This window comes from Streptomyces sp. NPDC006372 (assembly GCF_040612515.1).
Lineage (GTDB): Bacteria > Actinomycetota > Actinomycetes > Streptomycetales > Streptomycetaceae > Streptomyces.
Genome location: NZ_JBEXQJ010000043.1, coordinates 1 through 54,314, shown reverse-complemented (window position 1 = coordinate 54,314; position 54,314 = coordinate 1). Strand labels below are relative to the sequence as shown.

The 54,314-nt window shown below is 71.9% G+C and carries 58 protein-coding genes, 1 pseudogene and 1 riboswitch; of the genes and pseudogenes, 35 read left to right on the top strand and 24 right to left on the bottom strand.

Annotated features, from left to right (window positions below):
* Positions 1-48: 48 nt before the first annotated feature.
* Positions 49-621 (bottom strand): XRE family transcriptional regulator, encoded by a 573-nt coding sequence (locus tag ABZ016_RS37990; RefSeq protein ID WP_356921311.1) that lies wholly within the window; start codon positions 619-621, stop codon positions 49-51.
* Between the two features lie 78 nt (positions 622-699).
* Here ABZ016_RS37990 and ABZ016_RS37985 point away from each other — a divergent pair, with 78 nt between their 5' ends.
* The 5 genes from ABZ016_RS37985 to ABZ016_RS37965 all read left to right on the top strand — a co-directional run bounded on the left by ABZ016_RS37985 (position 700) and on the right by ABZ016_RS37965 (position 5,416).
* Positions 700-1,629, top strand: a complete 930-nt coding sequence (locus tag ABZ016_RS37985; RefSeq protein ID WP_356921310.1) for an NAD(P)/FAD-dependent oxidoreductase — start codon at positions 700-702, stop codon at positions 1,627-1,629.
* A 69-nt stretch (positions 1,630-1,698) separates the two neighbouring features.
* Positions 1,699-3,237 (top strand): ATP-dependent DNA ligase, encoded by a 1,539-nt coding sequence (locus ABZ016_RS37980; RefSeq protein WP_356921309.1) that lies wholly within the window; start codon positions 1,699-1,701, stop codon positions 3,235-3,237.
* Positions 3,234-3,692, top strand: a complete 459-nt coding sequence (locus ABZ016_RS37975) for an NUDIX domain-containing protein (RefSeq protein WP_356921308.1) — start codon at positions 3,234-3,236, stop codon at positions 3,690-3,692. Before ABZ016_RS37980 ends, ABZ016_RS37975 begins: the two co-directional genes overlap by 4 nt.
* Before the next feature lie 76 nt (positions 3,693-3,768).
* Positions 3,769-5,154, top strand: coding sequence for an NADP-dependent succinic semialdehyde dehydrogenase (locus tag ABZ016_RS37970; protein WP_356921307.1), 1,386 nt, complete (start codon positions 3,769-3,771; stop codon positions 5,152-5,154).
* Between the two features lie 25 nt (positions 5,155-5,179).
* Positions 5,180-5,416: a DUF6213 family protein gene (locus ABZ016_RS37965; RefSeq protein ID WP_003988680.1), complete on the top strand. Its 237-nt coding sequence runs from the start codon at positions 5,180-5,182 to the stop codon at positions 5,414-5,416.
* A 50-nt stretch (positions 5,417-5,466) separates the two neighbouring features.
* Here the strand turns inward: ABZ016_RS37965 and ABZ016_RS37960 are convergent, their stop codons facing one another.
* Positions 5,467-6,135, bottom strand: coding sequence for a transcriptional regulator (locus tag ABZ016_RS37960; protein ID WP_356921306.1), 669 nt, complete (start codon positions 6,133-6,135; stop codon positions 5,467-5,469).
* Positions 6,136-6,352: 217 nt separating this feature from the next.
* Here ABZ016_RS37960 and ABZ016_RS37955 point away from each other — a divergent pair.
* A pseudogene (locus tag ABZ016_RS37955) lies at positions 6,353-7,057 on the top strand (cytochrome P450); the annotation flags it as partial.
* Here ABZ016_RS37955 and ABZ016_RS37950 read toward each other — a convergent pair.
* Positions 7,054-8,280 (bottom strand): acyl-CoA dehydrogenase family protein, encoded by a 1,227-nt coding sequence (locus ABZ016_RS37950; RefSeq protein WP_356921305.1) that lies wholly within the window; start codon positions 8,278-8,280, stop codon positions 7,054-7,056. The pseudogene ABZ016_RS37955 and the gene ABZ016_RS37950 overlap by 4 nt on opposite strands.
* Before the next feature lie 177 nt (positions 8,281-8,457).
* Between ABZ016_RS37950 and ABZ016_RS37945 the strand changes: the two genes are divergently transcribed.
* Positions 8,458-9,102: a TetR family transcriptional regulator gene (locus tag ABZ016_RS37945; RefSeq protein ID WP_031114958.1), complete on the top strand. Its 645-nt coding sequence runs from the start codon at positions 8,458-8,460 to the stop codon at positions 9,100-9,102.
* 70 nt (positions 9,103-9,172) lie between these two features.
* Here ABZ016_RS37945 and def read toward each other — a convergent pair whose 3' ends face one another.
* Positions 9,173-9,712, bottom strand: coding sequence for a peptide deformylase (gene def, locus ABZ016_RS37940; protein ID WP_356921304.1), 540 nt, complete (start codon positions 9,710-9,712; stop codon positions 9,173-9,175).
* A 158-nt stretch (positions 9,713-9,870) separates the two neighbouring features.
* On the opposite strand from def, the gene ABZ016_RS37935 reads away from it, so the two are divergent.
* From ABZ016_RS37935 to ABZ016_RS37915, 5 genes are all read left to right on the top strand, one after another.
* On the top strand, positions 9,871-11,109 hold the full coding sequence (locus ABZ016_RS37935) for a MurT ligase domain-containing protein (protein WP_003988686.1): 1,239 nt from the start codon (positions 9,871-9,873) through the stop codon (positions 11,107-11,109).
* Positions 11,110-11,132: 23 nt separating this feature from the next.
* Positions 11,133-11,861, top strand: a complete 729-nt coding sequence (locus ABZ016_RS37930) for a glutamine amidotransferase (protein WP_356921303.1) — start codon at positions 11,133-11,135, stop codon at positions 11,859-11,861.
* 203 nt (positions 11,862-12,064) lie between these two features.
* Entirely contained in the window at positions 12,065-13,090 is a 1,026-nt protein-coding gene (locus ABZ016_RS37925) for a 6-phosphofructokinase (protein ID WP_356921302.1), read from the top strand.
* 188 nt (positions 13,091-13,278) lie between these two features.
* The gene (locus tag ABZ016_RS37920) at positions 13,279-14,229 is read left to right on the top strand and encodes a cytochrome c oxidase assembly protein (RefSeq protein ID WP_356921301.1); all 951 of its coding nucleotides are present in this window, start codon (positions 13,279-13,281) and stop codon (positions 14,227-14,229) included.
* Between the two features lie 79 nt (positions 14,230-14,308).
* The gene (locus ABZ016_RS37915; protein WP_356921300.1) at positions 14,309-14,488 is read left to right on the top strand and encodes a hypothetical protein; all 180 of its coding nucleotides are present in this window, start codon (positions 14,309-14,311) and stop codon (positions 14,486-14,488) included.
* Positions 14,489-14,492: 4 nt separating this feature from the next.
* Here ABZ016_RS37915 and ABZ016_RS37910 read toward each other — a convergent pair whose 3' ends face one another.
* The 4 genes from ABZ016_RS37910 to ABZ016_RS37895 are packed head-to-tail and all read right to left on the bottom strand — an operon-like array spanning position 14,493 to position 18,558.
* A complete protein-coding gene (locus tag ABZ016_RS37910; protein ID WP_356921299.1) occupies positions 14,493-15,707 on the bottom strand; it encodes a histidine kinase in 1,215 nt (404 codons plus the stop codon).
* Complete coding sequence (locus ABZ016_RS37905; RefSeq protein WP_356921298.1) at positions 15,704-17,422, bottom strand: cation acetate symporter; 1,719 nt, start codon at positions 17,420-17,422, stop codon at positions 15,704-15,706. The genes ABZ016_RS37910 and ABZ016_RS37905 overlap by 4 nt, the downstream gene beginning before the upstream one ends.
* A gap of 24 nt (positions 17,423-17,446) precedes the next feature.
* Complete coding sequence (locus ABZ016_RS37900) at positions 17,447-17,806, bottom strand: hypothetical protein (RefSeq protein WP_356921316.1); 360 nt, start codon at positions 17,804-17,806, stop codon at positions 17,447-17,449.
* Between the two features lie 2 nt (positions 17,807-17,808).
* The gene (locus ABZ016_RS37895) at positions 17,809-18,558 is read right to left on the bottom strand and encodes a LytTR family DNA-binding domain-containing protein (RefSeq protein ID WP_356921297.1); all 750 of its coding nucleotides are present in this window, start codon (positions 18,556-18,558) and stop codon (positions 17,809-17,811) included.
* A gap of 77 nt (positions 18,559-18,635) precedes the next feature.
* Here ABZ016_RS37895 and ABZ016_RS37890 point away from each other — a divergent pair, with 77 nt between their 5' ends.
* The 5 genes from ABZ016_RS37890 (at position 18,636) to ABZ016_RS37870 (ending at position 25,316) form a co-directional block, all read left to right on the top strand.
* Positions 18,636-19,121, top strand: coding sequence for an Lrp/AsnC family transcriptional regulator (locus ABZ016_RS37890; protein ID WP_356921296.1), 486 nt, complete (start codon positions 18,636-18,638; stop codon positions 19,119-19,121).
* A gap of 158 nt (positions 19,122-19,279) precedes the next feature.
* Positions 19,280-20,110 (top strand): dimethylargininase, encoded by an 831-nt coding sequence (gene ddaH / locus ABZ016_RS37885; protein ID WP_356921295.1) that lies wholly within the window; start codon positions 19,280-19,282, stop codon positions 20,108-20,110.
* On the top strand, positions 20,107-21,324 hold the full coding sequence (rocD, locus tag ABZ016_RS37880) for an ornithine--oxo-acid transaminase (protein ID WP_356921294.1): 1,218 nt from the start codon (positions 20,107-20,109) through the stop codon (positions 21,322-21,324). The genes ddaH and rocD overlap by 4 nt, the downstream gene beginning before the upstream one ends.
* 178 nt (positions 21,325-21,502) lie before the next feature.
* Positions 21,503-24,007: a SpoIIE family protein phosphatase gene (locus tag ABZ016_RS37875; protein ID WP_356921293.1), complete on the top strand. Its 2,505-nt coding sequence runs from the start codon at positions 21,503-21,505 to the stop codon at positions 24,005-24,007.
* A gap of 67 nt (positions 24,008-24,074) precedes the next feature.
* Positions 24,075-25,316, top strand: a complete 1,242-nt coding sequence (locus ABZ016_RS37870; protein WP_356921292.1) for a SpoIIE family protein phosphatase — start codon at positions 24,075-24,077, stop codon at positions 25,314-25,316.
* A 1-nt stretch (position 25,317) separates the two neighbouring features.
* Here the strand turns inward: ABZ016_RS37870 and ABZ016_RS37865 are convergent, their stop codons facing one another.
* Positions 25,318-25,773: an RpiB/LacA/LacB family sugar-phosphate isomerase gene (locus ABZ016_RS37865; protein WP_356921291.1), complete on the bottom strand. Its 456-nt coding sequence runs from the start codon at positions 25,771-25,773 to the stop codon at positions 25,318-25,320.
* Positions 25,774-26,091: 318 nt separating this feature from the next.
* Here ABZ016_RS37865 and ABZ016_RS37860 point away from each other — a divergent pair, with 318 nt between their 5' ends.
* Positions 26,092-26,808 carry a lysophospholipid acyltransferase family protein gene (locus ABZ016_RS37860; protein WP_356921290.1) on the top strand — a complete coding sequence of 239 codons (717 nt, stop codon included), beginning with the start codon at positions 26,092-26,094 and terminating at the stop codon, positions 26,806-26,808.
* A 58-nt stretch (positions 26,809-26,866) separates the two neighbouring features.
* Positions 26,867-27,892: an NAD-dependent epimerase/dehydratase family protein gene (locus ABZ016_RS37855; RefSeq protein WP_356921289.1), complete on the top strand. Its 1,026-nt coding sequence runs from the start codon at positions 26,867-26,869 to the stop codon at positions 27,890-27,892.
* A 51-nt stretch (positions 27,893-27,943) separates the two neighbouring features.
* Here the strand turns inward: ABZ016_RS37855 and ABZ016_RS37850 are convergent, their stop codons facing one another.
* The 8 genes from ABZ016_RS37850 to ABZ016_RS37815 form a co-directional block, all read right to left on the bottom strand.
* Positions 27,944-29,545, bottom strand: coding sequence for an alpha/beta hydrolase (locus tag ABZ016_RS37850; protein ID WP_356921288.1), 1,602 nt, complete (start codon positions 29,543-29,545; stop codon positions 27,944-27,946).
* A 131-nt stretch (positions 29,546-29,676) separates the two neighbouring features.
* Positions 29,677-30,435 carry an urease accessory protein UreD gene (locus ABZ016_RS37845; RefSeq protein ID WP_356921287.1) on the bottom strand — a complete coding sequence of 253 codons (759 nt, stop codon included), beginning with the start codon at positions 30,433-30,435 and terminating at the stop codon, positions 29,677-29,679.
* The gene (gene ureG, locus ABZ016_RS37840; RefSeq protein WP_356921286.1) at positions 30,432-31,115 is read right to left on the bottom strand and encodes an urease accessory protein UreG; all 684 of its coding nucleotides are present in this window, start codon (positions 31,113-31,115) and stop codon (positions 30,432-30,434) included. Before ureG ends, ABZ016_RS37845 begins: the two co-directional genes overlap by 4 nt.
* Positions 31,116-31,239: 124 nt before the next feature.
* A complete protein-coding gene (locus ABZ016_RS37835; RefSeq protein ID WP_356921285.1) occupies positions 31,240-31,914 on the bottom strand; it encodes an urease accessory UreF family protein in 675 nt (224 codons plus the stop codon).
* Positions 31,915-31,924: 10 nt separating this feature from the next.
* The gene (locus ABZ016_RS37830; protein WP_356921284.1) at positions 31,925-33,646 is read right to left on the bottom strand and encodes an urease subunit alpha; all 1,722 of its coding nucleotides are present in this window, start codon (positions 33,644-33,646) and stop codon (positions 31,925-31,927) included.
* Positions 33,639-33,950, bottom strand: a complete 312-nt coding sequence (locus ABZ016_RS37825; RefSeq protein WP_356921283.1) for an urease subunit beta — start codon at positions 33,948-33,950, stop codon at positions 33,639-33,641. Before ABZ016_RS37825 ends, ABZ016_RS37830 begins: the two co-directional genes overlap by 8 nt.
* A gap of 12 nt (positions 33,951-33,962) precedes the next feature.
* Positions 33,963-34,265 carry an urease subunit gamma gene (locus ABZ016_RS37820; RefSeq protein WP_356921281.1) on the bottom strand — a complete coding sequence of 101 codons (303 nt, stop codon included), beginning with the start codon at positions 34,263-34,265 and terminating at the stop codon, positions 33,963-33,965.
* A 110-nt stretch (positions 34,266-34,375) separates the two neighbouring features.
* Positions 34,376-35,023, bottom strand: a complete 648-nt coding sequence (locus tag ABZ016_RS37815) for a TetR/AcrR family transcriptional regulator (RefSeq protein WP_356921280.1) — start codon at positions 35,021-35,023, stop codon at positions 34,376-34,378.
* Between the two features lie 120 nt (positions 35,024-35,143).
* On the opposite strand from ABZ016_RS37815, the gene ABZ016_RS37810 reads away from it, so the two are divergent.
* Positions 35,144-36,139: an ABC transporter permease gene (locus tag ABZ016_RS37810; protein WP_356921279.1), complete on the top strand. Its 996-nt coding sequence runs from the start codon at positions 35,144-35,146 to the stop codon at positions 36,137-36,139.
* A gap of 74 nt (positions 36,140-36,213) precedes the next feature.
* Here the strand turns inward: ABZ016_RS37810 and ABZ016_RS37805 are convergent, their stop codons facing one another.
* Positions 36,214-36,501, bottom strand: a complete 288-nt coding sequence (locus ABZ016_RS37805; protein ID WP_356921278.1) for a type II toxin-antitoxin system Phd/YefM family antitoxin — start codon at positions 36,499-36,501, stop codon at positions 36,214-36,216.
* A 90-nt stretch (positions 36,502-36,591) separates the two neighbouring features.
* On the opposite strand from ABZ016_RS37805, the gene ABZ016_RS37800 reads away from it, so the two are divergent.
* The 4 genes from ABZ016_RS37800 (at position 36,592) to ABZ016_RS37785 (ending at position 39,291) form a co-directional block, all read left to right on the top strand.
* Entirely contained in the window at positions 36,592-37,227 is a 636-nt protein-coding gene (locus tag ABZ016_RS37800) for an ATP-dependent Clp protease proteolytic subunit (RefSeq protein WP_356921277.1), read from the top strand.
* A 7-nt stretch (positions 37,228-37,234) separates the two neighbouring features.
* Entirely contained in the window at positions 37,235-37,543 is a 309-nt protein-coding gene (locus ABZ016_RS37795) for a hypothetical protein (RefSeq protein ID WP_356921276.1), read from the top strand.
* A gap of 367 nt (positions 37,544-37,910) precedes the next feature.
* A riboswitch (cyclic di-AMP (ydaO/yuaA leader) is annotated at positions 37,911-38,091 on the top strand.
* A 3-nt stretch (positions 38,092-38,094) separates the two neighbouring features.
* Positions 38,095-38,568, top strand: a complete 474-nt coding sequence (locus ABZ016_RS37790) for a C40 family peptidase (protein ID WP_356921275.1) — start codon at positions 38,095-38,097, stop codon at positions 38,566-38,568.
* An 81-nt stretch (positions 38,569-38,649) separates the two neighbouring features.
* On the top strand, positions 38,650-39,291 hold the full coding sequence (locus tag ABZ016_RS37785) for a DUF6328 family protein (protein ID WP_356921274.1): 642 nt from the start codon (positions 38,650-38,652) through the stop codon (positions 39,289-39,291).
* Between the two features lie 19 nt (positions 39,292-39,310).
* Here the strand turns inward: ABZ016_RS37785 and ABZ016_RS37780 are convergent, their stop codons facing one another.
* Positions 39,311-39,769, bottom strand: a complete 459-nt coding sequence (locus tag ABZ016_RS37780) for an ATP-binding protein (protein ID WP_356921273.1) — start codon at positions 39,767-39,769, stop codon at positions 39,311-39,313.
* Between the two features lie 212 nt (positions 39,770-39,981).
* On the opposite strand from ABZ016_RS37780, the gene ABZ016_RS37775 reads away from it, so the two are divergent.
* Both ABZ016_RS37775 and ABZ016_RS37770 read left to right on the top strand, forming a co-directional pair.
* Positions 39,982-40,845 carry a helix-turn-helix transcriptional regulator gene (locus ABZ016_RS37775; protein WP_356921272.1) on the top strand — a complete coding sequence of 288 codons (864 nt, stop codon included), beginning with the start codon at positions 39,982-39,984 and terminating at the stop codon, positions 40,843-40,845.
* A 9-nt stretch (positions 40,846-40,854) separates the two neighbouring features.
* On the top strand, positions 40,855-41,085 hold the full coding sequence (locus ABZ016_RS37770; protein ID WP_345665870.1) for a DUF397 domain-containing protein: 231 nt from the start codon (positions 40,855-40,857) through the stop codon (positions 41,083-41,085).
* Between the two features lie 64 nt (positions 41,086-41,149).
* On the opposite strand, the gene ABZ016_RS37765 is transcribed toward ABZ016_RS37770, so the two are convergent.
* Positions 41,150-42,277 carry an 8-amino-7-oxononanoate synthase gene (locus ABZ016_RS37765; RefSeq protein ID WP_356921271.1) on the bottom strand — a complete coding sequence of 376 codons (1,128 nt, stop codon included), beginning with the start codon at positions 42,275-42,277 and terminating at the stop codon, positions 41,150-41,152.
* A 150-nt stretch (positions 42,278-42,427) separates the two neighbouring features.
* Between ABZ016_RS37765 and bioB the strand changes: the two genes are divergently transcribed.
* The 5 genes from bioB to ABZ016_RS37740 all read left to right on the top strand — a co-directional run bounded on the left by bioB (position 42,428) and on the right by ABZ016_RS37740 (position 47,329).
* Complete coding sequence (bioB, locus tag ABZ016_RS37760; protein WP_356921270.1) at positions 42,428-43,600, top strand: biotin synthase BioB; 1,173 nt, start codon at positions 42,428-42,430, stop codon at positions 43,598-43,600.
* On the top strand, positions 43,593-44,873 hold the full coding sequence (locus ABZ016_RS37755; protein WP_356921269.1) for an adenosylmethionine--8-amino-7-oxononanoate transaminase: 1,281 nt from the start codon (positions 43,593-43,595) through the stop codon (positions 44,871-44,873). The genes bioB and ABZ016_RS37755 overlap by 8 nt, the downstream gene beginning before the upstream one ends.
* A 1-nt stretch (position 44,874) precedes the next feature.
* Positions 44,875-45,591 carry a dethiobiotin synthase gene (gene bioD, locus ABZ016_RS37750; protein ID WP_356921268.1) on the top strand — a complete coding sequence of 239 codons (717 nt, stop codon included), beginning with the start codon at positions 44,875-44,877 and terminating at the stop codon, positions 45,589-45,591.
* A gap of 84 nt (positions 45,592-45,675) precedes the next feature.
* A complete protein-coding gene (gene bla / locus ABZ016_RS37745; RefSeq protein WP_356921267.1) occupies positions 45,676-46,575 on the top strand; it encodes a class A beta-lactamase in 900 nt (299 codons plus the stop codon).
* Positions 46,576-46,654: 79 nt separating this feature from the next.
* Complete coding sequence (locus ABZ016_RS37740) at positions 46,655-47,329, top strand: class I SAM-dependent methyltransferase (RefSeq protein WP_356921266.1); 675 nt, start codon at positions 46,655-46,657, stop codon at positions 47,327-47,329.
* Positions 47,330-47,337: 8 nt separating this feature from the next.
* Here the strand turns inward: ABZ016_RS37740 and ABZ016_RS37735 are convergent, their stop codons facing one another.
* Together ABZ016_RS37735 and ABZ016_RS37730 are read right to left on the bottom strand one after the other, a co-directional pair.
* Positions 47,338-47,712: a fic family toxin-antitoxin system, toxin component gene (locus ABZ016_RS37735; protein WP_356921265.1), complete on the bottom strand. Its 375-nt coding sequence runs from the start codon at positions 47,710-47,712 to the stop codon at positions 47,338-47,340.
* A 4-nt stretch (positions 47,713-47,716) separates the two neighbouring features.
* Entirely contained in the window at positions 47,717-47,956 is a 240-nt protein-coding gene (locus ABZ016_RS37730) for a hypothetical protein (RefSeq protein ID WP_003988727.1), read from the bottom strand.
* 144 nt (positions 47,957-48,100) lie between these two features.
* Between ABZ016_RS37730 and ABZ016_RS37725 the strand changes: the two genes are divergently transcribed.
* The 4 genes from ABZ016_RS37725 to ABZ016_RS37710 are packed head-to-tail and all read left to right on the top strand — an operon-like array spanning position 48,101 to position 52,907.
* Positions 48,101-48,916 carry an ABC transporter ATP-binding protein gene (locus ABZ016_RS37725; RefSeq protein ID WP_356921264.1) on the top strand — a complete coding sequence of 272 codons (816 nt, stop codon included), beginning with the start codon at positions 48,101-48,103 and terminating at the stop codon, positions 48,914-48,916.
* A gap of 4 nt (positions 48,917-48,920) precedes the next feature.
* Positions 48,921-51,488 (top strand): FtsX-like permease family protein, encoded by a 2,568-nt coding sequence (locus tag ABZ016_RS37720; protein ID WP_356921263.1) that lies wholly within the window; start codon positions 48,921-48,923, stop codon positions 51,486-51,488.
* A 47-nt stretch (positions 51,489-51,535) separates the two neighbouring features.
* Positions 51,536-52,426, top strand: coding sequence for an LLM class F420-dependent oxidoreductase (locus tag ABZ016_RS37715; RefSeq protein ID WP_356921262.1), 891 nt, complete (start codon positions 51,536-51,538; stop codon positions 52,424-52,426).
* A 55-nt stretch (positions 52,427-52,481) separates the two neighbouring features.
* The gene (locus tag ABZ016_RS37710) at positions 52,482-52,907 is read left to right on the top strand and encodes a GNAT family N-acetyltransferase (protein ID WP_356921261.1); all 426 of its coding nucleotides are present in this window, start codon (positions 52,482-52,484) and stop codon (positions 52,905-52,907) included.
* Here ABZ016_RS37710 and ABZ016_RS37705 read toward each other — a convergent pair.
* Both ABZ016_RS37705 and ABZ016_RS37700 read right to left on the bottom strand, forming a co-directional pair.
* Complete coding sequence (locus ABZ016_RS37705; protein WP_356921260.1) at positions 52,897-53,469, bottom strand: TetR/AcrR family transcriptional regulator; 573 nt, start codon at positions 53,467-53,469, stop codon at positions 52,897-52,899. The genes ABZ016_RS37710 and ABZ016_RS37705 overlap by 11 nt on opposite strands.
* Positions 53,470-53,499: 30 nt before the next feature.
* On the bottom strand, positions 53,500-54,314 hold an 815-nt coding region (locus tag ABZ016_RS37700), incomplete at its 5' end, for an amidase family protein (RefSeq protein ID WP_356921259.1).

Genomic DNA, 54,314 nt, shown 5'->3' with positions numbered 1-54,314 from the left:
GTTCGCATACTAAGCGGTCGCTTGCCGATCAGGGAACAGTCAGATGCGTCACGACCGCTTCGGCCGTGCCCGCACGTGCATCCGCTCGCCCTGCGGGCCGAACAGACTGAGGAACTCCACGGGCCCCTCCCCCGTCGACCCGAACCAGTGCGGCACCCGGGTGTCGAACTCGGCGGCCTCCCCCGCCGTCAGCACCACGTCGTGCTCACCCAGGACGAGACGCAGTTTTCCGGACAGCACGTACAACCACTCGTATCCCTCGTGCGTGCGCGTGTCCGGCTCCTGCCTGCGCTTCGGCTCCAGCACCTTGTACGCCTGGAGGCCGCCGGGCTGGCGGGTGAGCGGCCAGTGGGTGCGGCCGCCCATCACGATCGGCTTCGACCGCACCCGCGGATCACCGGTAGGCGGGGCTCCGACCAGTTCGTCCAGCGCCACCTGGTGGGCGCGCGCGATGGGCAGCAGCAGTTCCAGACTGGGTTTACGCAGGCCGGACTCCAGGCGCGACAGGGTGCTGACGGAGATGCCGGTGGTCTCGGAGAGCGCCGCCAGGGTCACCTCCCGCTCCTTCCGCATCTGCCGCAGCCGGGGGCCGACGCCCGCGAGTACCTCGTCCGTAGTCATGGTCGTATTGCAGATTCGGCAAACACGTTTGTCAATACCGAAGAGCCGGGGCGACTCTCGGCGGCGGAGGTGGTCACCGTGACCGAGAAATACGCAGTGGTCGTCGTCGGCGGGGGTGCCGCGGGCCTGTCCGCCGCGCTGGTGCTGGGCCGGGCCCGGCAGCGGACGCTGGTGGTCGACGCGGGCGAGCCGCGCAACGCCCCGGCCGCGCACATGCAGGGCTACCTGACACGGGACGGGATGCCGCCCGCCGAGTTCCTGGCCGCCGGCCGTGAGGAGATCGCCCGCTACGGCGTGGAGCTCGTCCGGGGCCGGGTGGTGGAGGTGGCGAAGGGCGAGGACTTCACCGTGCAGCTGGCCGACGGGCGGACCGTGCGGGCCCGGCGGCTGGTCGTCGCGACCGGGCTGAAGGACGAGCTGCCGACGGTACCCGGGGTCGCCGAGCGGTTCGGCCGGGACGTGCTGCACTGCCCCTTCTGCCACGGCTGGGAGGTGCGCGACCAGCCGTTCGGCGTGCTCGGCACGAGCCCGAAGAGCGTGCACCAGGCGCTGATGGTGTCCCAGTGGTCGAAGGACGTGCGGTTCTTCCTGCACACGGTCGCCGAGGAGGAGCTGTCCGACGACGATCTGCGCCGGCTCGCCGCGGCCGGGGTGGACGTGGTGCCGGGGGAGGTCGCGGAGCTGGTGGTCGAGGACGACCGGCTCACCGGTGTCCGGCTCGCCGACGGTTCGACGCACACCCGCTCCGTGCTGTTCGTCGCCCCGCACGCCGTTCCGCGGAACGGGCTTCTGGAACAGCTCGGCGCCGAGCTGCACGAGACGCCCTTCGGCGCCTATCCGGTGGTCGACCCGACCGGCCTGACGACGGTGCCGGGCGTGTGGGCGGCGGGTAACGCGATCGGCTTCGCGGAGCAGGTGGTCCACGCGGCGAGCGGCGGGTACCGGGCGGCGTCGGCGATCGTCGGGGACCTGCTGATGACGGATCTGGACGCCGCCGTGCGGGTGTAGCGGCTGCTCGTGAAACCTCCGCACCGGCGTCCAGGTGTAGAGGCAGGGCCTCCGGTGCACCATGGCTGCATGCTGCTGTACCGGCTGGCCCGAGTGTCCCAGGAGGTCGCCGCCACCTCGGCGCGGTCCCGGAAGACCGCCCTGCTCGCGGAGCTCTTCCGGGAGGCCGAGGCGGACGACGTGCCGATCGTCATCCCTTACCTGGCGGGACGGCTGCCACAGGGCCGGATCGGCGTGGGCTGGAAGGTACTGAGCCGCCCCGTCGCCCCGGCGGCCGAGCCGGGCCTGACCGTACGGGATGTGGACGTACGCCTGTCGGAGCTCGCGAAGGTGTCCGGCCCCGGCTCCCAGGCGGAACGGGCCCGGCTGGTGGGCGCGTTGATGGGCGCGGCCACCGAGGACGAGCAGCGGTTCCTGATCGGGCTGCTCACCGGCGAGGTGCGGCAGGGCGCGCTGGACGCGGTCGCGGTCGAGGGCCTGGCCCAGGCGACCGGGGCGCCCCCGGCGGACGTACGGCGGGCGGTGATGCTCGCGGGCTCCCTCCAGGCAGTGGCCGAGGCGCTGCTCGCGGACGGCCCCGCCGCCCTGGACCGCTTCCGCCTCACCGTCGGCCGCCCGGTCTGGCCGATGCTGGCGCACAGCGCCTCCTCGGTGGCCGAGGCGGTGGACAAGCTCGGCGCCTGTGCGGTCGAGGAGAAGCTGGACGGCATCCGTATCCAGGTGCACCGGGAGGGCGACTCGGTGCGGCTCTACACCCGCACCCTCGACGACATCACCGACCGCCTGCCCGAAGTGACCTCCGCCGCCCTGAAGTTGCGGGGCGAGCGGTTCATCCTGGACGGCGAGGTGATCTCCTTCGACGAGGGCGGGCGCCCCCGCTCGTTCCAGGAGACCGCCGGACGCGTCGGCTCCCGCACCGACGTGGCGACGGCCGCCCGCGCGGTTCCTGTCTCCCCCGTCTTCTTCGACGCGCTGTCCGTCGACGGCCACGACCTGCTCGACCTGCCGTTCGCCGAGCGGCACGCCGAGCTGGCCCGGCTGGTCCCCGAGCCGATGCGGGTCCGGCGCACCACGGTGTCCCGCCCGGACGACGTGCGCACGGCGGAGGAGTTCCTGGCCGGGACGCTGGAGCGCGGCCACGAGGGCGTCGTCGCCAAGGCGCTGGACGCCCCCTACAGCGCGGGACGGCGCGGAGCGTCCTGGCTGAAGGTCAAGCCCGTCCACACCCTCGACCTGGTCGTGCTGGCCGCGGAGTGGGGCCACGGCCGCCGCACCGGCAAGCTCTCCAACCTCCACCTGGGCGCCCGCACCGCCGACGGCGGCCTGGCCATGCTCGGCAAGACCTTCAAGGGCATGACCGACGCGATGCTCACCTGGCAGACCGAACGGCTCCAGGGGATCGCCGTCGAGGACAACGGATACGTCGTGACCGTACGCCCGGAACTCGTCGTCGAGATCGCCTACGACGGCCTGCAACGCTCCACCCGCTACCCCGCCGGAGTCACCCTGCGCTTCGCCCGCGTGGTCCGCTACCGCGAGGACAAGCGCCCCGAGGACGCCGACACGGTGGAGACGCTGCTGGCCGCGCACCCGGAGGTGGGCCCGTGAAGCGCAGTGCCGGCCTGCTGCTCTTCCACCACACCGCCGACGGCCTCCAGGTGCTGCTCGGGCACATGGGCGGCCCCTTCTTCGCCCGGCGCGACGCCGGAGCCTGGACCCTCCCCAAGGGCGAGTACGAGCCCGACGAGTCCGCCTGGGCGGCCGCCCACCGCGAGTTCGAGGAGGAGCTGGGACTGCCCGCGCCCGACGGCGAGGCCATCGACCTGGGCGAGGTCCGGCAGACAGGCGGCAAGATCGTCACGGCCTGGGCGATCGAGGCGGATTTCGACCCGGCGACGATCGTGCCCGGCACGTTCCGGATGGAGTGGCCGCCGCGGTCGGGGCGGCTCCAGGAGTTTCCCGAGCTCGACCGGGTGGCGTGGTTCGGTCTCGACCGGGGACGCGAGGTGATCGTCAAGGCCCAGGCGGCGTTTCTCGACCGCCTGGCGGAGCACTCGACCTGAGGAGACGCTCCCGCGTTGCGGTCCCCTCCGCCGCGCGGGAAGGTCGAGACACAGCCCGCTCCGAGGGAGGTCAGCCATGCCCATCGCAACGGTGAACCCGGCGAACGGCGAGACGCTCAAGACGTACGAGGCCATGGGCGAGCAGGAGATCGAGCGCCGGCTCCAGCTCGCGGAGGCCACGTTCCGCACGTACCGGACGACGACGTTCGAGGAGCGCGCCCGGCTGCTGAACAGGGCGGCCGACCTCCTCGACGAGGATCAGCAGGACATCGCCCGCGTGATGACCACGGAGATGGGCAAGCCGATCCAGCAGGCCCGCGCCGAGGCGGCGAAGTGTGCCAAGGCGATGCGCTGGTATGCCGAGCACGCCGAGGAACTGCTCGCCGACGAGGAACCCTCCGACACCGATGTGAAGGACTCCGGCGCGTCCCGCGTACGGGTCCGCTACCGGCCGCTGGGCCCGGTGCTGGCGGTGATGCCGTGGAACTTCCCGCTCTGGCAGGTGATCCGCTTCGCCGCGCCCGCGCTGATGGCGGGCAACGTGGGCCTGCTCAAGCACGCCTCCAACGTCCCGCAGACCGCTCTCTACCTGGAGGACCTGTTCCACCGGGCGGGCTTCACCGAGGGCACTTTCCAGACGCTGCTGATCGGCTCCGCCGCGGTCGACGACATCCTGCGCGACGAGCGGGTCAAGGCGGCCACGCTCACCGGCAGCGAGCCGGCGGGCCGCGCGGTCGCCTCCACCGCCGGCGAGATGGTCAAGAAGACGGTGCTGGAGCTGGGCGGCAGCGACCCGTTCGTCGTCATGCCCTCCGCCGACCTCGACCGGGCCGCCGAGATCGCGGTGACGGCTCGTGTGCAGAACACCGGGCAGTCCTGCATCGCCGCCAAGCGCTTCATCGTGCACACGGACGTCTACGACGCCTTCGCCGAGCGTTTCACCGCGGGCATGGAGGCGCTGAAGGTCGGCGACCCCCTGGCCGACGACACCGAGGTCGGGCCGCTCTCCAGCGAACAGGGACTGCGCGATCTGGAGGAACTGGTCGACGACGCGGTGCGCGGCGGTGCGGCCGTGCTGTGCGGCGGCGAACGGCCGGACGGGCCCGGCTGGTACTTCCGGCCGACGATCCTCGCGGGCATCACCCGCGAGATGCGCATCCACCGGGAGGAGGCGTTCGGGCCGGTCGCCACGCTGTACCGGGCGGCCGACCTGGACGAGGCCGTGCTGATCGCGAACGACTCGCCGTTCGGGCTGAGTTCGAACGTGTGGACACGGGACGAGGCCGAGGTGGACCGGTTCGTCCGCGACCTGGAGGCGGGCAGCGTGTACGTCAATGGCATGACGGCGTCCCATCCGGCGTTCCCGTTCGGCGGGGTGAAGCGGTCCGGGTACGGGCGTGAGCTGTCCGGGCACGGAATCCGCGAGTTCTGCAACATCACGACTGTTTGGCATGGTGCGTGAGTGTTGCGGGGCTACGATCCCGTCTGTGAACCGCGAAGTGACTCTGCCGTTGATCGTCGACGACCGCGGGGCCTTGCAGGTGGCTGCTGCCGATGTGAGCAAGCTGTTGCGGACGGTTGGGGGGCGGTGGGTGCGCCTTGTGGAGTCCGGGGAGTCGGGACTCGACGAGGACACGGTCGCGGCGTTGACGATCGAGCTCGCGAAGTTGGCCGACCGTATTGATGTGGCTTGTATCGCGCACAGCAGTGGGGGGGCGTCGTGAGTCGTTCGGGTGCGGGTCCGTGGGGGCTGGTCGCGCAGTTCCCCGCGCCCCTAAGGGGTCGGCTCCACCAACGCGGTCCAGAACATCGCCTCGTAGTGCTGAAGAAGTCGGCCGTACTCGTGTGCCAGTGACTCGGTGAGTCGCCCGGCGTCGAGGCCCGCCCGCACGGCAGCCGTCGCCGTCTCGTCCAGGCCGGGTGACGGCTTGGCGAAGAAGTCGAAGAAGGCACAGGCCGCGTCGTCGAAGGCGTAGTGCCGGCGCAACGCGGTGGCGATGGTCGCGCAATAGCCTCCCCAGGCCGAGAAGTTGGCCGTCAGAGCCAGGACGGCGTCCGCCGGAGAGCCGTTCAGGGACAGCCAGGCGACGTACGCGGGGTAGGCCTGACAGCCTGGGCGCGGTGCGTACGAAGCCGCCTTCTCGCCGTCCACACCACACGCCCTCGCGAAGGTCTCCAGCTGTTCCTCCGCCAGCGCCTCGCCCTCCGCGAGCATCCGGAAGAAGGCCGCGGCTTCGGGGTCGGTCCCGAGGGAGCGTTCGGCCAGGTGCTGGAACGCGCGGCGGTCCGCGGGGATCACCGAGGCCTGTTCCAGCGCGAGGGCGGCGAGGACGGAGCGCGGTGCCTCCCCGCGGGCGATCCGGGGGACCACGGGGTTGGTGCGGGGGTCCGGGGCGAGTCGGGCTGTGGTCGTCGCCAGCAGCTCCCGGGCCGTGCGCGTCATCGCGGTCTCCCTCGGTGCGGGTGGGTGTGCGGGTCTGCACCCAGCCTGGCGCAGCGTCCCCGGTACGGAGTAGCCCGACGCGAGCCCGGCGTCCCATCGGGTGATCGTGGAAGGACCTTGGGCCACCGGCACAGTGCGGACGAGACGAGGTGGGATGAGCGAAGTCCTGAGCGAGCTGACGCACGAGGAAGCCGTCACCCGGATCGGGCTCACCGCGGCGCGCGGGGTGGCGCGGGTGCGCGAGCGGTCCCGCCACATGCTGGCGGAACTGGTCGACGAGATGCTCCAGGACGGCCCGCCGGCCGACCTCACCGAGGTCGTGCTCAGCCCGTTCACCGTGGGCGTGATCTGCGAGCTGATGGGCGTCCCGCCCACTGACCGGCAGGGCATGCACGCCTGGACCCGGCTGATCCTGTCCGCCCCGCACGGCACCGAGACCGGCGAGAGGGCGAGGAAGGCGATGGGCGCCTACTTCTCCGACCTGATCGGCCTGCGCCGGGAGGGCACAGACGAGGACGTCACGTCCCTGCTCGCCGCCGCCGTGGGCCGGGGCGAGGTCACGCCGGAGGAGGCGGTGGGGCTCGCGGTGCGCCTCCAGACCGGCGGCGAGACGGTCATGGGCACCAGCGGCCGGTTGTTCCGCGTCCTGCTGACCCACCCGGAACTCGCCGAACGGCTGCGTACCGAACCGGAGATCCGCCCCCGCGCCGCCCGCGCACTGCTGCGCCGCCCGAGGACCGCAGACCTCCTGGGCGGCATGCTGGCGAGGCTGGAGGCCGAACTTCTGGTCGACGCGCTCCTCGACGGCGTACCGGGCCTGCGGCTCGCCGTGCCCGCCGGGGAAGTGGCCTTCGGGGAGGGCCGGCCGGCCCGCGGGCCCGGGGCCCTTCCCGTGACGTGGCGAGCCCAGGAACCGGCCTAGCGGATCGGCACGCCCGCCAGCGTACGGGCGATCACCAGCCGCTGGATCTCGCTCGTCCCCTCGAAGATCGTGTAGATCGCCGCATCACGATGCATGCGCTCCACCGGGTACTCCCGGGTGTAGCCGTTCCCGCCCAGGATCTGGATCGCCTGAGCGGTGACCTTCTTCGCCGTCTCGCTCGCGAACAGCTTGGACATCGATCCCTCGGCAGCCGTGAACGGCTTCCCGTTGACCGCCATCCACGACGCCCGCCACACCAGCAGCCGCGCCGCGTCGATGGACGTCCGCATGTCCGCGAGCTGGAAGGCGACACCCTGGTTGTCGATGATCGGCCGGCCGAACTGCTCGCGCGTCCTCGCGTAGTCGAGGGCGACCTCGTAGGCGGCCCGGGCGGTGCCCACCGCCATGGCCCCGACCGCGGGACGGCTCGCCTCGAACGTGGCCATCGCGGCGTTCTTCACCCGCTCGCCGCCCTGCTTGGCCTTCTCCCGCGCCCGGGCCAGCCGCTCGTCCAGCTTCTCCTTGCCGCCGAGCAGGCAGGAGCCGGGAACACGCACGTCGTCCAGGACGACCTCGGCGGTGTGCGAGGCGCGGATCCCGTGCTTCTTGAACTTCTGTCCCTGGGCCAGCCCGGGCGTGCCCGGCGGGACGATGAAGGAGGCGTGGCCCTTGGAGCCGAGTTCCGGGTCGACCACCGCGACGACGACGTGGACGTTGGCGATGCCGCCGTTGGTCGCCCAGGTCTTGGTGCCGTTGAGCACCCACTCGTCCTTGGCCTCGTCGTACTCGGCGCGGGTGCGCATGGAGGCGACGTCGGAGCCGGCGTCGGGCTCGGAGGAGCAGAAGGCCGCGACCTTGACGTCGTTCGCGTCGCCGTACATCTGGGGGATCCAGGTGCCGATCTGCTCCTCGGTGCCGTTGGCGAGGACGCCGACGGCGGCGAGGCCGGTGCCGACGATGGACAGGGCGATGCCCGCGTCGCCCCAGAACAGCTCCTCCATCGCCATCGGTATGCCGAGGCCGGTGGGGTCGAAGTACTGCTGGGCGTAGAAGTCCAAGGAGTAGATGCCGACCTTGGCGGCCTCCTGGATGACCGGCCAGGGAGTCTCCTCACGCTCGTCCCATTCGGCGGCCGCGGGGCGGATCACATCGGCCGCGAAGCCGTGCAGCCAGTCCCGGACCTCCTTCTGTTCGTCGTTGAGCTCCATGGTGAACTCGGCCATGTCGGTCCCCTCCAGCGGCGGCACTACGTGCCTGTTACTTGCGGTAACACCAGTCTGTTACCGGCGGGTAGTCCACGTCAACTCCTACCGACCGGTCGGCACCCTTTCGATGCCCAGGGCATGCTTCAGTGTTAGTTTGCGCAGGCGTCATCGAATCAGCACGGGTGGGGAGAGCACATGGACACCACGCAGCGGACCGACCAGCAACGGTCCGCCGACCGCCGCCGGCGTGAGCTGCTGGAGGCCGCCGACCGAGTGGTGCTGCGCGACGGCCCGCAGGCCTCGATGAACGCCATCGCCGCCGAGGCGGGTATCACGAAGCCGATCCTCTACCGGCACTTCGGCGACAAGGGCGGACTTTACGCGGCCCTTGCAAAGCGGCACACCGACGCGCTGCTGGACTCCCTGCGGGCGGCGCTGGACGCGCCGGCGGATCGCCGGGAGCGGGTCGAGGCGACGTTGGACACGTACCTCGCGGCGATCGAGGCGCGGCCTCAGGTGTACCGGTTCCTGATGCATCCGGCGGAGGGGAGCCAGCCGGGGGACCAGGGGTTCGATGTCGGCAAGCACAGTGCGCCGTTGCTGCGGCGGATGGGTGAGGAGCTGGCTCAGGTCATCGAGGAGCGGCTGGATCTCGGGCCGGGTGGGCAGCAACTGGCGCGGGTGTGGGGGCATGGGATCGTCGGGATGATGCATGCGGCCGGGGACTGGTGGCTGGGTGAGCGGCCGTGTTCTCGTGCGGAGTTGGTGCGAAGTCTGGCTGATCTGTTGTGGGGGCGGCTTGCTGCTGCGGGGGATCGGGTCGGGGGTCCGGGGTTCTGACTGTCGCGTGTCGTGTGCGGGCCGGTGGGGGTTGGTCGCGCAGTTCCCCGCGCCCCTGGGACAACGACGCTCAGGCGTTCCAAGAAGCCCGGGCCACCTGTCGCATCAGTTTGCGGTGACGTCGGCCCCTGAGACGGTCCGCGTAGATGCGGCCCTCCACGTGGTCGTACTCGTGCTGCAGGCAGCGGGCGAAGAAGCCCGTGCCGTGGACGGTGATCGGGTCGCCGGTCACCGTGAAGCCTTCGACCACCGCGTGGTCGTAACGCTCCGTGCCCGCTTCCAGGCCCGGCAGGGACAGGCAGCCCTCCGGGCCGCGGATCACCACTCCGTCCGCCTCGACCAGGCGCGGGTTGACCACGTGGCCGAGGTGCCGGACGTCCTCGTCGTCGGGGCAGTCGTAGACGAAGACCCGCAGCGGCTCGCCGATCTGGTTGGCGGCGAGGCCGACGCCCTGCGCGGCGTACATGGTCGCGAACAAGTCCTCCACGAGCCGGGCCAGTTCGGGGCCGAAGTCGGTGACCTCCGCGCAAGGGGTGTGGAGGACGGGGTCGCCGTGCAGGGTGAGGGGTCTCACGTTGCCGTGAGCGCCGGGGATGGGGCTCTGTCGCATGGCGGCAAGAGTAAGGTCCTGTCGGTCCGCGCCTCCCACACGAGTTCGCCACAGTGCCGCGGTTCGGGAGTGCTAATGGATCTCGATAGGCTGAGGTCCACACCACGTGGCCGTCAGGCTTCAAGGCGCGGCGCGTACGCAAGGAGGATCGAGAACTGATGGCAGGCAACTCGGACCCGCTCTCGCCGCGGGCCAAGCTGGCCGTGACCGCGGGCAAGGCGGTCGCAGCGGCATCCCGTGCCGCGGGACGCGGCAGCGGTTCGGTGATCGGCGGCCGGGTGGCGCTCAAGCTCGACCCCGACCTCCTCGCCCGGCTCGCCCAGAACCTGGACGTGATCCTGGTCTCCGCGACGAACGGCAAGACCACCACCACCCGGCTCATCGCCGAGGCCCTGCGCGCGGCGGGGCCGGTCGTGTCCAACGCGCTCGGCGCCAACATGCCGGCCGGCATCACCTCGGCGCTCGCGGGCAGCTCGGACGCGCGCTACGGCGTCATCGAGGTCGACGAGAAGTACCTCGCCGGTGTCGCCCGGGACACCGCCCCGAAGTGCATCGCGCTGCTCAACCTCTCCCGCGACCAGCTCGACCGGGCCGCCGAGACGCGCATGCTCGCCGAGAACTGGCGCGAGGGGCTCGCGGGCTCCAAGGCCGTGGTCGTCGCCAACTGCGACGACCCGCTGGTGGTCTGGGCGGCGTCCTCCTCCCCCAACGTGATCTGGGTCGCCGCCGGGCAGATGTGGAAGGACGACGCCTGGTCCTGCCCGTCGTGCGGCGGCGTGATGCAGCGCCCGGGCGACGACTGGTTCTGCGGCGAGTGCGGCTTCCGCCGTCCGACGCCGAGCTGGGCGCTCTCCGGCGACCACGTCCTCGACCCGCACGGCTCGGCCTGGCCGATCCACCTGCAGCTGCCCGGCCGCGCCAACAAGGCCAACGCCGCCTCCTCGGCCGCCGTCGCCGCCGTGTTCGGCGTGCCGCCGCAGGTCGCGCTGGAGCGCATGTACCAGGTGCAGGCGGTCGCCGGACGGTACGACGTGGTCCAGTTCCAGGGCCGTGACCTCCGGCTGCTGCTCGCGAAGAACCCGGCCGGCTGGCTGGAGACGTTCTCCCTGATCGACCCGCCGCCCACCCCGGTCATCCTGTCCGTGAACGCGCGCTCCGCCGACGGCACCGACACCTCCTGGCTGTGGGACGTCGACTACTCGCGTCTGACGGGCCACCCGATCTGCGTGATCGGCGACCGGAGGCTGGACCTGGCGGTGCGCCTGGAGGTCGCGAACCAGCATTTCCAGGTCTACGAGAACCTCGACCAGGCCGTACAGGCCTGCCCGCCGGGCCGGATCGAGGTCATCGCCAACTACACGGCGTTCCAGGACCTGCGCCGCCGGGTCGGCAACTGAGCACGAGACGTCAGGGGACTTTTGTGAGCGACAACCAACTGCGGGTCGTCTGGATCTATCCCGACCTGCTCAGCACCTACGGCGACCAGGGCAACGTCCTGGTCGTCGAGCGCCGGGCCCAGCAGCGCGGCCTGGACGTGGCCCGGCTGGACGTACGCAGCGACCAGCCGATCCCGACCTCCGGCGACATCTATCTGATCGGCGGCGGCGAGGACCGTCCGCAGCGGCTCGCCGCCGAGCGGCTGCGCCGGGACGGCGGACTGCAGCGGGCCGTGGAGAACGGCGCCATCGTGTTCTCCGTGTGCGCCGGCTACCAGATCCTCGGCCACGAGTTCATCAACGACCTCGGCCAGCGCGAGCCCGGTCTCGGGCTGCTGGACGTCGTCTCCGTGCGGGGCGAGGGCGAGCGGTGCGTCGGTGACGTGCTGGGCGACATCGACCCACGTCTCGGCCTGCCCCCGCTGACCGGCTTCGAGAACCACCAGGGCGTCACCCACCTCGGCCCCACCGCCCGCCCGCTCGCCCGGGTGCAGTTCGGCAACGGCAACGGCACGGGCGACGGCACGGAGGGCGCGTACAACGACACCGTCTTCGGCACGTACATGCACGGCCCCGTGCTCGCGCGCAACCCGCTGATCGCGGACCTGCTGCTGAAGCTGGCCCTTGACGTCAACGCGCTGCCGCCGACCGACGACCGCTGGTACGAGGCCCTGCGCGACGAGCGCATCGCCGCTGCTCAGCAGCCTGCCTAGGCGCTGGTCCGCGGCAGGCCCGGGGTACGCGTCAACCTGCTGGTCAACAGCCCGTCTGACGGCACATCCGCACAGGTGAGCGGGGTCGTCCAGCAGGCGGACGCGAGGTTCGGTCCGGCGCCCCGATGCCGCTAGGGTGGCGGGCATTCGAGCCGGACAACGTGGTCCGGTCCCCGGCCCACGTTGAGAAGGTATTTCGGGCTATGCGCATTGGTGTCCTCACGTCCGGCGGCGACTGCCCCGGCCTGAACGCCGTCATCCGGTCCGTCGTGCACCGCGCCGTCGTCGACCACGGCGACGAGGTCATCGGCTTCCGGGACGGCTGGAAGGGCCTCCTGGAGTGCGACTACCTCAAGCTCGACCTCGACGCGGTGGGCGGCATCCTCGCCCGCGGCGGCACGATTCTCGGGTCCTCCCGGGTCCAGCCCTCCCATCTGCGGGACGGCGTGGAGCGGGCCAAGGGCCATGTCGAGGAACTCGGCCTCGACGCGATCATCCCCATCGGCGGCGAGGGCACGCTCAAGGCGGCCCGGCTGATGTCGGACAGCGGTCTGCCCGTGGTGGGCGTGCCGAAGACCATCGACAACGACATCGCGGTCACCGACGTCACCTTCGGCTTCGACACGGCCGTCGGAGTGGCGACGGAGGCCCTCGACCGGCTGAAGACCACGGCCGAGTCGCACCAGCGGGTGCTGGTCGTCGAGGTCATGGGCCGGCACACCGGCTGGATCGCGCTGCACTCCGGCATGGCGGCCGGCGCGCACGCCATCGTCGTCCCGGAACGGCCCTTCGACATAGAGGAACTGACGAAGCGGGTCGGCGAGCGTTTCGAGGCGGGCAAGCGCTTCGCGATCGTGGTCGCGGCGGAGGGGGCCAAGCCCCGGGCCGGGACCATGGAGTTCGACGAGGGCGGCAAGGACATCTACGGGCATGAGCGGTTCGCCGGGATCGCCCGGCAGCTGTCGGTGGAGCTGGAGCGGCGGCTGGGGAAGGAAGCCCGGCCGGTGATACTGGGGCATGTCCAGCGGGGTGGTACGCCGACCGCCTACGACCGGGTGCTGGCCACGCGGTTCGGGTGGCATGCCGTGGAGGCCGTGCATCGCGGCGAGTTCGGGCAGATGACCGCGCTGCGGGGGACCGACATCGTGATGGTGTCGTTGGCCGAGGCCGTGCAGACGCTGAAGACCGTGCCGGAGGAACGGTACGACGAGGCGGAGACTGTTCTCTGAGGTTGCTGTAGTCGGCCGGGTGCGGGTTGTGTGTGGCTCGTCGCGCCCGCGCGGCGGGGCCGCAGATCGAACACAGCCCGCGCCCCGAGGACGTAGCACTGCCCCCGGTCCCAAGGGTGACCGGGGGCGGTTCTACTCTTGTGGGCGGACAGACTGCTGCACACCCCCACGAAACAGGAGCCGGCGGAATGGATCACAGCGGGCACGGCATGACCATGGATCTGCCGCCGTTCACGCTGGGGCGAGGGCTGGAGTGGTCCGCGGACCCGTTCTTCCTCGTCGCCTGCCTCGTCGGGCTGGCGCTGTACGGGTGGGGTGTCGTGCGACTGGTGCGGCGCGGGGACAAGTGGCCCGTCGGGCGGACCGTCGCCTACGTCGTCGGCGTGCTGAGCCTCATGCTCATGATGTGCACCCGGCTGAACGACTACGGCATGGTCATGTTCAGCGTGCACATGGTGCAGCACATGGTGATCAGCATGGTGTCGCCGATCCTGATCCTGCTCGGGGCGCCGATCACCCTGGCGCTGCGGGCGCTGCCGACGGCCGGGCGGGGGCGCAAGGGGCCCCGTGAGCTGCTGCTGATGTTCCTGCACAGCCGGTACATGCGGATCGTCACGCACCCGGCGTTCACGATCCCACTGTTCATCGCGAGCCTGTACGGGCTGTACTTCACTCCGCTCTTCGACACCCTGATGGGCTCCAAGGCGGGGCACATCGCGATGATGGTGCACTTCCTCGCCGTCGGCCTGGTGTTCTTCTGGCCGATCATGGGCGTGGACCCGGGACCGCACCGGCCGGGCTACCTGATGCGGATGCTGGAGCTGTTCGCGGGCATGCCGTTCCACGCGTTCTTCGGGATCGCGCTGATGATGGCGTCCGAGCCGATGGTCGAGACGTTCAAGAACCCGCCCGCCTCCCTCGGCATCGAGGCCCTCTCCGACCAGAACGCCGCGGGCGGCATCGCCTGGGCGTTCAGCGAGATCCCGTCCGTGCTGGTGCTGGTCGCGCTGCTGTTCCAGTGGTACGCCTCGGACCAGCGGCAGGCCAGGCGCACGGACCGGGCCGCGGACCGCGACGGGGACAAGGAGCTCGAGGCCTACAACGCCTACCTGGCCTCGCTGAACGCACAGGGACGCTGAAAACCTCTCGTTACGGCCCGTGCGCGCCGGGCGTCCGCCAGGCACCATGGAGGGACCGGACCATGAGGAGGGTGTTGCGATGCCCGGTTCCACGAACGGTTCGAACGCGACGAAGACCATGGGGGTGCTCACCGTGGGCGGTCTCGTCATGGTGACGGCGTACACCGTGGCCCTCGGGAGCAACGGCTGGCTGTGGTTCGGCTGGGTCGTCCTGGGCCTGATCACCCTCGGGATGGTGGTCACCACGCGCAGCACCTGACGGCTCACTCCCGGGTCAGCCGGCCCGCCGAGTGCACTCCCGGCTGATACTTCGGGATCCGTACGGTGATCTTCATCCCGGCACCCGTGGCGGTCTCGATCACGAGGCCGTAGTCGTCGCCGTAGACCTGGCGGAGCCGGTCGTCGACGTTGGAGAGGCCGATGCCGCCCGAGGGGCTGACCTCGCGGGCGAGGATGCGGCGCAGCAGGTCGGGGTCCATGCCGGAGCCGTCGTCCTCGATGACGACGAGGGCCTCGGCACCCGCGTCCTGGGCGGTGATCTGGATGTGGCACTTGCCCGAGGACACGGCCTTGCCCTCCAGTCCGTGTTTCACGGCGTTCTCCACGAGCGGCTGGAGGCAGAGGAAGGGCAGGGCGACCGGCAGCACCTCCGGGGCGATCTGGAGGGTGACGGAGAGGCGGTCGCCGAAGCGGGCCCGCACCAGCGCCAGGTAGTGGTCGATGGCGTGGAGTTCGTCGGCGAGGGTGGTGAAGTCACCGTGCCGGCGGAACGAGTAGCGGGTGAAGTCGGCGAATTCCAGGAGCAGTTCACGGGCGCGCTCGGGGTCGGTGCGGACGAACGAGGCGATCACCGCGAGCGAGTTGAAGATGAAGTGCGGGGAGATCTGCGCCCGCAGCGCCCTGATCTCGGCCTCGATGAGGCGGGTGCGGGACTGGTCGAGGTCGGCCAGCTCCAGCTGTACGGACACCCAGCGGGCCACCTCACCGGCCGCCCGGACCAGGACCGCCGACTCCCGGGGCGCGCAGGCCACGAGGGCGCCGTGCACCCGGTCGTCGACGGTGAGCGGGGCGACGACCGCCCAGCGCACCGAGCAGTCGAGGATGTCGCAGGTGAGGCGGAAGGCCTCGCCGCGGCCGGTGTCCAGGGCGTCGGCCAGGCGTTCCATGATCTCGGTGCGGTGGTGGGCGCCGTCGCCGTCCCAGACCAGGACCTGCTCGCGGTCCGTGAGGCAGAGGGCGTCCGTGCCGAGCAGGGAGCGCAGCTTGCGGGCGGACTTGCGGGCGGTCTCCTCGGTCAGCCCCGCCCGCAGCGGGGGTGCGGCGAGGGAGGCGGTGTGCAGGGTCTCGAAGGTGGCGTGCTCGACGGGGGTGCCGAGGCCGCCGAGGCTCTTGGGGCGTGCCGTGCGCCGGCCGAGCCACACCCCGGCGGCCAGCACCGGGAGCACGGCGACGCAGAGGCCCGCCAGGAATCCGCTCATGCCGTCGTCACCTCCGTGCGCAGTTCCTCGGGCAGGTGGAACCGGGCCAGGACCGCCGCCGTGTCCGGTGGTACCCGGCCGGGTGTGGCCAGCGACACCAGGATCATGGTGAGGAAGCCCAGGGGCACCGACCAGAGCGCGGGCCAGGCGAGCAGGGCGTGCAGGGCGGCGCCCTCGCCCGGGTAGCCGGCCATGGTCGCGGCGACGGCGAGCAGGGCCGAGCCGCCGCCGACCAGCATCCCGGCCGCGGCGCCGGGCGGGGTCAGCCGGCGCCACCAGATGCCGAGGACGAGCAGCGGGCAGAACGAGGAGGCGGACACGGCGAAGGCGAGCCCCACGGCGTCGGCGACCGGGAGTCCGCCGACCAGGACGCTCGCCGCGAGGGGCATGGCCATCGCGAAGACGGTCCCGAGCCGGAAGTGCCGTACGCCCCGGGACGGCAGGACGTCCTGGGTGAGGACGCCCGCGACGGCCATGGTCAGGCCCGAGGCCGTGGACAGGAACGCGGCGAAGGCGCCGCCGGCCACCAGCGCGCCCAGCAGATCGCCGCCCACTCCCCCGATCAGGCGGTCGGGCAGGAGGAGGACGGCGGCGTCCGTGTCGCCGGTGAGGGTGAGCTCGGGGGCGTAGAGGCGGCCGAGCGCGCCGTAGACGGGCGGCAGCAGGTAGAAGGCGCCGACCAGGCCCAGGACCGCGACGGTGGTGCGGCGGGCGGCGACGCCGTGCGGGCTGGTGTAGAAGCGGACCACGACGTGCGGCAGGCCCATGGTGCCGAGGAAGGTGGCGAGGATCAGTCCGTACGTGGCGTACAGCGGGCGTTCCTCGCGACTCTCGGACTGGTCGGGTGACAGGTCGCCGCCGCCGCTGCGCTCGGCCTTGGGGACGGTCGCCCCGGCGGCGAAGGTGAGCCGGGTGCCACGCTCGATGTGGTGGGTACCGGCGGGGAGTACGAGGCGGGTGCCGGTGTGCGGACGGCCGTCCACGGTGCCGCTCACGGTGACGGTCAGCGGCCGGTCCAGCTTCAGGTCGATGCTGTCGCCGACGCGGACGACGCGCTGCTCGCGGAAGCTCGCCGGTTCGTCGAAGGCGTGGCGGGGCGCTCCGTCGCTCTGCCAGGCGAGGACCAGGAAGAGGGCGGGGACGAGCAGGGCGGTCAGTTTCAGCCAGTACTGGAAGGCCTGGACGAAGGTGATGCTGCGCATGCCGCCGGCGGCGACGGTGGCGGTCACGACGACGGCGACGATCACTCCGCCGAGCCAGTCGGGCGCCCCGGTCAGCACGGTCAGCGTCAGTCCGGCGCCCTGGAGCTGGGGCAGCAGGTACAGCCAGCCGACGCCGACCACGAAGGCGCCGGCCAGCCGCCGTACGGCCTGGGAGTCGAGGCGGGCCTCGGCGAAGTCGGGCAGCGTGTAGGCGCCGGAGCGGCGCAGCGGGGCGGCGACGAAGAGCAGCAGGACCAGGTAGCCGGCGGTGTAGCCGACCGGGTACCAGAGCATGCCGGGGCCCTGCACCAGGACCAGGCCCGCTATGCCCAGGAAGGAGGCGGCGGAGAGGTACTCGCCGCTGATGGCGGCCGCGTTGAGGCGGGGCCCGACGGTGCGGGAGGCGACGTAGAAGTCGGAGGTGGTGCGGGAGATGCGCAGCCCGAAGGCGCCGACCAGGACGGTCGCGACGACGACCAGGGCGACGGCGGGGACGGCGTAGCTGGAGTTCATGGTCGTGGGTTCGCCGGTCGCCGGTCAGCGGTCTTCGACGAGGCGTACGAAGTCGCGCTCGTTGCGCTCGGCGCGGCGGACGTACCAGCGGGCCAGCAGCACCAGCGGGGCGTAGAGGCCGAAGCCGAGGACGGCCCACTCCAGGCGGCGGGCGTCGGGCATCGCCGCGAACAGCAGCGGCAGCGGGCCGACGAGGAGGCCGAGGATGGCGAACACGGTGAGGGCGGCCCGCAGTTGGGTGCGCATCAGGGAGCGGACGTAGGTGTGGCCGAGGGTGGTCTGTTCGTCGATCTCGGTGCGCGGGCGGTAGTAGCCGGGGGCCCGGTGCGTGCGGCGGGGCGGGCCGGTGACGACGACCCGGCGTTCGGTGTGGTCCTGGGGCACCGTCACGGCCTCCTCATGAGCAGGTCGCGCAGTTCGCGCGTGTGGCGCCGGCTGACCTGGAGTTCCTCGGCGCCGACGAGGACGCTGACGGTGCCCGCGTCGAGGCGGAGTTCGCCGATGTGGCGCAAGGACACGAGGTGGCGGCGGTGGATGCGGACGAAGCCTCGGGAGCGCCAGCGCTCCTCCAGGGTGGACAGCGGGATGCGGACCAGGTGGCTGCCCTTGTGGGTGTGCAGGCGGGCGTAGTCGCCCTGGGCCTCGACGTGGGTGATGTCGTCGACGGCGACGAAGCGGGTCACACCGCCGAGTTCGACGGGTATGTGGTCGGGGTCGGGTTCGCTCACGGGTATGCGGGGCGTGGTGCCGCGCAGCTCGGCGGCCCGTCGTACGGCCTCGGCGAGGCGCTCCTTGCGGACGGGCTTGAGGACGTAGTCCACGGCCTTGAGGTCGAAGGCCTGGACGGCGAAGTCCTCGTGGGCGGTGACGAACACGACGAGCGGCGGCCGGGCGAAGCCGGTGAGCAGCCGGGCCATGTCGAGGCCGTCGAGGCCGGGCATCTGGATGTCGAGGAAGACGACGTCGATCGCCTCGGGCCCGCCCGGGCCGGACTCCAGGGCCCGGTTGATGCGGCGCAGCGCCTCGGTGGCGTCGCCGGCGCCCTCCGCGCTGCCGATGCGGGGGTCCGCCTGCAGCAGGTAGAGCAGTTCCTCCAGCGAGGGGCGTTCGTCGTCGACAGCCAGGGCGCGCAGCATGACCCCGGAGTCTAGGGGCGATCCGCACGTCTGGACATGTGCCGGGGGTGCACGTTCGCGCTGGATACAGTGCCCGCATGAACAGCAGGGACACGCCGTTCGACGAACTCGACCAGAAGATCATCACCGCGTTGATGGCGAACGCCAGGACGTCGTTCGCCGAGATCGGCACGGCGATCGGGCTGTCGTCCACGGCCGTCAAGCGCCGGGTCGACCGGCTGCGGGAGACGGGCGTGATCACCGGGTTCACGGCCACGGTGAAGCCCTCGGCGCTGGGCTGGCGCACGGAGGCCTATGTCGAGGTGTACTGCGAGGGTGCGGCCCCGCCACGGCGGCTGGCGGAGGTCGTGCGCGACTACCCGGAGATCGCGGCGGCGATGACCGTGACCGGCGGGGCGGACGCGCTGCTGCACGTGCGGGCGCGGGACGTGGAGCACTTCGAGGAGGTGCTGGAGCGGATCCGCCAGGAGCCGTTCATCCGGAAGACGATCAGCGTGATGGTGTTGTCGCATCTGCTCCCGGAGAGCCCGGAGGCGGGCGCCAGCCAGCCCGCGCCGGAGTAGGGTCCGCGAGCCGCGCACCAGACCTGCGCCACGAGGCCTGAAGACGCAGCGTTCCTGCGCCGACGCGCAACTTATGTTCCTTGTCGGCCGCCTCCGCCAGTTTCTACCTTGGTGTCAACCCTCAGTCACACACCGTTAGGAAGCGGAGGAACCCCTCTGTGCCCGACTCCTGTGTGCCGCGCCGGCGGCGCTTCCTCGTCTGCGAGCCCAGACACTTCGCCGTGCAGTACGCGATCAACCCCTGGATGCGTCCCGACGAACCCGTCGACGTCATCCGTGCCCTGGACCAGTGGCAGGCGCTGGTCGAGGCATATCGGGCCCACGGCCATACCGTGGACACTGTGAACCCCGTTCCCGGCCTGCCGGACATGGTCTTCGCCGCGAACGCGGCGGTCGTCGTCGACGGCCGCGTCTTCGGCTCCCTCTTCCACGCGCCCGAACGCCGTCCCGAGTCCGTGCCGTACGAGGCGTGGTTCAAGGCGGAGGGCTACGAGGTCTACCACCCCGAGTCGGTGTGCGAGGGCGAGGGCGACCTGGTGCCGGCCGGCCGCTGGATCCTGGCCGGGACGGGCTTCCGCACCACCCGGGAGGCCCACAGCGAGGTGCAGGAGTACTTCGGGGCGCCGGTGATCGGCCTGACGCTGGTGGACCCGTACTTCTACCACCTGGACACGGCGCTGTTCGTCCTCGACGACGAGGAGGACGCGAACATCGCCTACTACCCCGAGGCGTTCTCGCCGGGCAGCCGCGAGGTGCTGGCCCGGCTGTACCCGGACGCGGTGCTCGCCACCCGCGAGGACGCGATGGCGTTCGGGCTGAACTCCGTCTCCGACGGGCGCCATGTGTTCATCTCGCCGGGGGCGACGGGGCTGGCCGGACAACTCGCCGGCCGTGGCTACGTCCCCGTCCCCGTCGACCTGTCCGAGTTCCACAAGGCCGGTGGCGGCATCAAGTGCTGCACCCAGGAGATCCGGGAGATCCGCTCATGACCGCACCAGTCCGCACTCGTGGCTCCGAGGAGCTCATCCGCGCGGAGGAGCCGGTCCTCGCGCACAACTACCACCCGCTGCCCGTGGTCGTCGCCCGCGCCGAGGGCGCCTGGGTGGAGGACGTGGAGGGGCGGCGCTACCTCGACATGCTGGCCGGCTACTCGGCTCTCAACTTCGGCCACCGGCATCCGGCGCTGATCGAGGCGGCCCACCGTCAGCTCGACCGGCTGACCCTGACCTCGCGCGCCTTCCACAACGACCGGCTCGCCGAGTTCGCCGAGCGGCTGGCGGCGCTGACCGGGTCGGACATGGTGCTGCCCATGAACACCGGCGCGGAGGCGGTGGAGAGCGCGGTGAAGGTGGCCCGCAAGTGGGCCTACGACGTCAAGGGCGTCCCGGCGGACCGGGCGACGATCGTGGTGGCCGCGGACAACTTCCACGGCCGTACGACGACGATCGTCAGTTTCTCCACGGACGAGACGGCCCGGCGCGGGTTCGGCCCCTTCACCCCGGGCTTCCGGGTCGTGCCGTACAACGATCTGGCGGCGCTGGAGGCGGCGGTCGACGAGACGACGGCGGCGGTGCTGATCGAGCCGGTCCAGGGCGAGGCCGGGGTGATCATCCCGGACGACGGCTACCTGGCCGGGGTGCGCGAGCTGACCCGCCGCGAGGGGTGCCTGTTCGTCGCCGACGAGATCCAGTCCGGGCTGGGCCGTACGGGCCGCACCCTGGCGGTCGAGCACGAGTCGGTCGTACCGGACGTGGTGCTGCTGGGCAAGGCGCTGGGCGGCGGGATCGTGCCGGTGTCCGCGGTGGTCGGGCGCCGGGAGGTGCTCGGTGTGCTGCACCCCGGGGAGCACGGGTCGACGTTCGGCGGCAATCCGCTGGCGGCCGCGGTCGGCACGGCGGTCGTCGAACTGCTGGAGACGGGCGAGTTCCAGCGGCGCGCGGCCGAACTGGGCGCGACCCTGCGGGAGGGCCTGACCCGGCTGGTCGGCAAGGGCGTCGTGGGCTTCCGCGCGCGGGGCCTGTGGGCGGGCGTGGACATCGACCCGGCGATCGGCACGGGCCGTGAGATCAGCGAACGGCTCATGCGGGAGGGGGTCCTGGTCAAGGACACCCACGGTTCGACCGTCCGCCTGGCCCCGCCGCTCACCATCACCGGTGACGAGCTGGTGGGAGCGCTGGGCTCGCTGGAGAAGGTCCTCGGGTAAGAGGACCGACGACGCGGGACCGACGGCGGAGGCCCCACCGGCGACGGGCGGGCCTCCGCCGTACGAGACGCACCGCGAGCCACCTCGGCCGGACCCGCACAAGCCGCCCCCTTCCGCAGGAAGGGTGAAGATTGAGACAAGAGGTGGTAGACCACTCTCAGCGACAGAGAGGTCGGCCGTGGGCGGAGACGAGGAGTACGGCGGTGCCCGGCGCCGGTTCGACGTGGCCGACGCCGTGCCCCTGCTGCTCGATCCGCAGGGCGTGGTGACGGGCTGGACCATGGCCGCGCAGGGGCTGCTGGGGTACACGGCTCCCGAGGCGGTCGGCAGGAAGCTCGCCGACCTGCTGTCCGCCGAGGACGCGGAGCGTGTGCCGGACCTGGTCGAGCGGTGTCGCGGGGACGGCGGCTGGACGGGGCTGCTGACGGCCCGGCGCAAGGACGGCGCACCGGTACGGGTCGTGGCGCGGATCGCCTCGGCCGAGGACGCGCACGGCGGCTCGCGCTGGCTGGCGCTCTTGTCGGAGCTGGCGGGCGCACCCGGCTGGCACATGAGCCGTGCGGTGCTGGAACGGGTGGTGGGCGACGCCCCGGTCGGCATCGCGATCGTCGACACGGACCTGCGGTTCGTGTGGTCGAACACCGCCCTGGAGCAGTTCGGCGGCGGACCGGCACCCCGGCGTCTCGGTCTGCGCTTTGCGGACGTCCAGCCCGGACTGGACGCCCAGGGGGTCGAGGCGCAGATGCGGCACGTGCTGGAGACCGGCGAGGCCGTGTCCGGGTACGAGCACGTGGGTCATGTGCGGTCGGCCCCGCAGCGCGAGACGGCGCACATGCTGTCGTTCACCCGGCTCGACGACGAACGGGGCCGGCCGATCGGTGTGTCCTACACGGTCGTCGACGTGACCGAGCGGCACCGGGCCAGGCAGCGGCTGGCGCTCCTCGACCGGGCGGGCGAGAACATCGGCCGCACCCTCGACCTGATGCGCACCGCGCAGGAACTGGCCGACGTGGCCGTGCCCGGACTGGCCGACTTCGTCACCGTGGACCTGCTGGAGACGGTGCTGCGGGGCGCCGAGCCGGTGCCCGGGCCGCTCGCGGACTCCGGCCCGGTGGCGCTGCGCCGCGCGGGTCACCGGGCCGCGGAGGACGACCTTCCGGAGGCTGTCGTCGGGATCGGCGAGGTCGCGACCTACTTGGCCGACTCGCCGCCGATCCGCTGCCTCGCCACGGGACGGTCCTGGCGCCGCGAGCGGCTCGATCCGCAGGCCCGGACCTGGGCCAGGAACGCTCCGGGCGATCCGCGCACCACGTTCCTGGAGCTGGGTCTGCACAGCGTGATGATCGTGCCGGTCCGGGCGCGCGGCACCACCCTGGGCGTCACCACGTTCTTCCGGGGCCGCAGCCTCGAGCCCTTCGACGAGGAGGACCTGCGGCTGGCCGAGGACCTCGTCTCCCGTGCGGCCGTCTGCGTGGACAACGCCCGGCGGTACACGCGCGAACGGGACGCCGCGCTCGTCCTGCAGCGCAGCCTGCTCCCCCTTCGGCTGCCCGAGCAGGACGCGGTCGAGGTGGCCGCGTGCTACCGGCCGGCCGACGAGCTGACCGGCCTGGGCGGCGACTGGTACGACCTCATCCCGCTCTCCGGGGCGCGCGTGGCGCTCGTCGTGGGCGAGGCGCCGGGGCACGGCATCGACGCCGCCGCGGCCATGGGGCAGCTGCGGACCGCGGTGCGAACCCTGGCCGCTCTGGATCTGCCCCCCGAGGAGGTGCTGGCGCACCTCGACGACCTGGTGGCGCGGTCGGCGCGGGAAGCGGGTGTGGAGCCCGGCGCGCCGGGCAACGCCGGTGCCCAGTCCATGGGTTCGGGATGCCTCTACGTCGTGTACGACCCCGTCGACGGCGGGTGTTCGATGGCCGCCGCGGGTCATCCCGCGCCGGCTGTGGTGCTGCCGGACGGCTCGGTCACGTTCGTCGACCTCCCGCAGGGGCCGCCGCTCGGGGTGGGCGGCCCGCCCTTCGAGGCGGTGGAGCTGTCCCTGGCGGAGGGCAGCACGCTGGCCCTGCACACCGACGGGCTGCTCGCGCGCGGCGAGACCTGGGCCGTCGACGCGGGCCGGGAACGGCTGCGCCGGGCACTGGAACAGGGTGGCCCGCTCGAGGCGTACTGCCGGACCGTGGTCGACGCGCTGGTGCCGGAACGCCCGCACGACGACGTGGCCCTCCTGCTGGCCCGCACCCGGCGCCTCGGCGCCGGGCAGGTCGCGGTCTGGGAGCTGCCCTCCGACCCGGCCGTGGTCGCCGACGCCCGCCGCGCGGCCACCCGGCAGCTGGCCGGCTGGGGCCTGGACGAGCTGTCCTTCACCACGGAGCTGGTGGTGAGCGAGCTGGTCACCAACGCCATCCGGTACGCCACCGGGCCCATCCGGCTCCGGCTGATCCGGGAGCGCGCCCTGGTCTGCGAGGTCCTCGACGGCGGCGCCACCGCACCCCATCTGCGTCACCCCCGTGCCACGGACGAGGGCGGGCGCGGGCTGCTGCTGGTCTCCCAGCTGGCCCAGCGGTGGGGCACTCGGTTCGTCCCGGACGGAAAGATCATCTGGGCCGAGCAGCCGCTCACGGGACTCGTCCCACCGTCGCCTGCCGTCTTCGCCGGGCAGTCGCTGCCGGATCTGCTGGAGTGAGGCCGGGGCCGGGATCTCCCAGACCATGGGAAAATAGTACGATCCCGGCACTGGTGAGGCGGCTGCCATGACCGATTCGGCGATCGACTACGCGGCGGTGTTCCAGGCCCTGCCCGGCATGGTGGCACTGCTGACGCCCGAGCTCGTGTACGCGGACGTGAACGAGGAGTTCGTCCGGGTCTCCGGGCGCTCCCGCGAGCAGCTGATCGGCAACTACCTGTTCGACGTCTTCCCCGACAACCCCAACAATCCGGCCGCGACGGGCATGCGCAACCTCAGGGCCTCGCTGTACCGGGTGCTGGCGACCGGCGAGCGGGACGCCATGGCCCTGCAGCGCTACGACGTCGAGGACCCGCAGCGGCCCGGGGAGTGGGAGGAGCGCTACTGGAGCCCGGTGAACGCGCCGCTGCTCGGCCCCGACGGCAAGGTGGCGCTGATCGTGCACCGCGTCGAGGAGGTCACGGAGCTGATCCGGGCCCGGGGCCGTTCGGGAGGGAACAAGGGCAGCCGGGCCCGGGTCCTGGAAGCCGAGCTGTACACCCGCGCCCGCGAGCTCCAGGAGCTGAACGAACGGCTGCGCCAGGCGCACTCCCGGGAGCGGGAGGTGGCGCTGGCCCTGCAGGAGGCGATGCTGCCCGACCGGCGCCAGGTCAGCCACCACCACCGGGCCGCCGTGAGGTACCGGCCCGCCGTGGGCGCCCTCAACGTGTGCGGGGACTGGTACGACCTGGTCGACCTGGTCGGCGGCCACCGGGTGGGCGTGTCCGTGGGCGACGTGGTCGGGCACGGGCTGGAGGCCGCCGGTGTCATGGGGCAGCTGCGCAGCGCGCTCAGCGCGGCCTCCCGGGTCGCCGGGGGCCCGGCCCAGGCGCTGGACGTGCTGGGGCGCTACGCCAACGTGGTCGAGGGCGCCGAGTCGGCGACGGCCGTGACGACGTTCATCGACTTCGACCGCCGGTGCATCACGTACAGCAGCGCCGGTCATCTCCCGCCGGTGCTGGTCCACCCGGACGGCCGTGCGGAGTTCCTGGACGGGGCCACGGACCCGCCGCTGGACGCCCGCCCCGACCCGATCCCGAGACCCCAGGCCGAGACGACGTTCACACCGGGCGCCACCCTCGTGCTCTACACCGACGGCCTGGTCGAGCGGCGCGGCGAGGACATCGACACCGGTCTCGCCCGCCTCGCCGACGCGCTGCACCGGAGCCGGGATCAGGACCCCGAGGCCCTCGCCGACACGGTCCTGCTGGAACTGCTGCCGCCGGGCGGGAGCACCGACGACACCGCTCTGATCATCGTGCGGCTGTGAGCTACAGACGGTCCTTTCCGTGATCGAGGAGCCTGACGCGGTCCACGTTCTGCCGGTCCTCGGCGTCCCCGCTGGGCTCGCCCGTGAACCACGCGTCGAGGATCTCCGCCAGCAGCGGCTCGGACGTCAGCCGCAGGCTGAGCGCCAGCACGTTGGCGTCGTTCCAGCGGCGCGCCCCGTCGGCGGTGTAGGCGTCCGTGCACAGGGCGGCCCGGACGCCGGGCACCTTGTTCGCGGCGATCGAGGCGCCCGTGCCGGTCCAGCAGCACACCACGGCCTGGTCGGCCCTCCCCTCGGCGACCTCGCGTGCCGCCGCTTCGGAGCACACCGCCCACTGCGCGTCGTCCCCGGGGCGCAGCGCGCCGTGCGGGCGCACCTCGTGCCCTCGGTCCCGCAGCGCGGCCACGAGGGAGCGTGCGACGGGCTCGTCCATGTCCGAGGAAACAGAGATCCGCATGCCTCGCAGACTACTCGGCACGGCCGCAAGGACCAGTGGTTGGCCAGGCACCCTTCGTATCCCGCCATGCCACCCGTTCGGCTTGCCGGTCACCCGTGTGGAGCAGCACGCTGGTCCCGCGGATCTCCCCAGCCGCATGCGCACCACCGGACGCACACGCCTGACTGACCGTCAGTCAAACGGTGAAGGATCGACGCGGTCTCGCCGCACGAGGTGCCCGGTGGTCGCGCCTGCACCTACACTGGCACCCCACGACATGCCGGTTGACCTGCTGGAACGCGGCGGTCAGTCCACCGCGAGAGTCGAGGAGCGCCCGCTTTGTTCTACTACCTGCTGAAATACGTGCTGCTGGGCCCGCTGCTGAGACTGGTGTTCCGGCCTCGAATAGAGGGTCTGGAGCACGTACCGTCGGAGGGCGCCGCCATCGTCGCCGGGAACCACCTGTCGTTCTCGGACCACTTCCTGATGCCCGCGATCCTCAAGCGGCGCATCACCTTCCTCGCGAAGGCCGAGTACTTCACGGGCCCGGGCATCAAGGGCCGGCTGACGGCCTTCTTCTTCCGCAGCGCGGGGCAGATTCCGGTCGACCGCTCGGGCAAGGACGCAGGGCAGGCCGCGATCCGCGAGGGTCTCGGCGTGCTGAGCAAGGGCGAGTTGCTCGGCATCTACCCCGAGGGCACCCGCTCACACGACGGCCGGCTCTACAAGGGCAAGGTCGGCGTCGCGGTGATGGCCCTCAAGGCCGGCGTCCCGGTCATCCCCTGCGCGATGATCGGCACTTTCGAGGCGCAGCCGCCCGGCAAGGTCATCCCCAACATCCACCCGGTCGTGATCCGCTTCGGCAAGCCCCTCGACTTCTCCCGCTACGCCGGTATGGAGAACGAGAAAGCCATCCTGCGCGCTGTCACCGACGAGATCATGTACGCGGTCCTCTCCCTGTCCGAGCAGGAGTACGTCGACCAGTACGCGGCCGTCGTGAAGGCCGAGGAGGCCGCCGCCAAGGAGCGGAAGTTCCCGCGGATGCCGCTCAGTTGACATCTGCCGTCGGCAGAAGCCGTTCCCCCGGCCGTGCCCGACGATCTACGTTCCCGGTATGAGACGTGCTGTGGTGATCGGGGCGGCGGGACAGATCGGACGGCCGGCGGTGGAGGCGCTGGCCCGGGACGGCTGGGAGGTGACGGCCGCCTCGCGCGGGGCGGGCCGGGACGAGAACTGGCCCGAAGGGGTACGGACGCGGCGGCTGGACCGTGAGGACGACGCGGCGCTGAGAGCGCTGATCGGCGACGGCTGCGACCTCGTGGTCGACATGGTCGCCTACGGGGCCCGGCACGCACGGCAGTTGACCGCAATGGCGGACCGCATCGGCTCGGCTGTCGTCGTCTCCACGGTGATGGTGTACGAGGACGGCGAGGGCCGCGGCTTCGACACGATGAGCGAGCCGGACGGCTGTCCGCGGTACCCCGTGCCCATACCGGAGGACCAGCCGACGCTCGCACCCGGGGACGCCACGTACAGCACCGGAAAGGCAGCGCTGGAGAGCGAACTCCTCGCGGCCGGCAGCCGGTTGCCCGCGACGCTGTTGCGCGCGGCCGCCGTCCACGGGCCGTACAGCCCGCTCCCCCGCGAGTTGTACTTCGTGAAAAGGAACCTGGACGGCCGGCGCAGGCGGGTGCTCGCCTTCCGGGGCGAGAGCCGGTTCCACCCGTCGTCGGCCCGCAACATCGCCGAGCTGATCCGGCTGGCGGCGGCCCGCCCGGGTTCGCGGGTGCTCAACGCCTGCGATCCGCAGTCGCCGACGGTGTCCGAGATCGGGGCGGCGGTGGACGCCGTCATGGGAGTGGAGAGCAAGACGGTCCTGGTGGACGGACCGCCCCCCTCGCCGTCCGTGGGCAGCTCGCCCTGGTCGGCGGAGCTGCCGGTGGTGTGCGACATGGCCTCCGCGGAACGGGAGTTGGGCTACCGGCCCGTCGTGTCCTACACCGACGCACTGCCGGAGACGGTCGAGTGGCTCACCCGTCGGCTGTCCGGGCAGGACTGGAAGGAGGCGTTTCCCACCCTCGCCCGGGTCTACCCGGACCTCTTCGACTACACGGCGGAGGACGCCTGGTTCGCGGCGTGAGAAAAGGGGCGGCCGGATACCCGGCCGCCCCTCACCGTCGTACGGCGACGGCTACGGCTTCGGTGTGGCGTGCGGGGCGCACGTCACATCGGCACCGTCCAGCTTCCCGGTGAGCAGGTACGCGTCCACCCGGTCGTTGACGCAGGAGTTCACCAGGCCGGTGACGCCGTGCGAACCGGCGTCCTTCTCGGTGATCAGACGCGAGCCCCTGAACCGCTTGTGCAGTTCGACGGCGCCCTCGTACGGCGTGGCCGCGTCACGCTCGGACTGGACGATGAGCACGCCCGGCAGCCCCTTGCCGGTGCGGACGTCGACCGGCGTCCGCTGCTTGACCGGCCAGGTCGCGCACGGCAGGTTCATCCACGCGTTGGCCCAGGTCATGAACGGGTGGTCGCGGTGCAGCCGGGTGTTGTCCCGGTCCCACCTGCGCCAGCTGGTGGGCCACTTGGCGTCGGTGCACTCGACGGCCGTGTAGACGGCGTTGCCGTTCTCCGAGGCCGCGTTGCCCGCGGTGTCGGACAGGTCCGGAGCGGCGGCGTCGACCAGCGCCTGGGTGTCACCGGCGACGTACTTGCTGAAGACGGACGCGACCGGGGCCCAGGAGGAGTCGTAGTACGGGGCGCTCTGGAAGAAGGAGATGACCTCGGCCGGTCCGACGACGCCGCCGATGGGGCTCTTCTTCGCCGTGGCGCGCAGCTGGAGCCACTTCGCCTGGACGGCGGCCCGGGTGGTGCCGAGGTGGTAGGTCGCGTCGTTCTTCGCGACCCAGTCCTGCCAGTCCTTCCAGCGGCCCTCGAAGGCGACGTCCTGGTCCAGGTTGGCCTGGTACCAGATCTTCTCGCGGGACGGGTTGACGACGGAGTCGACGACCATGCGGCGCACGTGCCCCGGGAACAGGGTGCCGTAGACGGCGCCGAGGTAGGTGCCGTAGGAGACGCCGAGGTAGTTGAGCTTCTTCTCGCCGAGGGCGGCGCGGATGACGTCGAGGTCGCGCGCCGTGTTCGGCGTGGTCATGTGCGGCAGCATCCGGCCGCTGCGCTCGTAGCAGCCCTCGGCGTACTCGCGGGCCAGCTTGCGCTGGGCGAGCTTGTCGGCCTCGGAGTCGGGCACCGGGTCCATCTTGGGTGCCTTGACGAACTCCTGCGGGTCGACGCAGGAGATGGGCGTGGACTTGCCGACGCCGCGCGGGTCGAAGCCCACGAAGTCGTAGGCCTTGGCCGCGTTGGCCCAGACGGGGTTCTTGGCTGTCACCCGGGCCGGGAAGCGCAGTCCGGAGCCTCCGGGGCCGCCGGGGTTGTAGATCAGCGCACCCTGCCGCTCGGCCTTCGTGCCGGTGTTGCCGATGCGGTCGACGGCGAGCTTGATCTGCTTGCCGTACGGCTTGGCGTAGTCGAGCGGCACGGTGACGTACCCGCACTGGATCGGCTTGGCCAGGTTCCAGTCGGCGGGGCAGTCCTGCCAGTCGATGCCGGCCTTCGCGGCCCGGGCGGCGGCGAGCGCGACGCCCCGGGCCTCGCTGTCCTGGCCGTGGCGGGTGCTCGCGCTCGCGTTCGCCGAGGGCGCCGCGACGGCGCCGGCTATGAGCGTGGCCGCGACGAGCGCTCCGGCCGAACCGAGCACCGTCGTCCGCCTCTTCGGTCTGGTACCCCTCAAGTGGGACCTCCCCGTACATCGTTGCGATCAGTACGGGGATCCTCCCGGCTGTGAGGTCCCTGAGAACAGGGGGCAGCGGCCCTTCTTTGCCAATCCGATAACCGGTGAGGCACGTTCTGTTCTGCGGACGGTCAGAAGAGGGACGTCAGCGCCTCGTCGAGCAGCCGCCGCAACCGCAGCGCGTCCGGGGCCACGGCGGTGACCAGTGCGGCGGGCCCGGCGAGCGGAACGACCGCGGCCCCTTCGGCCAGCGCCCCGGCCGTCACCGGCTCTGCGACGAACTCCGGCCGTACGACGACCAGTTGTCCGACGGCCCGGTGACCCGCGAGCACCGCCGGCCCGTCCCAGCCGCCCGGGGCGCCGGGGCCGCAGGCCAGTTCCTGGTCGAGTACGATCCGCTCGGCGACCCGCACGGTCAGACGGCTCGTCAGCCGCCCGGGTTCCTCTCCGGCCCGCCCGAGCACCTGCTCCTCACGCAGGACGAGCCGCGAGGTGGGAGCGAGGTCGACGTGTGTCGTGACCCGCAGGTCGCTGCCCTTCGCGGAGATCAACTGCTCGGGCGCCCAGTGCAGTTCGGCATGGTCGGAGACGGCGAGCCGGACGTCGTAACGGGCCTCGCCCTTGGCCTGTCCCGGCAGGGCGATGGTGGCGGCGGCGGACCCGACGGACAGCCGCGCCCCCTCCTCGGCCCGGGCCTCCACGGTGAAGTGATCGCCGCCGAGTGGCCCGCTCATCGCGCCGACCAGCATGACCCGCGCCTCGGCACCGCTCCCCCGGGTGCGCCGCAGCGCCAGCGGCCCGTCGCTCTCCAGCACGGGCAGGGCGGTCCCGCCGCGGCCGTCGTCACGGGCGACGATCCGCGCGAGGGACCGCACTCCGGTACTGTTCACGCCCGCGCCGCCCACGCGTCGAGCTGCGCACGCACCCAGACGGCGACGTCCGTCACCCCGGCTTCGCTCCGCAGCGACTGGAAGACGACCGGCAGTTCGGCCCGCTGCGCCTTGGCGTCGGCGGCCATCCGCGCCAGGTCGGAGCCCACGTACGGTGCGAGGTCCGTCTTGTTGACGATGAGCAGGTCGGCGGTGGTCACGCCCGGCCCGCCCTTGCGCGGGATGTCGTCCCCGCCGGCCACGTCGATCACGAAGATCTGCGCGTCGACCAGGCCCCTGGAGAAGGTCGCGGTGAGGTTGTCCCCACCGGACTCCACGAGGACCAGGTCGAGCGGCCCGACGGCGTCCTCCAGGTCCTCCACCGCTTCCAGGTTCGCGGAGATGTCGTCCCGGATCGCGGTGTGCGGACAGGCCCCGGTCTCCACGGCGGTGATCCGCTCCGGCGGCAGCACGGCCTCCCGGAGCAGGAACTCGGCGTCCTCCCGGGTGTAGATGTCGTTGGTGACGACAGCGAGCGACAGCTCGTCCCGCAGCGCCCGGCAGAGCGCGGCGACGGTGGCGGTCTTCCCGGAGCCGACGGGTCCGCCGAGTCCGATGCGCAGGGCGCGGCGACTGCCGTCGGGGCGGCGGGTGTCTGCGCTCATGGCGGTGGGGCCGTCGTGGCTGTGGTCGAGGTGCATGTGCGGCTCCTGATGGGGCGGGTCCGGGTTGGCGGGCGTGGTGTCGGAGTGCGGGCGAGTGGGGGCTGGTCGCGCGGTTCCCCGCGCCCCTGAGGGGTTGGTCTGCACGGCGTTCAGAGGACGGCTACGAGGCGAACAGCCGTACAGGCCACCCGGCATGCGCCTCCGCCCCGATCTCCAGCAGCGGCGCCGACGCTGCGGGCAGGGCGTCGGCACCGCCGTCGACGGCCTGGCGTGCCGCCTCCACCGCCCGGTCCACGACCCGGTCCACCTCCGGCGCCAGCCGGGCCAGCACCCCGGTCGCGTCGAAGGGATCGAGGCTCAGCAGCCGCACCGTCGCCGTGGCCGGTCCGCTCACGTTCTCGTACGCCGCGCAGTACGCCGCGTCCACGGGCCCCAGCCCCGCCGCCCGCGCCGCGAGCCCGAGCACCACGGGCTGATGCGCCCCTTTGGGAAACCCCCGTGCCAGGGCGTCCAGTTCGGTGGACGGCCAGGTCGTACGGGCGGCCCGCAGCAGTTGCCGCCCCAGTTTGCGCGCGGCGAGCCGCAGCGCGGGGGACGGGGTACGGGCGTCCGCGGCACGGTCGAGCGCGACGGGGTCGATCCCGAGCGCGGCGGCGGCCGCGAGGCCCGCCGCCACCAGCCCCGCCGTGTGCAACCGCCCGCGGCAGAAGTCCGCCAGGCTCGCCGCACCGGTGATCCGGCCCGCCTTGACGGCCGCCTCGGCCCCGCCGGAGTGGGCGTGTCCCCCGGCGGGAAAGCGGCCGTCGGCCAGCACGAGAAGCGCCGCACGTGACATAAGGACCGCCTCAGAACAGGAAGTACCGCTGGGCCATGGGGAGTTCGGCCGCCGGAGCCGCCTCGACCAGCTCTCCGTCGATGTGCACGGCGAAGCTGTCGGGATCGACCCGTACCTCGGGCCGTGCGTCGTTCTCCCGCATATCGGCCTTGGTGACGCCGCGCGTCGAGTCGATCGCCACGAACCGCTTGCCGAGGCCCAGCCGCTCCGGCAGCCCGTCCTCGACGGCGAGGGGCGCGACGAAGTTGACGGAGTTGGCGGCCGGGGCCCGCCCGATCGCCCCGTACATCGGGCGGGGCAGGATGGGCTGCGGGGTGGGGATGGAGGCGTTCGCGTCGCCCATCTGCGCGTACGCGATCTGTCCGCCCTTGATGACGAGTTGCGGCTTGACGCCGAAGAACGCGGGCTCCCACAGCACCAGGTCGGCCAGCTTGCCGCTCTCCACCGACCCGATCTCCCGCGCCAGGCCCTGGGCGAGGGCCGGGTTGATCGTGTACTTGGCGACATAGCGACGGACCCGGCGGTTGTCGGCCCGTCCGTCCCCCGGCAGCGCGCCCCGGCGCCGCTTCATGACGTGCGCGGTCTGCCAGGTCCGCATGACGACCTCGCCGACACGCCCCATGGCCTGGGAGTCGGAGGAGATGATCGAGATGGCGCCCAGGTCGTGCAGCACGTCCTCCGCGCCGATCGTGGACGGCCTGATCCTGGACTCGGCGAAGGCCAGATCCTCCGGAACCGCCGGGTTGAGGTGGTGGCACACCATCAGCATGTCGAGGTGTTCCTCGGCGGTGTTGACCGTGAACGGCCGGGTCGGGTTCGTGGAGCTCGGCAGCACGTACGACTCGGAGACCACGGTCATGATGTCCGGCGCGTGCCCGCCGCCCGCGCCCTCGGTGTGGTACGCGTGGATGCCCCGCCCGGCGATGGCGGCGAGCGTGTCGCCGACGAACCCGGCCTCGTTGAGGGTGTCCGTGTGGATGGCGACCTGGATGCCCGTCTGTTCGGCGACGGTGAGCGCGGCGTCGATGACGGCCGGGGTGGAGCCCCAGTCCTCGTGCAGTTTCAGGCCGAGCGCGCCGCCCCGGATCTGGGACCGCATCGCGTCGTGGGAGACGGTGTTGCCCTTGCCGAGCAGGCCGATGTTGAGCGGGTGGGCCTCCATCGACTCCAGCATGCGCGCGAGATGCCAGGGTCCGGGGGTCACGGTGGTGGCCTTGGAGCCCTCGGCGGGGCCCGTGCCGCCGCCGACGAGCGTCGTGATGCCCGAGGCCAGCGCTTCGTCGGCGATCTGCGGGCAGATGAAGTGGACGTGCGCGTCGATCGCGCCCGCCGTGAGGATCCGCCCGTTGCCGGCGATGACCTCCGTCTCCGGCCCGATCACGAGGTCCGGGTGCACGCCGTCCATGGTGTCGGGGTTGCCGGCCTTGCCGATCCCGGTGATCCGCCCGTCGCGGATGCCGATGTCGGCCTTGACGATCCCCCAGTGATCGATGATCACCGCGCCGGTGATGACGGTGTCCGGGGTGCCCTCGGCGCGGGTGGCACGGGACTGGCCCATGGACTCGCGGATCACCTTGCCGCCACCGAACACCGCCTCGTCACCGGCGAGTCCGGGGCCGCCCGAGCGGTCCTCCTCGATCTCGACCAGCAGGTCGGTGTCGGCGAGCCGGATCCGGTCGCCGGTCGTCGGGCCGAACAGGTCGGCGTAGGCGGCACGCGAGATCTCAGGCATCGAGGGCACCTCCGGTCTCCCCGCGCAGACCGGGCACGACACGGGCGCCGGTGAGCGGAACGAGTTCGACGTCGACCGGGATCCCGGGCTCGAAGCGCACGGCCGTGCCGGCGGCGACGTTCAGCCGCTTGCCGCGGGCGGCGGCGCGGTCGAAATCCAGACCGGGGTTGGCCTCGGCGAAGTGGTAGTGGGAGCCGACCTGGACGGGCCGGTCGGCGGCGTTGAGGACCGTGAGCCGGGTGACGTCGCGGCCCTCGTTGTACACGATCGGCTCGTCGGCGAAGAGGATCTCTCCGGGAATCATCGGACCCCTTCCTCAGACGATGGGCTCGTGGACGGTGACGAGCTTGGTGCCGTCCGGGAAGGTGGCCTCGACCTGGACGTCGTGGATCATCTCCGGGATGCCTTCCATGACGTCGTCCCGGGTGAGCAGCTTGCGTCCGGAGGACATGAGTTCGGCGACCGTACGGCCGTCTCGGGCACCCTCGAGGATGTGGGACGTGATGAGGGCGACCGCCTCGGGGTGGTTGAGCCTGAGACCACGGGCCCGGCGCTTCTCGGCCACGTCGGCGGCCACGTGGATCAGGAGTCGCTCTTGCTCGTGCGGGGTCAGCTGCACGTCCCACCTCACAGTCGTCGCTCCGGACCGTGCGGGGCCCGGTTGCCGCAGCCCCGGGGAAAAGCCCTGGTGGCGTGGCGGCAGGCTAGTCGGATCGGGTTTCAGGCACGTTAACCGAGCTGTGATCCATCGGCCGCCGCCGGGGCGTCCCGCATGCTCGTCAGCGCCCGCAGACCATCGCGGAGGACCTCGACCGGAGCGGGTCCGAACAGGGACTGCTGTGCGATGAACCCCAGTACGGCGGCGATCATCGTGCGGGCCACATGGTCCGGCGTCACGTCCGCCCGCATCAGCCCGGCCTCCTGGTAGCCCTCGACGATCCTGCCCCAGGCCGCGCGGACCGAGCCGTAGCCCTCCCGCAGGACGGCCGCCAGTTCCTCGTTGCGCTGGGTCTCCGTCCAGACCTGGACCACGAGCCTCGGGAACGCGGGCCGGCCGTCGACGACGAGGGACTCGCGGGCGGCGAGCGTCCTGCCGAGGACGGCGGCGACGAGTTCGTCCGGCGGCGGGGGCGGGCTCTCCCGTGCCGCCTCCTCGAAGGCCTCGCGGACCGAACCGAGCACGTCGCCGACGATCGCCCCGATCAGCTCCTCCTTGCCGCTGAAGTAGCGGTAGACGGCGCCGGCGGAGAGTCCGACCTCCTTGAGCACGTCCTGCATGGACGTGGCGTGGAAGCCGTTGCGGGCGAAGCAGAGCGCGGCGCCGTCGAGGATCTGGCGGCGGCGGGCGTCGAGATGTTCCTGGGAGACGCGGGCCATGGTCCACAAAATAAAACGAATATTCATTCTTGACAAGGTCGCCCAGGCGGAGCACGGTGGGAGCAGAGAAAAACGAACGATCCTTCTTTTTAGCTGGTGCAGTCACCCGCAGGAGATCCCATGCCCTCCACGACCAGCCGCCGTCTGATCGCGGTCATCGTCCTCGTGCCTGTCCTCGCGGCCCTGGCCCTGTGGGCCTTCGCCTGGCCCGCCGCCCGTACCGCGCCGCGCGACCTGCCCCTGGGCGTCGCGGGGCCGCCCGCCGCGACGGCGCAGCTGGCGAAGCAGCTGGAGGGACACGAGGGCGCCTTCGAGATCCACCGCTACGCCGACGAGGCGGCGGCCCGGGGTGCCATCGAGGACCGGACCGTGTACGGCGCGGTCGTGGTCGCGCCGCGGGGCCCCGAGCTGCTCACCGCGTCCGCCGCCGGGCCGGCCGTGGCCCAGTTCCTCCAGCAGGCCGTGGCACGGCAGGGAGCTGCCGAGGCCGGGCAGGTGAAGACGGTCGACATGGTGGCCGCCCCGGCGGGCGATCCGCGCGGCGCGGCACTGGGCGCCGCCGTGCTGCCGCTCGCGCTGGCCGGCATCGTGACGGGAGCGGTCGTCACCCTCCTGGGGCTGCGGGGCGCGCGGGCCGTGGTCGCGCTGCTCGGCGCGTCCGCCCTGGTGGGTGTGGTCGCGGCCGGGATCGCGCACAGCTGGCTCGGGGTGCTCACGGGCGAGTGGTGGGCGGAGGCAGCCGTGCTGGGCCTGTCGGCGCTGGCCGTCAGCGGTGCCGTCGCCGGCCTCGCCGCCCTGATCGGCACGGCCGGCGTCGGGATCGCCGGAGCCGTGGTGATGTTCCTCGGCAACCCCTTCTCCGGGGCCGCCACGGCGCCGGAGATGCTGCCGGAGCCGGCCGGCGCGATCGGCCAGTGGCTGCCGCCCGGCGCGGGCGCGACGCTGCTGCGCTCGGTGTCGTACTTCGACGGGGCGGCGGCGACCGGCCCGGCCCTCACCCTGACCTGGTGGGCGGCGCTGGGCCTCGGGGCCGTACTGCTCGGCGGTTCGCTCCGGGCGCGAAAGGCGGGCAGCGTGCCCACGGCCGACAGGCGGGAGCTCACGACCGTCGGCTGAGTCCGGCCCCGCACAGAACGACCGTGCATCCCCGCCGCAGCGGACGGGGTGCACGGTCTTCCGTCTGTCGGCGGCTAAGCCGGATTGGCCCCCCGGTGCTCCGCCGCGATGCCGAACCGCTGCCGTTCGCGAGCAGCGGACGCGACCTCGTGAACCGTGGAGACCGCGCTGACCACCTGCTCTTCCGCGGGCTCCGCGAGCTCCTGGGCCTCTTCGAGTCGCCGCAGGTCATCGGCGGAGACGAGGGCGACGAGAGGCTTGCCGTGCCGGGTGACGACGACACGCTCGCCGGCGTACACCACGCGGTTGATCAGGTCGGCGAGTTCAGCCCTGGCTTGCGTCACCGGAATCTCGTAGGCCATGTCCCCATCATAACGTCACGTACGTCCTGTACATTTTTTACAGAGACAGCTGTCGCCGGAGACAGCTCCGCCCGCGAGGAGGGGTTCACCATGACCCGACCGTCCGCCCGTTACGTCCTGCCCGAGTTCACCGAACGGACGGGGTCCGGGCAACGGACGATGGATCCGTACTCGAAGCTGCTGGAGGAGCGGATCGTCTTCCTCGGGACGCCGGTGGACGAGACCTCGGCGAACGACGTGATGGCCCAGCTCATGTACCTGGAACACCAGGCGCCCGACCGCGACATCTCGCTCTACATCAACTCCCCCGGCGGCGCGTTCCACGCGATGACGGCCGTCTACGACACGATGCAGTACGTCAACTGCGACGTGGAGACGGTCTGCCTGGGCCAGACCGGGGCGGCCGCCTCCGTACTGCTCGCGGCGGGCACGCCCGGCAAGCGATCCGTGCTGCCCGACGCGCGTCTGGTGATCCATCAGCCCGCGCTGCCCGAGCCGGTCCACGGGCAGGCCAGCGATCTGGCGATCCAGGCCGACGAGCTGACGCGGATCCGGACCCGCATGGAGGAGATGCTCGCGCGGCACACGGGCCGCACCCGGGAGCAGGTGAGCGCGGACATCGAGCGCGACAAGATCCTCACCGCCCAGGAGGCGGTGGAGTACGGCCTGGTGGACCGGATCGTCCCGAACCGCAAGGCCACCCTGGCCCCGCCGACCGGAAGGTGAGTCGCCGGTGCTTCCGCCCGAACTGCCGCCACTGCCCGCCCTGACGCGCGCCGAGGCGGAGTTGATCGACCGCTACCTCGAGGTCGTCGACCTGCTCGGCCGGATCAACCCGGCCCTGGACGGCGACACCTACCGTGGACTGCGCGCCGCCCAGGCCCTGGTCGGCAAGGCGATCGCGCTGCGTGACGCACTCACCCTGATGCACCAGCGGGGCGAGACGGAACTGCACGCCACCACCCTGGCCAGGGCCCTGCGGGTGCTCGACGGAGAGCGGCGCACGGCGCGGGTCACCCTGCCCCCTGACTCCGTCAGTTGACGCGGACTCACCGGCCCGGACGCCCGCTTCGATGACGAGGCGTCCGGGACCGAGTCGAAACGGCCCGAAAGACGTACCCCTGTTCGGAGTAGACAGGAGTCGTGTTTTCGGGCTGTCGCAGTTGCGCAACAGGTCTGACCGAGGGGCGGAATCAGGCATTCCATCCCAGGTCCGGCGGCCCGCGGGCCCGTGGACGGCGACTCGAACGCAGAGGTGTCCACCCGAACGGATGAGTGGTGAGTAACAACACAAATCCCAGGTTCCGTTGGGATTTCCGGACATCCATGCGCCAAGATCCCTGTCGACGACAAGCCCCCGCCACAGCGGCGGGGCGGTCCGGGCGGACGCCGAGTCCTGCCGCCGCCCGGATGACCGGTCGACAGAAGTGCATCGGCAGGAGTGGAGGACCCAAGCACGACGGGTCGCCGGGACGGTCACGCCATGACCGGGCCCGAGCAGCCCTTGGGGTGAAGCCGCGTCAGCGGCCGGGCAACTTCGCCAGCCCGAATCCGACAGGTCATCCTTCACAGGCGGCTGACGAAGGGTTGCGCATGACTGCGCTCAATCGTGTCCCGTCGCTCATGGTCCGGGCCGGTACGGCCTCGGCCCTCACCATCGCCGCCGTGGGCGGCTCGATCGTGGCCCCCGGCTTCTCCTCCGAAGCAGCGGCAGCCACGCCGGCGACGAAGGCGCTCCAGATAGCGGCCTCGAAGAAGGGTTCGCCCTACAAGTACGGCGCCACCGGGCCGCACCGGTTCGACTGCTCCGGCCTGACGCTGTACTCGTTCAAGAAGGCGGGCAAGAAACTGCCCCGCACGGCCGCCCAGCAGTACAACAAGACGCGCCACATCTCGGCCAAGAGCCGCAAGGCGGGAGACCTGGTGTTCTTCCACTCGGGCCGCAGCGTGTACCACGTCGGCATCTACGCGGGTAAGAACAAGCTCTGGCACTCCCCGAAGAGCGGGGACGTGGTGCGACTGCAGAAGATCTGGACCAAGAGCGTCTGGTACGGGCGCGTGAAGTGATCCGCCCGGCGTGCGGCGGCGTCCTGACGCGCCGCCGCACGCCGGAGCGTGACACGGGCTGAAATGGTTACCCGTGACTCCATGGCCGAGCACCGTCCTTGCACCGCACGCGGCGAGACGCCGTTGCAGCGCGCCGACCGCAACTTCGTCGAGCTGCTCCAGGAACTCCGGGTCACCCAGACGGGCGTACAGATCCTCTTCGCCTTCCTGCTGTCCCTGGCCTTCACCTCGCGTTTCGGGTCCCTCGACTCCTTCCAGCGCGTCGTCTACGTCGTCACGCTGCTGCTGGCGGTCCTGGCCGCGGCGCTGTTCACCGCGCCGGCCGCGCTGCACCGCTCGCTCTTCCAGCAGGGCGCCAAGGCGCGCATCGTGCAGGTCTCCTCGCGCCTGGCCACCACGGGGCTGATCGTTCTGGTGTTCGCCTTCAGTGGTTCCGTGCTGCTGGTGGTGGACGTGACGACACGCCGGGCCGGCGGGATCGCCGCGGGCGCGGCGACCTTCCTGGTCTGTACCGGCCTGTGGGGGCTGCTTCCCCGGCTGGTGCGGCGGTCGGGACTGCGCGACGCGTCGGACGGCGTCTCCGAGGAACCGGAGGCCCCCGTCGAGAAGCCGGTCCCCCGGGGCACGGTCCGGATCCCCGCACCGCTGCGTGGCACCATCACGCCGCCGGCAGCGGTTCGAGGAGGAGCAGCACACCGAGAGGCGTCAGCGCGGCGCCGGTGACACCCTCGACGCCTGAGATTCACGGTTCCTGCTGCCCGGCTGCCGTCACGGTCCGGGCCGGGACGGCCCACGGGAGTTCGATGAGGATGGTCTTGCCGCCCTCACGGGTCGGCCGGATCCTGAGCTTGCCGCCGCATTCCGCTGTCAGCCAGCGGATGATGACCAGGCCTCGTCCGTTGTCCTGCTGAACGGCGGCGGGCAGCCGTCTGGGAAAGCGGGGGTGACTGTCCGTGACGCCGATGCGCAGTCGTTCGTCCCGGTCGAGTACGACGTCCACCGTGAAGGTGGGCGACTGGCCGAAGGTGTGCTGGACGGCGTTGGTGGCGAGCTCGGAGACGATGAGCCGGACGGTGTCGGACACTTCCGTGTCCGCCGGCAGACCCCACTCCGCGAGCGTGCCCACCACGTAGGCGCGTGCCGCGGAGACCGAGGCCGGATCGCTCGGCAGAGTGACGGATGCTTCCAGATGGTCTGCCATGGCGACGTCGTCCCTTTCCCACGGGACCGGAGTCCGACACGGAGCGGATGGTTCGAGTACGGTCCCGGACTGGTGCTTCGTCGTCAGACTGCCACCAGAACACCCGCGAGGGGCGTCGATCCACCAAGATATGCATATATCTGTCGCTCAAAGCGGTGAACTCTGCGACGCGAGACCGTATTTGGGTGGCTCGTAAGGAGTAAGGAGAACCCATGCAACACGGTCCCGCGGTGCGCCGCCGGAAACTGGGCGCCGAGCTACGCGCACTGCGCACCTCAGCGGGGGTCACCAGCGGACAGGCGGCCCGGCTGGTGGGCTGGCACCAGTCGAAAGTCAGCCGGATCGAGACCGGTACGAGCGGGGTGAAACCGGCCGATGTGCGGTTACTGCTCGACGCCTACGGTGTCGCCGACTCCCAACTGCGCGAGCTACTCATGGTGTTGGCAGGGGCCGACGACAGCGGTGGCGGCCGGCACCACTGGTGGCACGCCTATCGGGGCGTCCTGCCACCGACCTACCGGGACTTCATCAGCCTGGAGTCCCAGGCCGGCGTGATGCGCACGCTGGAGACCACGGTCGTCCCGGGGCTGCTGCAGACCCCCGAGTACGCGCGTGCGGTCACGAAGGCCGCGGTGGAGGGCCTGTCGGAGGAGCGGCTGGACACGCTGGTCGAGGTGCGGCTGGCCCGGCAGGACGTGCTGCGGGCGGATCCGCCGCTGGAGCTGAGCGCCGTCCTGGACGAGGCGGTGCTGCGGCGGGAGGTGGGCGGGCCCGGGGTCATGGCACGGCAGCTGGAACGACTGGTCGAAGCGGCTCGGTTGCCGCAAGTCCGGTTGCAGGTGCTGCCGTTCACCGCCGGGGCGCACATCGGCGTCACCGGCCCTTTCGTTATTTTCTCATTTTCGAGCACCTCCGATCTCGATGTGGTTGTTCTCGACCACTTGACGAGTAGCCTCTACCTCGAGCGGAAAGAAGACCTCCGGGTCTACTCGGAGGCCTTCAACGCCCTTCAGATCCACGCCCTTTCGCCCGAGGACTCGTTGGATTTCATCGCCGGGACAGCCGCCGGCGTTTAAGGAGGCACCATGCGTGCACTGCCTCGTCATGTCCCCTCAAGCCTCGAACTGCACGGTGTGCGGTGGTTGCGCAGCAGCTACAGCACCGGCGCGAACAACTGCGTCGAGACCGCGCGTCCGGTCACCCCGGACCGGTCCGGCCTGCTCGCCGTGCGCGACTCCAAGGACCCCGCCGGGCCCGCGCTGCTCTTCTCTCCGGAGAGCTGGGCGGAGTTCACGGCCGCGGTCGACCGCATCTGAGCCTGCTTTTGAGCCGCTTCTGATCAGTCCCTCATCGGGCGGCGCACGGCCGTGTCACGCCGACTCATGGCCGCGTCTCGCCGATCAGCCGTACAGCGCGTTCGATCTGTTCCGCGGTCAGGTCCGCGCGGGCGGTCAGCCTGAGCCGTGAGATGCCGTCGGGCACGGACGGAGGACGGAAGCAGCCCACGGCCAGGCCCGCCGCGCGGCACTCGGCCGCCCAGCGCACGGCGTCCTCGGGAGAGGGCGCCCGCACCGAGACCACCGCGGCGTCCGGACGTACCGCTTCCAGACCCGCGGCGGTCAGGCGTGCGTGCAGCTCGCCGGCCACCGCGCGGGCCCGCGCCGCACGTTCCGGCTCGCGGCGCAGCAGCCGCAGGGCCCCCAGGGCCGCCCCCGCCGCCGCGGGGGCGAGTCCGGTGTCGAAGATGAACGTCCGTGCCGCGTTGACCAGGTGCTCGACCACCCGGGCGGGACCGAGGACGGCCCCGCCCTGGCTGCCGAGCGACTTGGACAGCGTGACCGTCGCGACGACATCGTCGGCGCCCGCGAGCCCCGCCGCGTACGGGGCGCCCCGGCCGCCGTCGCCGAGCACGCCCAGGCCGTGCGCGTCGTCGACCACCAGGCCGGCGCCGTGTTCCCGGCACGCCGCGGCGAGCGCGGTCAGCGGGGCGGCGTCGCCGTCCACCGAGAAGACCGTGTCGGACACGGTGATCGCCGTGCCCTCGTGCGTCTGGAGCGCCTTGCGGACGGCGTCCGGGTCGGCGTGTGCCACGACCTGGGTGGTGCCGCGGGCCAGCCGGCAGCCGTCGATGAGCGAGGCGTGGTTGCCCGCGTCGGAGACGATCAGTGAGCCGTGCGGGGCCAGCGCGGTCACCGCGGCGAGGTTGGCCGCGTAGCCGGAGGAGAAGACGAGGGCCGCCTCGAATCCGCAGAAACCGGCCAGTTCCCGTTCGAGTTCGGCGTGCAGTTCGGTGCTGCCGGTGACGAGCCGGGAGCCGGTCGAGCCGCCGCCCCACACCCGCGCGGCGCGGGCCGCGCCCTCGGTGACCTCGGGGTGGCGGGCCAGACCCAGGTAGTCGTTGCTCGCCAGGTCGAGGAGCGGTGAAGCGGCCGGACGGGGGCGCAGAGTCCGTACGAGTCCGGCGCGGTCGCGTGCTCGCGCCTGCTCGTCGATCCAGCCGAACGCCATGGGTGGTCCTCCGGGGAATTTGTAGGCAGTGCACAGACACTAGCGGGACCACCAGCAGGTCACTGTGTGGCAATACCCACACCTCGAAGCGACTCTGTTGTACGAACTCTCCTTGGCCCGGGACGGCTCCGTAGGCCAGGATCGACTCTCATGGACCTGCTGAACACGCTGGTGGACAAGGGGCTTCGGCGCGAGACGCCGACCCGCGAAGAGGCACTCGCCGTCCTCGCGACGTCCGACGACGACCTGCTCGATGTGGTGGCCGCGGCCGGGAAGGTGCGCCGGCACTGGTTCGGCCGACGGGTGAAACTCAACTATCTCGTCAACCTGAAGTCGGGCCTGTGCCCGGAGGACTGCTCCTACTGTTCCCAGCGGCTGGGCTCCGAGGCCGGGATCCTGAAGTACACGTGGCTCAAACCCGACCAGGCCTCGGACGCCGCGGCGGCGGGTGTGGCCGGGGGCGCCAAGCGGGTGTGTCTGGTGGCCAGCGGGCGTGGCCCGACCGACCGGGACGTGGACCGGGTCTCCGACACGATCAGGACGATCAAGGAGAAGAACGAGGGCGTCGAGGTGTGCGCCTGCCTCGGGCTGCTCTCCGACGGGCAGGCCGAGCGGCTGCGCGAGGCGGGCGCCGACGCCTACAACCACAACCTCAACACCTCCGAGGCGACGTACGGCGACATCACCACGACGCACACGTACGCCGACCGCGTCGACACCGTCAACAAGGCGCACGCGGCGGGTCTGTCCGCCTGCTCCGGGCTGATCGCCGGCATGGGCGAGACGGACGAGGACCTGGTGGACGTCGTCTTCTCGCTGCGTGAGCTGGACCCGGACTCGGTGCCGGTCAACTTCCTGATCCCGTTCGAGGGCACCCCGCTCGCCAAGGAGTGGAACCTGACTCCGCAGCGGTGCCTCAGGATCCTGGCGATGACGCGGTTCGTCTGCCCGGACGTCGAGGTGCGGATCGCGGGCGGGCGCGAGGTCCATCTGCGCACCCTGCAGCCGCTCGCCCTGCACCTGGCCAACTCGATCTTCCTCGGCGACTACCTCACCAGTGAGGGCCAGGCCGGCAAGGCCGACCTGGAGATGATCGCGGACGCCGGGTTCGAGGTGGAGGGCACCGACCAGGTGACGCTGCCGGAGCACCGGGCCGCAGGCGGGTGCCACGACGGCGGCGGAGTGTGCGGTTCCGAGGGCGGCGGGTGCGGAGCCGACGCCGCGGCGCAGGTCTCCGAGCCGCGCGAGGCCGCCGAGCCCCGTACGGATCTGGTCGCCGTGCGCCGCCGGGGCGCCGGAACGGACCTCGCGCCCAATGCCTGAGCTGACGGTGCCCGAGCTGCTGGAGCTCGACCGGCGGCATGTGTGGCATCCGTACGGCCCGATGCCCGGCCGGCAGGAACCGCTGGTCGTGGAGTCGGCGAGCGGGGTGCGGCTGAAGCTCGCGGACGGCTCGGGTGAGCTGGTCGACGGCATGTCGTCCTGGTGGTCGGCGATCCACGGCTACAACCACCCGGCGCTGAACGAGGCGGCGCGCGGGCAGCTGGGGCGGATGAGCCATGTGATGTTCGGCGGGCTCACCCACGAGCCCGCCGTACGGCTGGCGAAGCTCCTTGTCGACATGTCGCCCGAGGGGCTTGAGCATGTGTTCCTGGCCGACTCCGGATCGGTGTCGGTCGAGGTCGCGGTCAAGATGTGCCTGCAGTACTGGCGCTCGCTGGGCCGCCCCGGCAAACAACGGCTGCTGACCTGGCGCGGCGGCTACCACGGCGACACCTGGCAGCCGATGTCGGTGTGCGATCCCGAGGGCGGGATGCACGAGTTGTGGGCCGGGGTGCTCCAGCGCCAGGTGTTCGCGGACCCGCCGCCGGCCGAGTACGACGAGGTGTACGCCGAGCACCTGCGCACGCTGATCGCGCGGCACGCCGACGAGCTGGCCGCCGTGATCGTCGAGCCGGTGGTGCAGGGCGCGGGCGGGATGCGGTTCCACTCCCCCGCCTGTCTGCGGGTGCTGCGCGAGGCGTGCGACGCGCATGACGTGCTGCTGGTGTTCGACGAGATCGCGACCGGCTTCGGCCGTACGGGCGCGCTGTTCGCGGCGGAGCACGCCGCCGTGACCCCGGACGTGATGTGCGTCGGCAAGGCGCTGACCGGCGGTTATCTGACGATGGCCGCGACGCTGTGCACCCCGCGCGTGGCCGACGGCATCTCGCGCGGCGAGGTGCCCGTGCTCGCGCACGGGCCGACCTTCATGGGCAATCCACTGGCGGCGGCGGTGGCGTGCGCCTCCATCGAGCTGCTGCTCGGCCAGGACTGGCTCGCGGAGGTCAAGCGGATCGAGGCGGGGCTGCGGGACGGACTCGCGGCGGCCGCCGAGCTCCCGGGCGTCAAGGACGTGCGGGTGCTCGGCGCCATCGGCGTCGTGCAGCTGGACCACGCCGTGGACATGAAGGCGGCCATGGAGGCTGCCGTACGCGAGGGCGTGTGGCTGCGGCCGTTCCGCGATCTGATCTACACCATGCCGCCGTACGTGACGGGCGACGCGGACGTGGCGCGGATCGCGCGTGCGGTGTGCGCGGCGGCACGGGAGGGATGACATGCCGGTACTGGTGATCACGGGCACGGGCACGGAGGTCGGCAAGACGGTCGTGACCGCCGCCGTCGCGGCGACGGCACGGGCGGCCGGCCGTTCGGTGGCCGTGCTGAAGGCCGCGCAGACGGGCGTGCGGCCGGACGAGCCGGGGGACGCCGCCGAGGTGGCGCGGCTCGCGGGCGACGTGACGACGGCCGAACTCGCGCGGTACCCGGAGCCGTTGGCGCCGGCGACGGCCGCCCGCCGGGCCGGTCGCGCCCCGGTGCATCCGCACGAGGTCGCGGAGGCCGCCGCCAAACTGTCCACCGAGCACGACCTGGTGCTGGTCGAGGGCGCGGGCGGACTGCTCGTGCGGTTCGACGCGGCCGGCGGCACCCTGGCGGACGCGGCCGGGCTGCTGTCGGCCCCGGTGCTGGTGGTGGCACCGGCGGGGCTCGGCACCCTGAACACGACGGAGCTGACGGCGCGTGAACTGCGCTCCCGGGGGCTGGACCTCGCGGGCGTCGTGATCGGGAGCTGGCCCGCCGCCCCGGATCTCGCCGCGCGCTGCAATCTCGCGGACCTGCCGGACGTGGCGGGAGCGCCGCTGCTGGGCGCCGTCCCTGCCGGTTCGGGGCGTCTCGACCCGGCCGCCTTCCGGACGGCGGCACCGCACTGGCTGGCGCCGCGCCTGGACGGTACGTGGGACGCGGCGGCGTTCCAGGCGCCGCGGGTGTCCTGAGAGTCCCGGCAGGCGCGCGGTGCAACCGGCGCGGGTGTGGTCGCGTGTTGAACTACGTAAGTGATCACCTCCGAAGGGACCACTGTGCACACCAACGGATTACGTCCGTCCCGCCGTACCGCCCTCGTGCTGGGCACGGCCGCCGCTCTCGCAGCGGGCGGCGGCACGGCCTTCGCGTCACCCGGCAACGGCGGCGTCACCGCGCGACTGAGGGAGATCGAGCAGGAGCACACCGCCCGGCTGGGCGTGTACGCGCGGAACCTGCGCACGGGCCGGACGGTGGCGTACCGGGCCGGCGAACGCTTCCCGATGGCCTCGGTGTTCAAGACGCTCGCCGTTGCCGCCGTCCTGCGCGACCTCGACCGCGACGGCGAGTTCCTGGCCCGGCGCATCCACTACACCAAGGACTACGTCGAAGAGTCGGGCTACTCCCCCGTCACCGAGGTCAACGTCGCGACCGGCATGACCGTGGCCGAACTGTGCGACGCCACCATCCGCTTCAGCGACAACACCGCGGGCAACCTGCTCCTGAAGGAGCTGGGCGGGCCGACCGCCGTCACGCGCTTCTGCCGCTCGGTCGGTGACCGTGTCACCCGGCTCGACCGCTGGGAGGACGAACTCAACTCCGCGGAACCGTGGCGTGTGACGGACACGACCACGCCCCGCGCCATCGGCCTGACCTACGCCCGTCTCGTGCTCGGCGACGCGCTGGAACCCCGGGACCGCGCCCGGCTCACGGACTGGCTGCTCCGCAACACGACCAGCGTCGACAGGTTCCGCAAGGGCCTGCCCGCCGACTGGCTGCTCGCCGACAAGACCGGCGGAGGACGGTACGGCACCAACAACGACGTGGGCATCACCTGGCCGCCGGACGGCCCGCCGATCGTGATGTCCGTCCTGACCACCCAGCCGGAGGAGGACGCCCCCACCGACGACCCGCTGGTGGCCGAGACGGCCGCGCTGCTCGCGGCGGAGCTCGGCTAGGGCCTGAGCAGGTGGCAGGGGTGGGCCGGGCCCGTCCGGGGGACAATCGCGGTAGGCCCGCCTCGACAGGGAGGTTCCCATGCCGCTCCGTTCCGGCAAGGTGCCCCGGGATGCCGTGCACCATCCGCTGTTCGCCCGTTGCTACGCCCGGGTGAGTGTGAGCGCCGAGACCCGGATGGGCATGGGCCGGGTGCGCGAGAGACTGCTCGGCGGGCTGTCCGGGCGGGTGATCGAGGTCGGCGCGGGCAACGGGCTGAACTTCGGGCACTACCCGGGCACCGTCTCGGAGGTCGTGGCCATCGAACCCGAGCGGCGGCTGCGGCAGCTGGCCGTGGAGGCCGCCCTGCGCGCGGAGGTCCCGGTGGACGTGGTGCCGGGCGCGGCCGAGGCGCTGCCGGTCAAGGGCGAGGCCTTCGACGGGGCCGTGCTGTCCCTGGTGCTGTGCAGTGTGCGGGACGTGCCCCGGGCGCTCGGAGAGCTGCGGCGGGTGCTGCGGCCGGGCGGTGAGCTGCGGTTCTTCGAGCACGGGCGGGGCGGCGGCCGGATGATGACCTTCAGTCAGCGGGCCCTGGACAGGACCGTCTGGCCGATGCTGGCCGGCGGCTGCCATCTGTCGCGGGAGCCCGTACGGGCGCTGCGCGACGCCGGCTTCGAACTCGGCCCCTACCGGCGGGTGCTGATGCCGGAGCAGGGGCCGGTCCTGCCCAGCTCGTACTGCGTGCTGGGCACGGCGTGGCGCCCGCTCGAGACGTAGTCAGGCGGTCACAGGCTCCACTGGCGCAGCTCCTGCTCGATGTCCCGCACCGACGCCTCGCCGCTCTTGACCAGCCGGGCGAGGTCACGGACCTGCTCGGGCGAGGTGACGACCTTGGCGCCGCTGGCGACGAGGTAGGCGTAGGCGACGGCGGAGGCGAACAGGGCGTTGGAGCGTTCCAGCGCGGGGACGTGGATCAGGAGCTGGAGCAGGGCGGCGGCGCGGGCGTGCGGGCTGTCGTAGACGGGGACGTCGAATATCTCGGCCTGGTGGCGTGCGACGGCGGCGACGAGGGCTCCCCAGTCGGTGACCTGGGGGTCTCCCGGGGTCTTCTGCTCGGCGAGCATCAGCAGCCAGGCGAGGTCGATCTCGAGGTTGTTCAAGAGTTCAGTGGCGACCTTCGCGCGTGCCCTCGCGGTCCGGGCCGAATTCCTCGGCGAAGACCGACTCGTACTGCTTCATGAAGTCGGCGGCGGCCTCCACGAAGGTGTGGCCCACCTCGCCGGTGTCCTGCCTGACCAGCTCCTCGATGTAGCGGTTGACGCTCATGCCGCGGGCCAGGGCGCGTTCGCGGGCGGCTCGGGCGGTGCCCTCGTCGACTCGCACGTTCAGCTGGGTCTTCGCCATACCTCGAAGCTAGCGCGTGAGTGCTAGCACCGGCAAGACCAGGACTCCGACCCGCGGAGGATACCGAGTGTGGGCCGGGTCACATTACGCTCGGGCAGGGCGAGGAGTCCTGACGTTCCTGACGTCCATCCTGAGGAGGCGGCCTTGTCCACACCCGCTGCGGAGCATGCCCCCGGCCTCGCGCCGGCCGACGGGATCGCGGCCCGCGCCCGCGGTCTGACCAAGGCGTACGGTTCGGGCGAGACGGCCGTCCTGGCCCTCGACTCGGTGGACGTGGACGTCACGCGCGGCCGGTTCACCGCGGTGATGGGGCCCTCGGGCTCCGGGAAGTCCACGCTCATGCACTGCCTGGCGGGGCTCGACACCGTCTCGGCCGGTCAGGTGTGGCTCGGCGACACGGAGATCACGGGATTGAAGGAACGCGAGCTGACGCGGCTGCGCCGGGACCGGATCGGGTTCATGTTCCAGTCGTTCAACCTCATCCCGACCCTGAACGCACTGGAGAACATCACCCTGCCCATGGACATCGCGGGGCACCGGCCCGACGCGGGGTGGCTGGACCAGGTCATCGACACCCTGGGTCTGCGGGACCGGCTCCGGCACCGGCCGTCGCAGCTCTCGGGGGGCCAGCAGCAGCGCGTGGCGTGTGCGCGGGCGCTGGCCTCGCGGCCCGAGCTGATCTTCGCGGACGAGCCGACCGGCAACCTCGACTCGCGCGCCGGCCTGGAGGTGCTCGGCTTTCTGCGCGAGGCGGTGGACCAGCTCGGTCAGACAGTCGTCATGGTCACCCACGACCCGGGCGCCGCCGCCCACTCCGACCTGGTGCTCTTCCTGGGCGACGGCCGGATCGTCGACGAGATGCCACGGCCGACGGCGGAGGCGGTACTGGAACGCATGAAGCGTTTCGATGTCATCCGCACCCGGCACGAGGACGCCCCGGCGCCGGGCCAGGAGCACTGACACCGTGCTCAAGGCGACCCTGAGGAGCTTTCTGGCGCACAAGGGGCGGCTGCTGCTCTCGGCGCTCGCCGTCCTGCTGTCCGTCGCGTTCGTCACGGGGAGCCTGATCTTCTCCGACACCGTCAGCCGTACCTTCGACCGGCTGTTCGCCTCCACCGCGGCCGATGTCACGGTCAGCCCGAAGGACGGCCTCGACGAGGCGGTGCCCTCCGGCCGGACGGCGACCCTGCCCGCCGCGCTCGCCGACCGGGTACGGAGGGTCGACGGGGTCGCCGCGGCCCGCGCCGAGGTGAAGGTGACCGGCATCACGGTCGTCGACAAGGACAGGAAACCGGTCGGACCGACCACCGGGGCCCCGACACTGGGCAACTCCTGGGACCCGGGCGGGCGCAGCCCCGTCGAGCTGACCTCGGGCCACGCACCGCACGGTCCCGCCCAGGCGCTGCTCGACTCGGAGACCGCCGACCGCCGGAACGTGCGCATCGGCGACACCCTCACCGTGATCGCACCGCCCGGGTCGTTCCGGGTCCGGGTCGTCGGCATCGTCACGTTCACCACCACCAACCCCGGCTCCGCCCGGGTCTTCTTCGACGTCCCCACCGCGCGGACGAAGCTGCTGGGCGACCCGCGGGCGGCGACCAGCATCGAGGCCGACGCCGCCGACGGGGTCGGCGACGGGCAGCTCAAGCGGCGCGTGGCCGCCGCGCTCGGCGCGCACAGCTACGACTTCCGGACGGCCGGCGAGCAGGCCGAGTCGGACGTCGAGCAGCTCGGCGGGTTCCTCGACGTCATCAAATATGTGATGGTCGGTTTCGCCGGGGTCGCCGTGCTGGTGGGCGTGTTCCTGATCGTCAACACCTTCTCCATGCTCATCGCCCAGCGCACCCGCGAGCTGGGCCTGCTGCGTGCGCTCGGCGCCGACCGGCGCCAGGTCCGCGACTCGGTGCTCACCGAGGCGCTGCTGCTCGGTCTGGTCGGCTCCACGCTGGGGCTGGCCGCGGGCATCGGGCTCGCGGCCGGGCTCACCGAGCTGATGGGCCTGCTCGGCATGAACATCGACGCCGACGAGATGGTGATCGGCTGGGCGACGCCCCTGGCGGCGTACGTCGTCGGTCTCGGTGTCACCTTCGTCGCCGCGTATCTGCCGGCGCGGCGGGCCGCGGGCGTCTCCCCGATGGCCGCGCTCTCGGACGCCGAGGTCGCCGGGGTCGGCCGGCCGCTGCGGATGCGCGCGGTGGCGGGCGCGGTGGTCGGGGCGGCCGGTGCGGCGGCGCTCGTGGGCTGCGCGGTGTCCGAGCGGACCTCGTCGGCGGCGTCCCTGCTGGGGCTCGGTGTCGTGCTCACCCTGATCGCGACCGTGATCGCCGGGCCGCTGCTGGTGCGCCCGGTGATCCGGGTGCTCGGCTCGGCCTTTCCCGCGCTGTTCGGGTCCATCGGCCGGATGAGCCAGCGCAACGCCCTGCGCAATCCCCGCCGGACGGGGGCCACCGCGGCCGCCCTGATGGTGGGCATCGCCCTGGTCGCCGGGATGTCGGTGGCGAGCGCCTCGATGAACAGGTCGTTCGACCAGCAGATCGACAAGACGCTCGGCGCCGACTTCGTGATCCAGAACGGCAACTTCCTGCCGTTCCCGCGGGAGATCACCGACGCGGTGCGGGACACCGACGGCGTGGGCCTGGTCGTGCGCGGACGGTTCACACCGGTCGCGGTGCGGCTCCCGGACGGCGACCGGGTGGAGACGACCGCCGCGGGCTACGATCCGCGGCTCGACGAGGTCGCCAACATCACCTACGCGCGCGGGGACTCGGCGGCCGCGCTCGCTGCCGGACACCTCGCCATGGACCGGGACTTCGCACGGGACCACGGCGTACGGGTGGGCAGCAGGGTCCCGGTGGAGTTCCAGGGCGGACGCCGGGCCGGGCTGACGGTCGGCGCCCTCACCGACCAGGACGCCGCCGAGGGCTTCGGCACGCAGGGCGGGCTCTACTTCGGGCTCGCCACCCTCGAACGGTACGCGCCGGGCGGTCAGGACGCCGCGCTGTACGTCAACGCCTCGCCCGGCACGAGCGACGACGACCTGCGCGCCGGTCTCGAGAAGACCCTGGACCCGTACCCCCAGGTGCAGGTGCGGGACCTGGCCGACTACAAGCGGCTGGTCCATGACCAGATCGCCGTCCTGCTGTACCTCGTGTACGCGCTGCTGGGGCTGGCGATCATCATCGCGGTGCTCGGCGTGGTCAACACCCTCGCACTGTCGGTCGTCGAACGCACCCGGGAGATCGGGCTGCTGCGGGCGATCGGGCTGGCGCGGCGTCAGCTGCGGCGGATGATCCGGCTGGAGTCGGTGGTGATCGCGGTGTTCGGAGCGGTCCTGGGGCTCGCGCTGGGACTGGTGTGGGGCGTGTGCATGCAGCAGGTGCTGGCACTCCAGGGCATGACGGCCCTCGCGATCCCGTGGGGCACGATCGTCGCGGTGGTGATCGGCTCGGCGGTGGTGGGGGTCGTGGCGGCGCTGCTGCCGGCGTTGCGTGCGTCCCGTATGAACGTACTGGCGGCCATCGCGCACGAATGATGGAATCGCGACGGGTACTCGAGTCCGCTGGTGTGTGAGGAGAGTTCATGTCGCGTCCGTTCCGCTTCGCGGTCAACCTGCTGGAATCCACGTCCGCCGACGAGTGGCGCGCGAAGTGCCGCCGGGCCGAGGAGCTCGGTTACGACGTGATCCTCGTCCCCGACCATCTGGGCATGCCCGCGCCGTTCCCGGCGCTCGTGGCGGCAGCCGAGGCGACCGATCGTCCGCGGGTCGGCACCTTCACCCTCAACGCGGCTTTCTGGAACCCGGCACTGCTGGCCCGCGAGGTGGCCACGACGGACGCGCTGACGGGCGGCCGCCTGGAGCTCGGGCTCGGCACCGGCTACGTCCGGGAGGAACACGAGACGGCCGGGCTGCCGTTCGGCTCGCCGGGCGAGCGGGTGGACCATCTGCGGCGGACGGTCGAGGAACTGGAGCGTCTGCTGGGCTCGAAGGAGCACCAGCCGCAGGCCACGCAGCGGCCCCGGGTGCCGCTGCTGATCGGCGGGAACGGCGACCGCGTACTGCGGCTGAGCGCCGAGCACGCCGACATCGCGTCGTTCACGGGGGCGCGTACGGCGCCGGACAGCACGACCGGGCAGCTGACGCCGATCTCGGCGGACGAGCTGGACCAACGCGTGGCGCGGCTGCTGGAGTTCGCGGGGCACCGGGAGGAGCCGCCCGAGCTGAACCTGCTCATCCAGATGGTGATCGGCACCGAGGACCGCGAGGCCGCCGTCCAGCCGTTCCTCGAACTGGTCCCGGACATGACGGTCGATCAGGTCCTGGAGCTGCCCGTCACCCTGCTCGGCACCCTGGACGAGATCACGGAGCAGGTCCTCGCCCGGCGCGAGCGCTACGGCTTCACGTACTTCACGGTGCTGGAGCCCTACATGGAGGCGTTCGCGCCGGTCATGGAGCGGGTGCGCGGACTCTGACGTCCGCATCCTGGAATGGTGCGCCCCTGCCCGTGGCACGTGGTGTGATCACCGCATGACCGAGTTGCACATCCGGGCCGCGACGCCCGAGGACCTCGACACCGTGCTGGCCTTCTGGAAGGTGGCCGCCGAGGGCACGAGCATCAGCGACGACCGCGGCGGCGTGGAGCGGCTGGTCGCGCGCGACCCCGAGGCGCTGATCCTGGCGGAGCGGGACGGCGACTTGGCCGGCACGGTGATCGCGGGCTTCGACGGCTGGCGCTGCCATCTGTACCGGCTGGCCGTGCATCCGGACCTCCGCCGCCGGGGAATCGGCTCCGCGCTGCTCGCCGCGGCCGAGGAGCGGTTCGTGCGGCTCGGCGGGCGGCGCGCGGACGCGATGGTGCTGACACGCAACGAGACCGCGCACCACGCGTGGGGTGCCGCGGGTTACGGACCCGAGGAGCAGTGGCGGCGCTGGGTGAAGCCCCTCACCGACTAGCCGGGCCGGCCGGGGCAAGGACCCCTGCCACGAGCCGGTGGGCGTAGGCGGCGTCGAGGCCGTCCGGGCGGAAGAGGATGCGGTACATCATGGGGGCGACGACCTGGTCGATGACCGTTTCGACGTCGGGTGCCGGCTCCCCGCGCCCGGTCGCCCGGGCCAGGACGGTACCGATCTGCTCGGCGGCGTAGGCCGAGCACCGGCCGGCGTTGCCGCCGTCCGGGTCACCGAGCAGGGCGTCGCGGATGTAGGCGCGGCCGGTGGGCGAGGACATCTCGTCGAGGAACTGCTCGGCCCATGCCGTCAGGTCGGACGCCAGGGTGCCGTGGTCCCGGGGTGCGGTGTCGGGCCGCAGCCGCTCCACCGCCACGTCCGACAGCAGTTCCTGGAGGTCTCCCCAGCGGCGGTAGACCGTCGACGGTGTCACGCCCGCGCGCTGGGCGATCATCGGCACGGTCAGGGCGTCCCGGCCGACCTCGGAGGCGAGTTCGCGCACGGCGGCGTGCACCGACGCCTGGACACGGGCGCTGCGCCCGCCGGGGCGCACCATCTGCCTGCTCATGACGCCCACCTTAAAGCGAAATCGTTGCGTCTAACGAGTCACCGTGGTCGCCGGTGCGGGCGCGAGCCCACGGGCGGGCCGGGTCTGTTCGTAGGCGTGGCCGACCCGCAGGAGCAGGCTCTCTCCGAGCGGCTTCCCGAGGAGCTGCATGCCGATCGGCAGGCCCGCCGTGTCGTGGCCGGCCGGTACGGACAGGGCGGGCAGGCCGGTGATGTTGGCGGGGGCGGAGAGCCGCACAAAGGCGTCGGCGACGGTCTCGACGGTGCCGTCGGGCCAGGTGATCGTCTCCTGGCCGGCCTCGACCGCGGTGGCCGGAACGGCGGGTGCGGCGATGAGGTCGACGTCCCGCAGCACGCGCTCCCATTCCTGCCGCATGAGGGTGCGGGAGCGCTGGGCGCGCAGATAGTCCCCGGCGGGCATCAGTTCACCGGCCTCGAGGAGGATCCGGACGTCGTCCTGGTAGAGCTCGGGGACCGTGCGCAGGGTGTTCTCGTGGTAGGCGGTGGCCTCGGGCACCATCAGGCCCCACTGGGTGGCCTGGACGTAGCGGGTCATGGGGATCTCGACGTCGACGAGGCGGGCACCGAGGGCCTCGAGCTGCCCGATGGCGCGCCGGACGGCGGCCTCCACCTCCGGGTCGACACGGTCGAAGTAGTAGGTGCGAGGCACGCCGATCCGCAGTCCGGTCAGGTCGGTGTCCGGGCCCGGCCGGTACCGCGCCGGGGGCGCGGGCAGGGAGGCGGGGTCGCGGGGGTGCTCGTACGTGTAGGCGGTGCTGTCGACGGTGGCCGCGGAGATCTGTCCGGCCAGGTCGTAGGTGTAGGTCTCGGCCCCGGCCTTGGTCT

Excerpts from the sequence above, each read along its gene's own strand:
- ABZ016_RS37910 (WP_356921299.1), bottom strand. The coding sequence starts at position 15,707 with ATGAGCGGATTCCTGGCGGGCCTCTGCGTCGCCGTGCTCCCGGTGCTG.
- ABZ016_RS37835 (WP_356921285.1), bottom strand. The coding sequence starts at position 31,914 with ATGTCACGTGCGGCGCTTCTCGTGCTGGCCGACGGCCGCTTTCCCGCC.
- ABZ016_RS37950 (WP_356921305.1), bottom strand. The coding sequence starts at position 8,280 with ATGGCCGAGTTCACCATGGAGCTCAACGACGAACAGAAGGAGGTCCGG.
- ABZ016_RS37830 (WP_356921284.1), bottom strand. The coding sequence starts at position 33,646 with ATGCCTGAGATCTCGCGTGCCGCCTACGCCGACCTGTTCGGCCCGACG.
- ureG (WP_356921286.1), bottom strand. The coding sequence starts at position 31,115 with ATGCACCTCGACCACAGCCACGACGGCCCCACCGCCATGAGCGCAGAC.
- rocD (WP_356921294.1), top strand. The coding sequence starts at position 20,107 with ATGACCGCACCAGTCCGCACTCGTGGCTCCGAGGAGCTCATCCGCGCG.
- ABZ016_RS37710 (WP_356921261.1), top strand. The coding sequence starts at position 52,482 with ATGACCGAGTTGCACATCCGGGCCGCGACGCCCGAGGACCTCGACACC.
- ABZ016_RS37970 (WP_356921307.1), top strand. The coding sequence starts at position 3,769 with ATGCCCATCGCAACGGTGAACCCGGCGAACGGCGAGACGCTCAAGACG.
- ABZ016_RS37945 (WP_031114958.1), top strand. The coding sequence starts at position 8,458 with ATGGACACCACGCAGCGGACCGACCAGCAACGGTCCGCCGACCGCCGC.
- ABZ016_RS37960 (WP_356921306.1), bottom strand. The coding sequence starts at position 6,135 with ATGACGCGCACGGCCCGGGAGCTGCTGGCGACGACCACAGCCCGACTC.
- ABZ016_RS37895 (WP_356921297.1), bottom strand. The coding sequence starts at position 18,558 with ATGCTGCGCGCCCTGGCTGTCGACGACGAACGCCCCTCGCTGGAGGAA.
- ABZ016_RS37785 (WP_356921274.1), top strand. The coding sequence starts at position 38,650 with ATGGCCGAGCACCGTCCTTGCACCGCACGCGGCGAGACGCCGTTGCAG.
- ABZ016_RS37905 (WP_356921298.1), bottom strand. The coding sequence starts at position 17,422 with ATGAACTCCAGCTACGCCGTCCCCGCCGTCGCCCTGGTCGTCGTCGCG.
- ABZ016_RS37755 (WP_356921269.1), top strand. The coding sequence starts at position 43,593 with ATGCCTGAGCTGACGGTGCCCGAGCTGCTGGAGCTCGACCGGCGGCAT.
- def (WP_356921304.1), bottom strand. The coding sequence starts at position 9,712 with ATGCGACAGAGCCCCATCCCCGGCGCTCACGGCAACGTGAGACCCCTC.
- ABZ016_RS37920 (WP_356921301.1), top strand. The coding sequence starts at position 13,279 with ATGGATCACAGCGGGCACGGCATGACCATGGATCTGCCGCCGTTCACG.
- ABZ016_RS37980 (WP_356921309.1), top strand. The coding sequence starts at position 1,699 with ATGCTGCTGTACCGGCTGGCCCGAGTGTCCCAGGAGGTCGCCGCCACC.
- bioB (WP_356921270.1), top strand. The coding sequence starts at position 42,428 with ATGGACCTGCTGAACACGCTGGTGGACAAGGGGCTTCGGCGCGAGACG.
- ABZ016_RS37730 (WP_003988727.1), bottom strand. The coding sequence starts at position 47,956 with ATGGCGAAGACCCAGCTGAACGTGCGAGTCGACGAGGGCACCGCCCGA.
- ABZ016_RS37915 (WP_356921300.1), top strand. The coding sequence starts at position 14,309 with ATGCCCGGTTCCACGAACGGTTCGAACGCGACGAAGACCATGGGGGTG.
- ABZ016_RS37715 (WP_356921262.1), top strand. The coding sequence starts at position 51,536 with ATGTCGCGTCCGTTCCGCTTCGCGGTCAACCTGCTGGAATCCACGTCC.
- ABZ016_RS37780 (WP_356921273.1), bottom strand. The coding sequence starts at position 39,769 with ATGGCAGACCATCTGGAAGCATCCGTCACTCTGCCGAGCGATCCGGCC.
- ABZ016_RS37800 (WP_356921277.1), top strand. The coding sequence starts at position 36,592 with ATGACCCGACCGTCCGCCCGTTACGTCCTGCCCGAGTTCACCGAACGG.
- ABZ016_RS37740 (WP_356921266.1), top strand. The coding sequence starts at position 46,655 with ATGCCGCTCCGTTCCGGCAAGGTGCCCCGGGATGCCGTGCACCATCCG.
- ABZ016_RS37790 (WP_356921275.1), top strand. The coding sequence starts at position 38,095 with ATGACTGCGCTCAATCGTGTCCCGTCGCTCATGGTCCGGGCCGGTACG.
- ABZ016_RS37815 (WP_356921280.1), bottom strand. The coding sequence starts at position 35,023 with ATGGCCCGCGTCTCCCAGGAACATCTCGACGCCCGCCGCCGCCAGATC.
- ABZ016_RS37705 (WP_356921260.1), bottom strand. The coding sequence starts at position 53,469 with ATGAGCAGGCAGATGGTGCGCCCCGGCGGGCGCAGCGCCCGTGTCCAG.
- ABZ016_RS37825 (WP_356921283.1), bottom strand. The coding sequence starts at position 33,950 with ATGATTCCCGGAGAGATCCTCTTCGCCGACGAGCCGATCGTGTACAAC.
- ABZ016_RS37865 (WP_356921291.1), bottom strand. The coding sequence starts at position 25,773 with ATGCGGATCTCTGTTTCCTCGGACATGGACGAGCCCGTCGCACGCTCC.
- ABZ016_RS37770 (WP_345665870.1), top strand. The coding sequence starts at position 40,855 with ATGCGTGCACTGCCTCGTCATGTCCCCTCAAGCCTCGAACTGCACGGT.
- ABZ016_RS37890 (WP_356921296.1), top strand. The coding sequence starts at position 18,636 with ATGAACAGCAGGGACACGCCGTTCGACGAACTCGACCAGAAGATCATC.
- ABZ016_RS37925 (WP_356921302.1), top strand. The coding sequence starts at position 12,065 with ATGCGCATTGGTGTCCTCACGTCCGGCGGCGACTGCCCCGGCCTGAAC.
- bioD (WP_356921268.1), top strand. The coding sequence starts at position 44,875 with ATGCCGGTACTGGTGATCACGGGCACGGGCACGGAGGTCGGCAAGACG.
- ABZ016_RS37775 (WP_356921272.1), top strand. The coding sequence starts at position 39,982 with ATGCAACACGGTCCCGCGGTGCGCCGCCGGAAACTGGGCGCCGAGCTA.
- ABZ016_RS37935 (WP_003988686.1), top strand. The coding sequence starts at position 9,871 with ATGGCAGGCAACTCGGACCCGCTCTCGCCGCGGGCCAAGCTGGCCGTG.
- ABZ016_RS37805 (WP_356921278.1), bottom strand. The coding sequence starts at position 36,501 with ATGGCCTACGAGATTCCGGTGACGCAAGCCAGGGCTGAACTCGCCGAC.
- ABZ016_RS37810 (WP_356921279.1), top strand. The coding sequence starts at position 35,144 with ATGCCCTCCACGACCAGCCGCCGTCTGATCGCGGTCATCGTCCTCGTG.
- ABZ016_RS37765 (WP_356921271.1), bottom strand. The coding sequence starts at position 42,277 with ATGGCGTTCGGCTGGATCGACGAGCAGGCGCGAGCACGCGACCGCGCC.
- ABZ016_RS37990 (WP_356921311.1), bottom strand. The coding sequence starts at position 621 with ATGACTACGGACGAGGTACTCGCGGGCGTCGGCCCCCGGCTGCGGCAG.
- ABZ016_RS37855 (WP_356921289.1), top strand. The coding sequence starts at position 26,867 with ATGAGACGTGCTGTGGTGATCGGGGCGGCGGGACAGATCGGACGGCCG.
- ABZ016_RS37870 (WP_356921292.1), top strand. The coding sequence starts at position 24,075 with ATGACCGATTCGGCGATCGACTACGCGGCGGTGTTCCAGGCCCTGCCC.